The 53,993-nt window shown below is 58.1% G+C and carries 65 protein-coding genes and 1 tRNA gene (1 of these 66 only partly in view); 27 read left to right on the forward strand and 39 right to left on the reverse strand.

Annotated features, from left to right (window positions below; genetic code table 11):
• From ACIPZE_RS14200 to pabB, 3 genes are all read left to right on the forward strand, one after another.
• Positions 1 to 320, forward strand: partial view of an inactive transglutaminase family protein gene (locus ACIPZE_RS14200; RefSeq protein ID WP_129391393.1) — the 3' portion only. The gene continues 1,216 nt to the left of window position 1, outside the view; 320 of the gene's 1,536 nt are visible here — the last part of the coding sequence; its start codon lies off the left edge, out of view; it ends in the stop codon at positions 318 to 320.
• Positions 320 to 1,306, forward strand: a complete 987-nt coding sequence (locus tag ACIPZE_RS14205; RefSeq protein ID WP_129391389.1) for an alpha-L-glutamate ligase-like protein — start codon at positions 320 to 322, stop codon at positions 1,304 to 1,306. Before ACIPZE_RS14200 ends, ACIPZE_RS14205 begins: the two co-directional genes overlap by 1 nt.
• A gap of 213 nt (positions 1,307 to 1,519) precedes the next feature.
• Positions 1,520 to 2,863, forward strand: a complete 1,344-nt coding sequence (gene pabB, locus ACIPZE_RS14210) for an aminodeoxychorismate synthase component I (RefSeq protein WP_400773375.1) — start codon at positions 1,520 to 1,522, stop codon at positions 2,861 to 2,863.
• Positions 2,864 to 2,995: 132 nt separating this feature from the next.
• Here the strand turns inward: pabB and thrH are convergent, their stop codons facing one another.
• On the reverse strand, positions 2,996 to 3,613 hold the full coding sequence (gene thrH, locus ACIPZE_RS14215) for a bifunctional phosphoserine phosphatase/homoserine phosphotransferase ThrH (RefSeq protein ID WP_283437137.1): 618 nt from the start codon (positions 3,611 to 3,613) through the stop codon (positions 2,996 to 2,998).
• A gap of 163 nt (positions 3,614 to 3,776) precedes the next feature.
• On the opposite strand from thrH, the gene ACIPZE_RS14220 reads away from it, so the two are divergent.
• The 3 genes from ACIPZE_RS14220 to ACIPZE_RS14230 all read left to right on the forward strand — a co-directional run bounded on the left by ACIPZE_RS14220 (position 3,777) and on the right by ACIPZE_RS14230 (position 7,367).
• Positions 3,777 to 4,517 (forward strand): phosphoadenylyl-sulfate reductase, encoded by a 741-nt coding sequence (locus tag ACIPZE_RS14220; protein WP_129391383.1) that lies wholly within the window; start codon positions 3,777 to 3,779, stop codon positions 4,515 to 4,517.
• Positions 4,518 to 5,044: 527 nt separating this feature from the next.
• Positions 5,045 to 6,583, forward strand: a complete 1,539-nt coding sequence (locus ACIPZE_RS14225) for an NCS1 family nucleobase:cation symporter-1 (RefSeq protein WP_400773377.1) — start codon at positions 5,045 to 5,047, stop codon at positions 6,581 to 6,583.
• 55 nt (positions 6,584 to 6,638) lie between these two features.
• A complete protein-coding gene (locus ACIPZE_RS14230) occupies positions 6,639 to 7,367 on the forward strand; it encodes an aspartate/glutamate racemase family protein (RefSeq protein ID WP_064116940.1) in 729 nt (242 codons plus the stop codon).
• Positions 7,368 to 7,499: 132 nt separating this feature from the next.
• Here the strand turns inward: ACIPZE_RS14230 and ACIPZE_RS14235 are convergent, their stop codons facing one another.
• Positions 7,500 to 8,426: a LysR family transcriptional regulator gene (locus tag ACIPZE_RS14235; protein ID WP_400773379.1), complete on the reverse strand. Its 927-nt coding sequence runs from the start codon at positions 8,424 to 8,426 to the stop codon at positions 7,500 to 7,502.
• A 125-nt stretch (positions 8,427 to 8,551) separates the two neighbouring features.
• On the opposite strand from ACIPZE_RS14235, the gene ACIPZE_RS14240 reads away from it, so the two are divergent.
• Entirely contained in the window at positions 8,552 to 9,298 is a 747-nt protein-coding gene (locus ACIPZE_RS14240) for a 3-oxoacyl-ACP reductase family protein (protein ID WP_283437140.1), read from the forward strand.
• A gap of 72 nt (positions 9,299 to 9,370) precedes the next feature.
• On the opposite strand, the gene ACIPZE_RS14245 is transcribed toward ACIPZE_RS14240, so the two are convergent.
• Positions 9,371 to 10,066: an HAD-IA family hydrolase gene (locus ACIPZE_RS14245; protein WP_129391371.1), complete on the reverse strand. Its 696-nt coding sequence runs from the start codon at positions 10,064 to 10,066 to the stop codon at positions 9,371 to 9,373.
• Between the two features lie 247 nt (positions 10,067 to 10,313).
• Here ACIPZE_RS14245 and ACIPZE_RS14250 point away from each other — a divergent pair, with 247 nt between their 5' ends.
• From ACIPZE_RS14250 to ACIPZE_RS14260, 3 genes are all read left to right on the forward strand, one after another.
• Positions 10,314 to 15,158, forward strand: coding sequence for an RHS repeat-associated core domain-containing protein (locus tag ACIPZE_RS14250; RefSeq protein ID WP_400773382.1), 4,845 nt, complete (start codon positions 10,314 to 10,316; stop codon positions 15,156 to 15,158).
• 2 nt (positions 15,159 to 15,160) lie between these two features.
• Positions 15,161 to 15,553: a hypothetical protein gene (locus ACIPZE_RS14255; RefSeq protein ID WP_129391365.1), complete on the forward strand. Its 393-nt coding sequence runs from the start codon at positions 15,161 to 15,163 to the stop codon at positions 15,551 to 15,553.
• Positions 15,554 to 15,624: 71 nt separating this feature from the next.
• Entirely contained in the window at positions 15,625 to 16,014 is a 390-nt protein-coding gene (locus ACIPZE_RS14260; RefSeq protein WP_129391362.1) for a hypothetical protein, read from the forward strand.
• A gap of 92 nt (positions 16,015 to 16,106) precedes the next feature.
• On the opposite strand, the gene ACIPZE_RS14265 is transcribed toward ACIPZE_RS14260, so the two are convergent.
• The 4 genes from ACIPZE_RS14265 to ACIPZE_RS14280 all read right to left on the reverse strand — a co-directional run bounded on the left by ACIPZE_RS14265 (position 16,107) and on the right by ACIPZE_RS14280 (position 17,835).
• Positions 16,107 to 16,268, reverse strand: a complete 162-nt coding sequence (locus ACIPZE_RS14265; protein WP_400773383.1) for a hypothetical protein — start codon at positions 16,266 to 16,268, stop codon at positions 16,107 to 16,109.
• Positions 16,269 to 16,390: 122 nt separating this feature from the next.
• Complete coding sequence (locus tag ACIPZE_RS14270) at positions 16,391 to 16,810, reverse strand: YMGG-like glycine zipper-containing protein (RefSeq protein WP_283437143.1); 420 nt, start codon at positions 16,808 to 16,810, stop codon at positions 16,391 to 16,393.
• Between the two features lie 137 nt (positions 16,811 to 16,947).
• Complete coding sequence (locus ACIPZE_RS14275) at positions 16,948 to 17,319, reverse strand: bacteriocin (RefSeq protein WP_129391356.1); 372 nt, start codon at positions 17,317 to 17,319, stop codon at positions 16,948 to 16,950.
• Between the two features lie 327 nt (positions 17,320 to 17,646).
• On the reverse strand, positions 17,647 to 17,835 hold the full coding sequence (locus ACIPZE_RS14280; protein WP_129391353.1) for a hypothetical protein: 189 nt from the start codon (positions 17,833 to 17,835) through the stop codon (positions 17,647 to 17,649).
• A gap of 240 nt (positions 17,836 to 18,075) precedes the next feature.
• On the opposite strand from ACIPZE_RS14280, the gene ACIPZE_RS14285 reads away from it, so the two are divergent.
• Positions 18,076 to 18,360: a hypothetical protein gene (locus ACIPZE_RS14285; protein ID WP_400773385.1), complete on the forward strand. Its 285-nt coding sequence runs from the start codon at positions 18,076 to 18,078 to the stop codon at positions 18,358 to 18,360.
• Between the two features lie 60 nt (positions 18,361 to 18,420).
• Here ACIPZE_RS14285 and ACIPZE_RS14290 read toward each other — a convergent pair whose 3' ends face one another.
• Both ACIPZE_RS14290 and ACIPZE_RS14295 read right to left on the reverse strand, forming a co-directional pair.
• Complete coding sequence (locus tag ACIPZE_RS14290; protein ID WP_129391348.1) at positions 18,421 to 18,741, reverse strand: YbjQ family protein; 321 nt, start codon at positions 18,739 to 18,741, stop codon at positions 18,421 to 18,423.
• Positions 18,742 to 19,266: 525 nt separating this feature from the next.
• A complete protein-coding gene (locus ACIPZE_RS14295; RefSeq protein WP_400773387.1) occupies positions 19,267 to 19,458 on the reverse strand; it encodes a hypothetical protein in 192 nt (63 codons plus the stop codon).
• Positions 19,459 to 20,328: 870 nt separating this feature from the next.
• On the opposite strand from ACIPZE_RS14295, the gene ACIPZE_RS14300 reads away from it, so the two are divergent.
• Together ACIPZE_RS14300 and ACIPZE_RS14305 are read left to right on the forward strand one after the other, a co-directional pair.
• Entirely contained in the window at positions 20,329 to 21,555 is a 1,227-nt protein-coding gene (locus tag ACIPZE_RS14300) for an AAA family ATPase (protein WP_400773388.1), read from the forward strand.
• Entirely contained in the window at positions 21,556 to 22,236 is a 681-nt protein-coding gene (locus tag ACIPZE_RS14305; RefSeq protein WP_400773390.1) for a hypothetical protein, read from the forward strand.
• 27 nt (positions 22,237 to 22,263) lie between these two features.
• On the opposite strand, the gene ACIPZE_RS14310 is transcribed toward ACIPZE_RS14305, so the two are convergent.
• From ACIPZE_RS14310 to ACIPZE_RS14425, 24 genes are all read right to left on the reverse strand, one after another.
• Positions 22,264 to 23,235, reverse strand: a complete 972-nt coding sequence (locus ACIPZE_RS14310; protein ID WP_400773392.1) for a hypothetical protein — start codon at positions 23,233 to 23,235, stop codon at positions 22,264 to 22,266.
• Entirely contained in the window at positions 23,208 to 23,918 is a 711-nt protein-coding gene (locus ACIPZE_RS14315; protein ID WP_400773393.1) for a hypothetical protein, read from the reverse strand. The genes ACIPZE_RS14310 and ACIPZE_RS14315 overlap by 28 nt, the downstream gene beginning before the upstream one ends.
• On the reverse strand, positions 23,915 to 24,466 hold the full coding sequence (locus tag ACIPZE_RS14320) for a DNA-binding protein (protein WP_400773395.1): 552 nt from the start codon (positions 24,464 to 24,466) through the stop codon (positions 23,915 to 23,917). The genes ACIPZE_RS14315 and ACIPZE_RS14320 overlap by 4 nt, the downstream gene beginning before the upstream one ends.
• Complete coding sequence (locus ACIPZE_RS14325) at positions 24,463 to 25,386, reverse strand: hypothetical protein (protein WP_400773397.1); 924 nt, start codon at positions 25,384 to 25,386, stop codon at positions 24,463 to 24,465. Before ACIPZE_RS14325 ends, ACIPZE_RS14320 begins: the two co-directional genes overlap by 4 nt.
• Complete coding sequence (locus tag ACIPZE_RS14330; RefSeq protein ID WP_400773399.1) at positions 25,383 to 26,090, reverse strand: phage tail protein; 708 nt, start codon at positions 26,088 to 26,090, stop codon at positions 25,383 to 25,385. The genes ACIPZE_RS14325 and ACIPZE_RS14330 overlap by 4 nt, the downstream gene beginning before the upstream one ends.
• Positions 26,091 to 26,098: 8 nt before the next feature.
• Entirely contained in the window at positions 26,099 to 27,586 is a 1,488-nt protein-coding gene (locus tag ACIPZE_RS14335) for a phage tail protein (protein ID WP_400773400.1), read from the reverse strand.
• A gap of 10 nt (positions 27,587 to 27,596) precedes the next feature.
• The gene (locus ACIPZE_RS14340) at positions 27,597 to 28,121 is read right to left on the reverse strand and encodes a phage tail protein (protein ID WP_400773402.1); all 525 of its coding nucleotides are present in this window, start codon (positions 28,119 to 28,121) and stop codon (positions 27,597 to 27,599) included.
• A complete protein-coding gene (locus tag ACIPZE_RS14345) occupies positions 28,114 to 29,289 on the reverse strand; it encodes a baseplate J/gp47 family protein (RefSeq protein WP_400773404.1) in 1,176 nt (391 codons plus the stop codon). The genes ACIPZE_RS14340 and ACIPZE_RS14345 overlap by 8 nt, the downstream gene beginning before the upstream one ends.
• Entirely contained in the window at positions 29,286 to 29,603 is a 318-nt protein-coding gene (locus tag ACIPZE_RS14350; RefSeq protein ID WP_400773406.1) for a DUF2590 family protein, read from the reverse strand. The genes ACIPZE_RS14345 and ACIPZE_RS14350 overlap by 4 nt, the downstream gene beginning before the upstream one ends.
• On the reverse strand, positions 29,600 to 31,600 hold the full coding sequence (locus ACIPZE_RS14355) for a phage tail tape measure protein (protein ID WP_400773408.1): 2,001 nt from the start codon (positions 31,598 to 31,600) through the stop codon (positions 29,600 to 29,602). Before ACIPZE_RS14355 ends, ACIPZE_RS14350 begins: the two co-directional genes overlap by 4 nt.
• Before the next feature lie 6 nt (positions 31,601 to 31,606).
• Positions 31,607 to 31,750, reverse strand: a complete 144-nt coding sequence (locus ACIPZE_RS14360) for a DUF6890 family protein (protein WP_400773410.1) — start codon at positions 31,748 to 31,750, stop codon at positions 31,607 to 31,609.
• Positions 31,751 to 31,770: 20 nt separating this feature from the next.
• Positions 31,771 to 32,061, reverse strand: a complete 291-nt coding sequence (locus ACIPZE_RS14365) for a putative phage tail assembly chaperone (RefSeq protein WP_150730508.1) — start codon at positions 32,059 to 32,061, stop codon at positions 31,771 to 31,773.
• A gap of 34 nt (positions 32,062 to 32,095) precedes the next feature.
• Positions 32,096 to 32,602 carry a lysis system i-spanin subunit Rz gene (locus ACIPZE_RS14370; protein WP_400773412.1) on the reverse strand — a complete coding sequence of 169 codons (507 nt, stop codon included), beginning with the start codon at positions 32,600 to 32,602 and terminating at the stop codon, positions 32,096 to 32,098.
• On the reverse strand, positions 32,599 to 33,126 hold the full coding sequence (locus ACIPZE_RS14375) for a lysozyme (RefSeq protein ID WP_400773414.1): 528 nt from the start codon (positions 33,124 to 33,126) through the stop codon (positions 32,599 to 32,601). The genes ACIPZE_RS14370 and ACIPZE_RS14375 overlap by 4 nt, the downstream gene beginning before the upstream one ends.
• On the reverse strand, positions 33,123 to 33,329 hold the full coding sequence (locus ACIPZE_RS14380) for a hypothetical protein (protein ID WP_400773415.1): 207 nt from the start codon (positions 33,327 to 33,329) through the stop codon (positions 33,123 to 33,125). The genes ACIPZE_RS14375 and ACIPZE_RS14380 overlap by 4 nt, the downstream gene beginning before the upstream one ends.
• Entirely contained in the window at positions 33,326 to 33,538 is a 213-nt protein-coding gene (locus ACIPZE_RS14385) for a TraR/DksA family transcriptional regulator (protein ID WP_400773417.1), read from the reverse strand. Before ACIPZE_RS14385 ends, ACIPZE_RS14380 begins: the two co-directional genes overlap by 4 nt.
• Positions 33,538 to 33,990, reverse strand: a complete 453-nt coding sequence (locus ACIPZE_RS14390; RefSeq protein ID WP_280038499.1) for a DUF2597 family protein — start codon at positions 33,988 to 33,990, stop codon at positions 33,538 to 33,540. Before ACIPZE_RS14390 ends, ACIPZE_RS14385 begins: the two co-directional genes overlap by 1 nt.
• A 6-nt stretch (positions 33,991 to 33,996) precedes the next feature.
• Entirely contained in the window at positions 33,997 to 35,106 is a 1,110-nt protein-coding gene (locus tag ACIPZE_RS14395; protein ID WP_400773419.1) for a DUF2586 domain-containing protein, read from the reverse strand.
• A gap of 11 nt (positions 35,107 to 35,117) precedes the next feature.
• Positions 35,118 to 35,798 (reverse strand): phage virion morphogenesis protein, encoded by a 681-nt coding sequence (locus tag ACIPZE_RS14400; RefSeq protein ID WP_400773421.1) that lies wholly within the window; start codon positions 35,796 to 35,798, stop codon positions 35,118 to 35,120.
• A complete protein-coding gene (locus tag ACIPZE_RS14405; RefSeq protein ID WP_400773422.1) occupies positions 35,788 to 36,231 on the reverse strand; it encodes a phage tail protein in 444 nt (147 codons plus the stop codon). The genes ACIPZE_RS14400 and ACIPZE_RS14405 overlap by 11 nt, the downstream gene beginning before the upstream one ends.
• Positions 36,228 to 36,689 (reverse strand): head completion/stabilization protein, encoded by a 462-nt coding sequence (locus tag ACIPZE_RS14410; protein ID WP_400773499.1) that lies wholly within the window; start codon positions 36,687 to 36,689, stop codon positions 36,228 to 36,230. Before ACIPZE_RS14410 ends, ACIPZE_RS14405 begins: the two co-directional genes overlap by 4 nt.
• 97 nt (positions 36,690 to 36,786) lie before the next feature.
• Positions 36,787 to 37,515, reverse strand: a complete 729-nt coding sequence (gene gpM / locus ACIPZE_RS14415; protein WP_400773425.1) for a phage terminase small subunit — start codon at positions 37,513 to 37,515, stop codon at positions 36,787 to 36,789.
• Positions 37,512 to 38,531: a phage major capsid protein, P2 family gene (locus ACIPZE_RS14420; RefSeq protein ID WP_400773427.1), complete on the reverse strand. Its 1,020-nt coding sequence runs from the start codon at positions 38,529 to 38,531 to the stop codon at positions 37,512 to 37,514. The genes gpM and ACIPZE_RS14420 overlap by 4 nt, the downstream gene beginning before the upstream one ends.
• Before the next feature lies 1 nt (position 38,532).
• A complete protein-coding gene (locus tag ACIPZE_RS14425; protein WP_400773428.1) occupies positions 38,533 to 39,450 on the reverse strand; it encodes a GPO family capsid scaffolding protein in 918 nt (305 codons plus the stop codon).
• A gap of 163 nt (positions 39,451 to 39,613) precedes the next feature.
• Here ACIPZE_RS14425 and ACIPZE_RS14430 point away from each other — a divergent pair, with 163 nt between their 5' ends.
• From ACIPZE_RS14430 to ACIPZE_RS14440, 3 genes are all read left to right on the forward strand, one after another.
• Positions 39,614 to 41,671 carry a terminase large subunit domain-containing protein gene (locus tag ACIPZE_RS14430; protein ID WP_400773430.1) on the forward strand — a complete coding sequence of 686 codons (2,058 nt, stop codon included), beginning with the start codon at positions 39,614 to 39,616 and terminating at the stop codon, positions 41,669 to 41,671.
• Positions 41,610 to 42,461 carry a phage portal protein gene (locus tag ACIPZE_RS14435; protein WP_400773502.1) on the forward strand — a complete coding sequence of 284 codons (852 nt, stop codon included), beginning with the start codon at positions 41,610 to 41,612 and terminating at the stop codon, positions 42,459 to 42,461. The genes ACIPZE_RS14430 and ACIPZE_RS14435 overlap by 62 nt, the downstream gene beginning before the upstream one ends.
• Before the next feature lie 65 nt (positions 42,462 to 42,526).
• Positions 42,527 to 42,784, forward strand: a complete 258-nt coding sequence (locus tag ACIPZE_RS14440; RefSeq protein ID WP_008084736.1) for an ogr/Delta-like zinc finger family protein — start codon at positions 42,527 to 42,529, stop codon at positions 42,782 to 42,784.
• 60 nt (positions 42,785 to 42,844) lie between these two features.
• On the opposite strand, the gene ACIPZE_RS14445 is transcribed toward ACIPZE_RS14440, so the two are convergent.
• Positions 42,845 to 43,030 (reverse strand): hypothetical protein, encoded by a 186-nt coding sequence (locus ACIPZE_RS14445; RefSeq protein ID WP_400773432.1) that lies wholly within the window; start codon positions 43,028 to 43,030, stop codon positions 42,845 to 42,847.
• A 103-nt stretch (positions 43,031 to 43,133) separates the two neighbouring features.
• On the reverse strand, positions 43,134 to 43,502 hold the full coding sequence (locus ACIPZE_RS14450; RefSeq protein WP_122594895.1) for a helix-turn-helix domain-containing protein: 369 nt from the start codon (positions 43,500 to 43,502) through the stop codon (positions 43,134 to 43,136).
• Positions 43,503 to 43,589: 87 nt separating this feature from the next.
• Between ACIPZE_RS14450 and ACIPZE_RS14455 the strand changes: the two genes are divergently transcribed.
• The 9 genes from ACIPZE_RS14455 to ACIPZE_RS14495 all read left to right on the forward strand — a co-directional run bounded on the left by ACIPZE_RS14455 (position 43,590) and on the right by ACIPZE_RS14495 (position 49,843).
• On the forward strand, positions 43,590 to 43,790 hold the full coding sequence (locus tag ACIPZE_RS14455; protein ID WP_122594896.1) for a DNA-binding protein: 201 nt from the start codon (positions 43,590 to 43,592) through the stop codon (positions 43,788 to 43,790).
• 29 nt (positions 43,791 to 43,819) lie between these two features.
• Positions 43,820 to 44,299, forward strand: a complete 480-nt coding sequence (locus ACIPZE_RS14460; protein ID WP_400773435.1) for a YmfL family putative regulatory protein — start codon at positions 43,820 to 43,822, stop codon at positions 44,297 to 44,299.
• A complete protein-coding gene (locus ACIPZE_RS14465) occupies positions 44,296 to 44,661 on the forward strand; it encodes a hypothetical protein (RefSeq protein ID WP_400773437.1) in 366 nt (121 codons plus the stop codon). Before ACIPZE_RS14460 ends, ACIPZE_RS14465 begins: the two co-directional genes overlap by 4 nt.
• Before the next feature lie 73 nt (positions 44,662 to 44,734).
• Positions 44,735 to 44,968 carry a hypothetical protein gene (locus ACIPZE_RS14470; protein ID WP_150730524.1) on the forward strand — a complete coding sequence of 78 codons (234 nt, stop codon included), beginning with the start codon at positions 44,735 to 44,737 and terminating at the stop codon, positions 44,966 to 44,968.
• Between the two features lie 2 nt (positions 44,969 to 44,970).
• A complete protein-coding gene (locus ACIPZE_RS14475; protein WP_400773440.1) occupies positions 44,971 to 47,769 on the forward strand; it encodes a toprim domain-containing protein in 2,799 nt (932 codons plus the stop codon).
• Positions 47,770 to 47,784: 15 nt separating this feature from the next.
• Positions 47,785 to 48,078 carry a hypothetical protein gene (locus ACIPZE_RS14480; protein ID WP_400773443.1) on the forward strand — a complete coding sequence of 98 codons (294 nt, stop codon included), beginning with the start codon at positions 47,785 to 47,787 and terminating at the stop codon, positions 48,076 to 48,078.
• Between the two features lie 65 nt (positions 48,079 to 48,143).
• The gene (locus ACIPZE_RS14485) at positions 48,144 to 48,392 is read left to right on the forward strand and encodes a hypothetical protein (protein WP_400773446.1); all 249 of its coding nucleotides are present in this window, start codon (positions 48,144 to 48,146) and stop codon (positions 48,390 to 48,392) included.
• Positions 48,382 to 48,552, forward strand: coding sequence for a hypothetical protein (locus ACIPZE_RS14490; protein ID WP_400773448.1), 171 nt, complete (start codon positions 48,382 to 48,384; stop codon positions 48,550 to 48,552). The genes ACIPZE_RS14485 and ACIPZE_RS14490 overlap by 11 nt, the downstream gene beginning before the upstream one ends.
• A 106-nt stretch (positions 48,553 to 48,658) precedes the next feature.
• Complete coding sequence (locus tag ACIPZE_RS14495; RefSeq protein WP_400773451.1) at positions 48,659 to 49,843, forward strand: Arm DNA-binding domain-containing protein; 1,185 nt, start codon at positions 48,659 to 48,661, stop codon at positions 49,841 to 49,843.
• Positions 49,844 to 50,082: 239 nt separating this feature from the next.
• On the opposite strand, the gene ACIPZE_RS14500 is transcribed toward ACIPZE_RS14495, so the two are convergent.
• The 4 genes from ACIPZE_RS14500 to ACIPZE_RS14515 form a co-directional block, all read right to left on the reverse strand.
• A complete protein-coding gene (locus ACIPZE_RS14500) occupies positions 50,083 to 50,835 on the reverse strand; it encodes a DUF6602 domain-containing protein (RefSeq protein ID WP_400773452.1) in 753 nt (250 codons plus the stop codon).
• 61 nt (positions 50,836 to 50,896) lie between these two features.
• Positions 50,897 to 51,442: a hypothetical protein gene (locus ACIPZE_RS14505; protein ID WP_400773455.1), complete on the reverse strand. Its 546-nt coding sequence runs from the start codon at positions 51,440 to 51,442 to the stop codon at positions 50,897 to 50,899.
• A 39-nt stretch (positions 51,443 to 51,481) separates the two neighbouring features.
• Complete coding sequence (locus tag ACIPZE_RS14510) at positions 51,482 to 51,700, reverse strand: hypothetical protein (protein WP_400773458.1); 219 nt, start codon at positions 51,698 to 51,700, stop codon at positions 51,482 to 51,484.
• A gap of 205 nt (positions 51,701 to 51,905) precedes the next feature.
• Positions 51,906 to 51,995, reverse strand: a tRNA-Ser gene (locus ACIPZE_RS14515).
• Positions 51,996 to 52,290: 295 nt separating this feature from the next.
• On the opposite strand from ACIPZE_RS14515, the gene ACIPZE_RS14520 reads away from it, so the two are divergent.
• Together ACIPZE_RS14520 and ACIPZE_RS14525 are read left to right on the forward strand one after the other, a co-directional pair.
• Positions 52,291 to 52,980 (forward strand): crotonase/enoyl-CoA hydratase family protein, encoded by a 690-nt coding sequence (locus tag ACIPZE_RS14520; RefSeq protein ID WP_400773461.1) that lies wholly within the window; start codon positions 52,291 to 52,293, stop codon positions 52,978 to 52,980.
• 216 nt (positions 52,981 to 53,196) lie between these two features.
• The gene (locus tag ACIPZE_RS14525; protein WP_400773464.1) at positions 53,197 to 53,919 is read left to right on the forward strand and encodes a lysophospholipid acyltransferase family protein; all 723 of its coding nucleotides are present in this window, start codon (positions 53,197 to 53,199) and stop codon (positions 53,917 to 53,919) included.
• Positions 53,920 to 53,993: the final 74 nt, after the last annotated feature.

Genomic DNA, 53,993 nt, shown 5'->3' on the forward strand with positions numbered 1-53,993 from the left:
GCCATAAACTCGGTCTGGAGCGCGGCTTATCCGTGGCGTTGTTCCCGATGGTGATTCTGACCATGACCATCGAGCGCCTGTCGATTACCTGGGAAGAACGCGGCGCCAGCCATGCGATGAAAGTCGCGATCGGCACGCTGTTCGCAGCGTCCCTGGCACACCTGATCATGACCGTGCCGGAGCTGGTGTACTTCGTGTTCACCTTCCCGGCGATCCTGCTGATCCTGGTCGGCTTCATGCTGGCGATGGGTCGTTATCGCGGCTACCGCCTGACCGAACTGGTGCGTTTCAAGGCTTTCCTGAAGAAGGCTGACGCCTGATGTTCGGTTTCTGGAAGACCTGGAAGGCGCTGGAGGCGCGCGGCATCATGGGCATTAATCGGCGTAACGCCGACTACGTGCTCAAGTACAACAAGCGCAGCCTGTACCCGATCGTCGATGACAAGATCATCACCAAGGAGCGCGCGATCGAGGCCGGCATTCACGTGCCGGAGCTGTATGGCGTGATCTCCACCGAGAAGGAAATCGACAAGCTCGGCGAGATCATCGGCGGGCGCAGCGACTTCGTGATCAAACCGGCGCAGGGCGCTGGCGGTGACGGCATCATCGTCGTCGCCGACCGCTTCGAAGGCCGCTATCGCACGGTGTCGGGCAAGATCATTGACCACGAAGAGCTTGAGCATCACATCTCGAGCATCCTCACCGGCTTGTACTCCCTGGGCGGCCACCGTGACCGCGCGCTGATCGAATACCGGGTGACTCCGGATCAGATCTTCAAAAGCATCAGTTATGAAGGCGTGCCGGACATCCGCATCATCGTGTTGATGGGTTATCCGGTAATGGCCATGCTGCGTTTGCCGACCCGGCAATCCGGCGGCAAGGCCAACCTGCACCAGGGCGCCATCGGCGTCGGTGTCGATCTGGCCACGGGTCTGACGTTGCGCGGCACCTGGCTGAACAACATCATCACCAAACACCCCGACACCACCAACGCGGTGGATGGCGTGCAACTGCCCTACTGGGACGGTTTCATGAAACTCGCTGCGGGCTGCTATGAGCTGTGCGGGTTGGGTTATATCGGCGTGGACATGGTGCTCGATCAAGAGAAAGGCCCGCTGATTCTCGAGCTGAATGCTCGGCCGGGGCTGAATATCCAGATCGCCAACGACTGTGGGCTGACGTTGCGTACCCATGCCGTCGAGGCGCGGCTGGAAGAGCTGAAGGCGCGTGGGGTGACGGAGACGGCTGAAGAGCGCGTGGCGTTTACTCAGGAAATGTTTGGGCATATTCCTGCCGTCGAGGGCTGATCCGAAACCGAGTCGCTGCCTTCGCGAGCAGGCTCGCTCCCACAGGAAAATGCATTCCAATGTGGGAGCGAGCCTGCTCGCGAAAGCGCAGTTCCGGTCACCGCTGGATTCAACGCTGCCTCCAATCTGCCAATCCCCGACATCCCCTCTAGGAGCAAATCGCCCGGAGGACTACAATCCCCACCCCGCCTCAACGGCCGATCTGCCCCGCCCATGTTGACCTGTTCCGTACACCCGCTGCTCTACCGCGCCAATCCCGCCGACTACTTCGCGGCCGTCCGCAACGCCCCCGGCGCCGTGCTGCTCGACAGCGGCCGGCCGAGTGCAGACCGTGGCCGTTATGACCTGCTCAGCGCCTGGCCGCTGGAACAACTGGCAGTGTTGCCGGACGAGAGCGGCAGTCATTTCCTGCAACGATTGCGCGACAATCTGAGTCGCCTCGGCGAGGCTGATTTGCCAGCGGGTTTCGAGCTGCCATTCGCTGGCGGCTTGATCGGCTACCTGAGCTACGACTTCGGTCGGCATCTGGAAAACCTGCCCAGCCAGGCCCGCGATGATTTGCAATTGCCGGATGCTCGATTCGGCCTTTACGACTGGGCGCTAATCAGCGATCACCAGACGTCGACCAGCCAACTGGTCTTTCACCCGTCCGTGAACGACAGCGAACAACAACGGCTGATCACATTGTTCGCCCAGCCCGCTGCCGATGCGCTGACACCGTTCAAACTGCACACGCCGATGGCCGCCGATCTTTCGGCCGACGATTACCGTCAGGCATTCGAACGCATTCAGCATTACATTCAGGCCGGCGATTGTTATCAGGTCAACTTTGCCCAGCGCTTTCGCGCGGCGTGCCAGGGCGATCCGTGGCTGGCTTACTGCAAATTGCGCGAAGCCTGCCCGACACCGTTCTCCGGTTTCCAGAGCCTGCCCGATGGCGACGCGGTGTTGAGCCTGTCGCCCGAACGCTTCGTCAAAGTCAGCCAGCGTCAGGTCGAAACCCGGCCGATCAAAGGCACCCGCCCGCGCGGCCTGACCCCGGCCGAAGACGCGGCCAATGCCGCCGAACTGCTGGCCAGTCCTAAGGATCGTGCGGAAAACCTGATGATCGTTGATCTGCTGCGCAACGACCTCGGGCGCACCTGCCGCATCGGTTCAGTGCGGGTGCCGGAGCTGTTCAGCCTGGAAAGTTATCCGAACGTGCATCACCTGGTCAGCAGCGTCACCGGTGAATTGGCAGATGATCGCGACGCGCTGGATTTGATTGCTGGCAGCTTCCCTGGCGGCTCGATCACCGGTGCGCCGAAGATTCGCGCGATGCAGATCATCGATGAGCTGGAGCCGACCCGACGCGCTCTGTATTGCGGCTCGTTGCTGTACCTGGATGTGCGCGGCGAGATGGACAGCTCCATCGCGATTCGCAGTCTGTTGGTCAAGGATGGGCAGGTGTGCTGCTGGGGGGGCGGCGGGATTGTTGCCGATTCGGACTGGCAGGCTGAGTATCAGGAGTCGATCACTAAAGTCAGAATCCTTCTCGAAACCTTGCAGAACCTCTGAGGAATGATCGTTCCCACGCTCCGCGTGGGAATGCAGCCCGGGACGCTCCGCGTCCCATCCAGAGCCGAACGCGGAGCGTCCGTTGAGGCATTCCCACGCAGGGCGTGGGAACGATCATCAGGTAAGCCAGGTTTACAGGCTGAGGTCGCGGCTGGAGGCTTTGAGGAATTCCTGCTTCAAATCGGCAAAGGTGTGCACCGCCGGGAATTGCGGGAATTCGCGAATCACGTTCTCCGGCGCATGAAACAGAATCCCTGCATCCGCTTCACCCAGCATCGTCGTGTCGTTGTAAGAATCCCCTGCCGCAATCACCCGGTAATACAGACTCTTGAACGCCAGCACCGACTGGCGCTTGGGATCTTTCTGGCGCAGCTGATAGCTGGTCACCCGCCCGGTTTCGTCAGTAATCAGCCGATGGCACAGCAAGGTCGGAAAGCCCAACTGACGCATCAACGGCTGCGAGAACTCATAGAACGTATCCGACAGAATCACCACCTGAAAGCGCTCGCGCAGCCAGTTGACGAATTCCACCGCGCCGTCCAGCGGCTTCAGCGTGGCGATCACTTCCTGAATGTCCGAGAGCTTCAAGCCATGCTCATCGAGGATGCGCAGACGCTGCTTCATCAGCACGTCGTAATCGGGAATGTCCCGGGTGGTGGCCTTGAGGGATTCGATTCCGGTTTTTTCGGCGAAAGCGATCCAGATTTCCGGCACCAACACCCCTTCAAGATCCAGGCAAGCAATTTCCACAAGACACTCCCGTTTGTATTGATTATTTGAGTCGAGCGAGGCCGAACTCTAGCGACTCAATCCCGGCGGCGCAACGCACAGGACGCCCCGAGCGTGGCAGCTTTTTGTTACCATCGGCCCATATAGAGCGCCCAGCGCCACCGACCTGTAGGAAGCCGCCCTGATGAGTGCAACGTTCGACGTCGTGGAACTCGCCACGACCTATGCCAACAAATCCGCGCAAGACATTCTCAAACTCGCGTTTGCCGAGTTCGGCGATGACTTGTGGATATCTTTCAGCGGCGCCGAGGATGTGGTGCTGGTGGACATGGCCTGGAAGCTCAACAAGAACGTCAAGGTATTCAGCCTCGACACCGGCCGCCTGCACCCGGAGACCTACCGTTTCATCGATCAGGTGCGCGAGCACTACAAGATCGACATCGAACTGGTATCGCCGGACTACACGAAGCTGGAACCGTTCGTGAAGGAAAAAGGCCTGTTCAGTTTCTACAAGGACGGCCACGGCGAATGCTGCGGCATCCGCAAGATCGAACCACTGCGCCGCAAATTGTCCGGCGTCAAAGCCTGGGCCACCGGCCAGCGCCGTGACCAGAGCCCGGGCACCCGCAGTGCCGTGGCGGCGATGGAAATCGATACCGCGTTCTCCACGCCGGAGCGCACCCTGTACAAGTTCAACCCGTTGGCGCAGATGACCAGCGAAGAGATCTGGGGTTACATCCGCATGCTTGAGCTGCCCTACAACAGCCTGCATGAGCGCGGCTTCATCAGCATCGGTTGCGAACCGTGCACCCGCCCTGTTCTGCCGAACCAGCACGAGCGTGAAGGCCGTTGGTGGTGGGAAGAAGCGACGCAGAAAGAATGCGGGTTGCATGCCGGTAACATCATCAGCAAATCCAACAGCTAAAAGATCGCAGCCTGCGGCAGCTTCTACAGGTGATCGCATTGCCATGTAGGAGCTGCCGCAGGCTGCGATCTTTTGATCTTGAAAAATGTGTACACACGACTGTCACCATCGGTGCCATTTATGTGTGCACTTTTTTGTTTCCGCGCCCTGAAAAGTTACATCCCGCCTGAAAAACCCTCGCTTCCGTCCGCCGTGAAAATCCCCCGCAAAAAATAAATACCTGTTCAATCGGTCAATTTATAACCACTTATTTTCAGATACTTAGCGCGCTTCGATAACTTTTCGAAATGAGCGCGGCTGCGCATAGATCGATAACTGGCACAAATCTGGCTTAAGTGCATACATGTTTTGTATACAAAACTGCAGAACATAGCCACACTTTCGATCCGCAAGCCTGAAGCGCCCTATCCCGTACAGGCTGCAGATGCCCCGTAACCAGTGATGCTTTCACTGCCGCGACGAAGATTTGTCGAGCCTGACGGCTTATGCACAGTCATCGCGGCCCTGAACATCAGGAGCCTGCCGGAATGCGTACAAGTCTCTCGAATAACATCGCGCTGAATCTGCCCGCCTCTGCCCTCGATCAACCGTTACCCCATGACGGTCTGAGCGAGCCGTTACAACTCAGTCCGCGTCTGCACAACAGCGACCTCGCGCCAACCAAGGCCGAAGGTCGGCGCTGGGGCAAATACAGCATCTTTGCCCTGTGGACCAACGACGTGCACAACATCGCCAACTACTCGTTCGCCATCGGCCTGTACGCCTTGGGCCTGGGTGGCTGGCAGATTCTGTTGTCACTGGGGATCGGCGCGGCGCTGGTGTACTTCTTCATGAACCTGTCCGGTTACATGGGGCAGAAAACCGGGGTGCCGTTTCCGGTGATCAGCCGGATCAGTTTCGGTATTCACGGCGCGCAGATTCCTGCGTTGATTCGAGCAGTTATCGCCATCGCCTGGTTCGGCATTCAGACGTACCTGGCATCGGTGGTATTCCGCGTGTTACTCACCGCCGTGCATCCCGGTTTCGCCGAATACGATCACAATTCGATTCTTGGCCTGTCGACGCTGGGCTGGGTATGTTTCGTGGCGATCTGGTTCGTGCAACTGGCGATCCTCGCCTACGGCATGGAAATGGTTCGCCGCTACGAAGCCTTTGCCGGTCCGGTGATTCTGCTGACCGTCGCCGCCCTCGCCGCGTGGATGTACTTCCAGGCCAACGCGACCATCGCCTGGTCGATCCGCGAGCCGCTGAGCGGTGGCGAGATGTGGCGCAACATCTTCGCTGGCGGCGCATTGTGGCTGGCGATCTACGGCACATTGATCCTCAACTTCTGCGACTTCGCCCGCTCTTCGCCGTGCCGCAAGACCATCAAGGTAGGAAACTTCTGGGGTTTGCCGGTGAATATTCTGGTGTTCGCCGCGATTACCGTGCTGCTGTGTGGCGCGCAATTTCAGATCAATGGCCGGATCATCGAAAGCCCGACCGAGATCATTGCGTCGATCCCCAACACGTTCTTCCTGGTCCTTGGTTGCCTGGCGTTCCTGATCGTCACCGTTGCGGTAAACATCATGGCCAACTTCGTCGCTCCGGCCTTCGTCCTCAGCAACCTCGCGCCGAAGTACCTGACCTTCCGCCGCGCCGGGCTGATCAGCGCCACCATCGCCGTGTTGATCCTGCCGTGGAATCTCTACAACAGCCCGCTGGTGATTGTGTACTTCCTGTCCGGCCTCGGCGCCCTGCTCGGCCCGTTGTACGGGGTGATCATGGTCGACTACTGGCTGATCCGTAAAGGTCGGGTCAACGTTCCGCAGCTCTACAGCGAAGATCCCAACGGCGCTTATTACTACAGCCACGGAGTCAATTTCCGCGCGGTGGCGGCGTTTATTCCTGCCGCGTTGATCGCCATTGTCCTGGCCTTGGTTCCCGGTTTCCACAGCGTTTCGCCGTTCTCCTGGCTGATCGGCGCCGGGATTGCCGGAATGCTCTACCTGATCATCGCCAAGCGTCAGCCGCACTACGCCGATGTCAGTGGCGAAACCATCGCGGTCGACAACGTCTGCCACTAACTCCCTCGCGGCCCGGACTTCGGGCCGCAGAACTGCCCGCTATAAGGATTTCCCCATGCGCATTCTCGTGGTCAACGTCAACACCACCGAATCCATCACTGACGCCATCGCCCGCTCGGCGCAGGCGGTTGCCTCGCCCGGAACAGAGATTGTCGGTTTGACGCCGTACTTCGGCGCCGATTCGATTGAAGGCAACTTCGAAAGCTATCTGGCCGCCATCGCCGTGATGGATCGGGTGATGTCCTACGATCAGCCGTTCGATGCGGTAATTCAGGCCGGTTACGGCGAACATGGCCGCGAAGGCTTGCAGGAATTGCTCAACGTACCGGTGGTGGACATCACCGATGCGGCGGCGAGTACGGCGATGTTTCTCGGCCACGCCTATTCGGTGGTGACCACGCTGGATCGCACCGTGCCGCTAATTGAGGATCGGCTGAAACTGTCCGGTCTGTGGGATCGTTGTGCTTCGGTGCGGGCCAGTGGTTTGGCGGTGCTGGAGCTCGAACACGAGCCGCAGCGTGCGCTGGAAGCCATCGTGCAACAGGCGGAACTGGCGGTGACGCAGGATAAAGCCGAAGTGATTTGCCTCGGTTGCGGCGGCATGGCCGGGCTGGATGAACAGATTCGCCGGCGCACCGGGGTGCCGGTGGTGGATGGCGTGACGGCGGCGGTGACGATTGCGGAATCGCTGGTGCGCTTGCGCTTGTCGACGTCCAAGGTGCGGACTTATGCGACGCCGCGACCGAAGAACATCATTGGCTGGCCGGGGCGGTTTGCCCGGTAGACCGCGTTATCGTTCATCGCGGGCAAGCCACGCTCCCACAGGTTCTGGGTTGTTCACATATTCTGAGTACGACACAGAATCTGTGGGAGCGTGGCTTGCCCGCGATGGCCGCGCCGCGGTCCAAAGCCCTACTCAAATCGCACTAAACCGCTGCGCCAGCCCCAGCTCCGCAAACTGCTCAATCACAAAATCGACAAACGCCCGCGTCTTGCCCGGCAACAATTTATGCTCAGCGTAGTAAATCGAAATATTGCCATCATCGACAAACCAGTCCGGCAACACCCGCTGCAACCTCCCCGCCTGCAGATACCCCACTGCAAACGGCATACTCACCAGCGCGATCCCCAAGCCTTGCTCCGCCGTCCTGCAAGCGGCCTCGGAATCACTCATGGTCATCCGCGCCTTGAGCATCAACGGCCGACAATTCTGCGGATTGCGCCCGACCAATTGCCAGGAGCGCACGCGCCCGGTTTGTGGCGAGCGGATCAGAATACCGTCGTGATGGTTAAGGTCATCCGGCTCGATGATCGGCGGATTGGCCTGTAGATAACTGCTGGACGCGACCAATATCCGGTGCGCCGGACTCAACTTGCGCGCGATCACGCCTTGCGGCAGTTCGAAGCCGCCACCAATGGCCGCATCGAAACCCTGCCCGATCAGGTCGACCTGTCGATTATCGAAATGCCAGTCCGGATTGATCGCGGGATAGCGCTGCAGAAACTCACTGAGCATCGGCACGATGTGCAGACAGCCAAACGCTGCGCCCATGCTGACCTTCAGCGTCCCCGCCGGACGCCCTTCGACACTGGACAGATTGGCCACGGCATTTTGAATGGTCGTCAGACTGCCGCTGACCTGACTCAAGAACAGTTGCCCGGCCTCCGTCAGCGTCAGGCTGCGTGTACTACGCTGGAACAGCCGCACGCCGAGCCGCATCTCAAGTTTAGCCACGCTCTTGCCGACTGCCGCCGGGGTCAGACTTAAACGTCGTGCGGCCTCGGCAAAGCTGCCGACTTCGGCACTGCGCACGAAGCATTCGATGCTGCTGAAGGTTTCCATGGTCGCCACTATAAACTTCTGGTTTACACAGACTATAGCAATCATGGTCTACACAGTTGTCGATACCACGCCGATACTCGACACCAATACCAAGGCATTCTGCCTTGAACGTCTGGAGATCGAACATGACCACTCAACACCTCAGCGGCAAAGTCGCTCTGATTCAAGGCGGTTCCCGTGGTATCGGCGCTGCCATCGTAAAACGCCTGGCCGCTGAAGGCGCAGCAGTAGCCTTCACTTACGTCAGCTCCGCCGCCAAGGCCGAAGAGTTGCAGAACAGCATCACCGGCAACGGCGGCAAAGCCCTGGCAATCAAGGCCGACAGCGCCGACGCTGCCGCCATCCGCCACGCCGTCAGCGCCACGGTCGAAGCCTTTGGCCGAGTCGACATTCTGGTCAACAACGCTGGCGTACTGGCCGTCGCACCACTGGAAGACTTCAAACTCGAAGACTTCGACCAGACCGTGGCGATCAACATTCGCAGCGTCTTCATCGCCTCCCAGGAAGCCGCCAAACACATGGGCGAAGGCGCACGCATCATCAACATCGGCAGCACCAACGCCGACCGCATGCCCTTCGCCGGCGGCGGTGTGTATGCGATGAGCAAATCGGCGCTGGTCGGCCTAACCAAAGGCCTGGCCCGCGACCTCGGCCCTCGCGGCATCACCGTCAACAACGTGCAACCCGGCCCAGTCGACACCGACATGAACCCGGCCCACGGTGACTTCGCCGAAAGCCTGATCCCGCTGATGGCCGTCGGTCGTTACGGTAAAGCCGAAGAAATCGCCAGTTTCGTTGCCTATCTGGCAGGCCCGGAAGCCGGCTACATCACCGGTGCCAGCCTGACCATCGACGGTGGTTTCGGCGCCTGATTGACCGAGTCGACCGAACGAAAAACGCCGCCCCTCCTTAACAGAGGGGCGGCGTTTTTTTGTCTCGGTGGTTTAAGCCCATTCCAGCGCCGGCAAACCACAGGCACTCGGGATGAACGCTTTGAGCGTACGAAGGATGCCGTCAGCGTGAGCGTATTTCTCGTCGGCCATGGCTGCGTCGGGAATGGCGATTGCGGTCATGCCGGCGGCTTTCGCCGCAGTCACGCCAAATGGCGAATCCTCGAACACCAGGCAATCTTCAGGCGCGACGCCCAGGCGTCGGGCAGCGGTGAGGAAAATATCCGGCGCCGGTTTCGCCGCGCCGACCTCCGGATCGTCCGCCGTGACGATGAAATCGAACAGCGCAAACCAGTCACGGTGCAGCGTGGTTTTCTGCCCGAACGATTGGCGCGACGAGCTGGTGCCCACGGCGATTGGAATGTTGTGCGCCTTGAGATGGCGGATCAGTTCCTCGGCACCCGGCATCGCCTGAGCCTGGGGAAAGCGCTCGCGCATCAGCGGCTCGCGGATCACCAGAAACTCTTCGGCGGTGATCGGCAGATCCAGCGCCTGCACGACGTAGTTCGCCAGATCGTTGGCCCCACGGCCAATGATGTTCTGCTTGATGCTCCAGTCGAAGGTGCGCCCGTAACGCCCGGCAATCAACGAGGTGACCTCGGTGTAAATGCCTTCGGTGTCCAGCAGCAAACCGTCCATATCGAAAATCACGGCCTTGATCGGGCCGAACGCCTTCAGCGGTGCATTCATCATCGGATCCGTTAACAAAGACATCCCGGCGGCACGGTCGGCGCCACTACGCGGATCTGATTAAAGGGTTCAGCAGCATAACGAGCGCGAAGGACATTGGGCAACGGGCAATCTCCGTTGAGCCGATGAACTACTCGCGAGCATTTAGCGAAACATCCTACAGGCATCACCTACTTACCCGACTTCTTTCCTTTTTGATCCCCCGCAAAGTCCCCGCACCTTTTTTGATGTGCGCGAGAGACTGCGAATGCTTGAAACCGATCGGTTACTGGCCCTGAACAACAGCATCGGCCTGCTGGTAGTTGCAGCGCTCAATCCCGGGCATCCGGATTTTGAAACCCTGATCAAGGAGTTTCGCCTGTGCCTCAACGACTACGAGGCCTGGGCCGAACAGTTCTGGACCGGCACGGCACTCGATGTCGAGCAAGTGTTCAGCGTCGGCAACGACGTACGCCTCATTGCGCCGATCAAGTCCCGGCAACCGATCAGTTCATCGGTGGTGATGTGCCCGGCCAGCGGGCCGTTGACACTGGTGCACATGTTCGAAGCGGCGCAATTCGTGCCGATCGGCGATACCCCGATAACGCTCGAACCGCTGCTCAGTGACGTCAACGGGGTCCAGACCTTTGGCGAGCCGCTGCGCCACACCATCGGCCCGAGCGGCATTCTGCAAGTGGCCGACTGTGATCGGGGCCAGCGTTATCGCATCACCTTCTTTCCCGATGTTTCCGCTGAGCATGTACAGGCGCTGTATGCCTCCTACCAGACAGTTCTCGGCCACCTGGAAGGTTGGCTGCGCGACGAGTGGGCAGGGTTTCAGCCGCAGTGGGCGGAATTTTCCAGCGCCGGGTTTCTTGATCGTTACGGTCAGTTGCAGCAGGCGGACTGGCGCGGTTTCGAGAAAGTCCTGAATGGCGTTTGGGATGACCTCAAGCAGCTGTTCGCCCTCCTCGCCGACTTGCAGGCCAACAGCGAAAAACTCCTCGAATACCTGAGCGCGGCTGAACTGACGGCGCTGCTGCAAGCCTCCAGCGAAGCCATCGCCAACGCGCTGCTGATGCTCAGTGATGAGCCGCTGCTGTTCATTCATCTGGCGGCATTTACCAGTTGGCTGAAGATGCTGCCGCCGCAGTATCTGGCGGAAGTGGTGGCCGAAGTTCGCGTCGAACTGCTGATCAGTTTTCTGTTGATGCGTGTGTGCGGCGGCGTCGGCGTGCAGATGCGCTTGAGCAGCAAGGTATTGGCCAAGATCAAGTCGCCACGAGCGCGGGAATGGCTCGCGGCTTCGGCGTTGCGCTTGGCGGAACTGAACTCGGCGCCCGAGCTGAGCAGACACGCGAGCGTGCTGAAGCCGCTGGTGGTCAATGCGCGTGATGTCGAGTTGAAACCGACGCCATCAATTCCGTTGAACATTCGTCAGGCTGATTCGTTGGTTTTGACGGTGCCGAATCCGGCGCCCGTTGCGCGCGACAAGACTCGCAACATGGCTGCCCTGCAACGCCATGAGCATCACGACGACTCCCCCGATCAAGCAAAAAACCCCAACGGTGACAGCGCCGATTGCGCGCTACTGACCTGCACCAACGGCTGTCCGGTGTCGATGGTCACCGGCGAGGAGTTGCTGACCCTGACCGATGCGGTGCTCGATGGCCGGCTGCCGTTCGAGTTCAGCCGTTTGTATCGCAGCAGCGCGGTGGAAATTGATGTCGGCCTGGGCTTTGGCTGGAGCCATTCGCTGGCGCATCGGTTGGTGTTCGAGGGCGATTTTGTCGTCTGGATCGATCATGAGAACCGCCGGACGCGGTTTCCGTTGCCGAACATCGAGCGTCCGGCGATTCACAACAGTCTGTCGCGGGCAGCGATTTTTCTTGGGGATGAACCGGAGGAACTGATTCTGGCGCTGGCGGGGGATTCGGCGCGGTTTTATCACTTTCGCGCGGGTCGGCTGACGGCGATCAGCGATGTTTATGGCAATCGTCTGCACGTTAGACGGGATCGTCAGGATCGTATCAGTCGCCTGGATAACGGCGCAGGTCGCGCGCTGTTGCTGCGCTATGACCGGGCGCAGTTGATTGCGCTGGATTACCAGAGTTTTCAGGGCGGCGAATGGACGACTGAGCAAAACCTCGTCAGCTATTGCTACGACGCCCGTCAGCGTTTGTTGGCCGCGAGCAATGCGGTCGGCGACAGCGAGCGTTACGACTACGACGACGCCAACGTCATTCTGCAACGGCAACTGGCCGGCGGCGCGAGTTTCTTCTGGGCGTGGGAGCGCGCGGGGACATCGGCGCGTTGCGTGCGGCACTGGGCGTCGTTTTCGCAGATGGACACGCGCTATGTCTGGGACGACAACGGCAGCGTCGCGGTGCATTACGTCGATGGCACCGAAGAGGTTTACGTCCACGACGACCGCGCGCGATTGGTACGCAAGGTTGAAGCCGACGGTGGCGAGCAGCTCAAGGCTTACGACGCGACCGGACGGTTGATCGCCGAGCAGGATGCTTTAGGCGCTGTTACCGAATACCGCTACGACGACGTCGGACGGCTGATTGCGCTGCTTCCGTCGGAAGATGAGCCAACGTCCTACGAGTATCGCAACGGTTTCCTCTACCGGCGTTCACGTGGCGATGCGGTGTGGATTTATCGGCGCAATGCCGAGGGCGATGTCACCGAAGCGGTCGATCCTGACGGCAAGGTCACCCATTACTACTACGACGTTCGCGGGCAATTGCTGTCGATCCGCTATCCGGACAGCAGCCGGCATCGACTGGCGTGGAATGAGCTTGGCCAACTCATTGAAGAAACCCTGCCTGACGGTGGTGTGCGGCGCTTTTCCTACGATGCGTTGGGGCGGCGGACTACCACGGTTGATGAACACGGTGCGCTGACGCGTCAGCAGTGGGACGCGGCGGGTCGCCTGGCTCAGACGACGTTGGCGGGCGGCGCCAACCGCGCTTACAGCTACGGCGCCTACGGTCAGGTCACCGCCGAGCGCGATGAACTCGGACGCATCACCCGATATGAATATGACGACGATTTGCACCTGGTCTCGCGAAAGATCAACCCCGACGGCACGCGGGTGCAGTACCGCTACGACCATGCGCAACTGCTGCTCACCGAGATTGAAAACGAATCCGGCGAGAAGTATCGACTGGACTACACGCCGACGGGACTGATCCGCCAGGAAACTGGCTTCGACGGGCGGCGCACGGCGTATGCCTATGACCTCAATGGGCATCTGCTGGAGAAGATCGAGTTTGGTGATGACGGCTCACAGCTGCTCACTGCTTATGCGCGCGATGTTGCCGGGCGCCTGCTGGTCAAAACCTTGCCCGACGGGGTCAAGGTCTCCTATCAATACGACTGCCTCGGTCGTTTGATCGCTGTCGATGACGGCCAGAAGCATCCGCTGGCTTTCGAATATGACCGTCAGGATCGACTGATCACCGAGCATCAGGGCTGGGGCACGTTGCGCTACAGCTACGATGCCTGCGGTCAGCTCAAACGCCTGCGCCTGCCGGACAACAGCAAACTCGAGTATCACCACGCCAAGGGCGGCGCGCTGACCGGCATCGACCTCAACGGTGCGCAACTGACCACGCACGTCTTTCAGTCCGGCCGTGAACAACAACGCCAGCAAGGCCTGCTGCTCAGCGAATATGCCTACGACGATCAGGGAAGATTATTGGCCCATGCCGTAGGACATTCGCACGATGCGCTGTATCGCCGCGATTATGCCTACAGCGCCAACGGCAATCTGGAACACATCGCCGACACCCGCCACGGCCAACGCACCTACGGCTACGACAACCTCGACCGCTTGATCCGCGTCCGCCACTCGCGCGACGAACTGCCGGAGTCCTTCGCTCACGACCCGGCCGGCAACCTGTTGATGCAGGACCGCCCCGGCCCGAGCCAGATCAAGGGCAACCGCCTGCTGATGCAGGGCGACCGCCATTACGACTACGACGCCTTCGGCAACCTGATCCGCGAACGCCGTGGCACCGCGCAAAAACTCGTCAGCGAATACCGCTACGACAGCCAGCACCGCCTGATCGGCCTGACCCGTCCGGACGGCCAAACCGCCTCGTACAGGTACGACGCCTTCGGCCGACGCATCAGCAAAACCGTCAACGGCGTCACCACGGAATTCTTCTGGCAGGGCGACAACCTCGTCGCCGAAAGCAGCCAAAACGAATATCGCAGCTACGTCTACGAACCCGGAACCTTCCGCCCGCTGGCCCTGCTCGACGGCAAAGGCCCGAAAAAAGCCTGCCCGTTTTATTACCAACTCGATCACCTCGGCACCCCGCTGGAGCTGACCGATTACAGCGGCGAGATTGTCTGGGCCGCGCAGTACGACGCGTACGGCAAGGTGGCTGCGCTGAGCCTGGCGGCGGCGGAATACCTCGATCAGCCGCTGCGGTTTCAGGGGCAGTATTTCGATGCGGAGAGTGGGCTGCACTACAACCGGCACCGGTATTACGACCCGCGGTTGGGACGGTATCTGACGCCGGATCCCATCAAGTTGGCTGGGGGGTTGAATCAGTACCAGTACGTGCCGAATCCGACGGGGTGGGTAGATCCGTTGGGGTTGAATTCCAATTGTCCTCCGCCGAAGAAGCCGGGTTGTGCAGTGCCGGGTGGAAGTGATGAAGTTAAGGTCGATAAGGGAGAGCCTCATCTACCATCTACTCAACCGAAAAAAGAATACCTTTATCGTGGAGATCGCAAGGGCCCCGAGGACATCTTTGCAAACGGATTCAAAAGCAAAGGCGAAAGCATAGATCTTTTACTTCACGCAATGGACAGCGACAACCCACCAAGCTACTTTATAAGTACTTCACCATCAAAAATAACTGCAATTGATTTCGGCACAAAGAATGGAACCAGGAAAGGCTATCTATACACACTTAGAAAATTGCTAGGTATCGACGTAAATAAAAAACTCGGAAAACTAGTACCTTTCGCCGACGAAACAGAAATAGCGATTCCCGGGAGCATTCACACCTCTGACATCCTGGGAGTAACTCCATTAAAAAAAGATGGTAGCTACGTTGGTTATTCAATCCCTAACCCTAATAGAGAATGACAATGGAACACGCCAAAATAACCATCATCAGGAATGGTATTAAAGAACAGGCAAGTCTGAATTATGACGACACAAAAGGATTGATAGTATTTTCCATGCTCAATGGTTTTATTAAGACATACAAAGCGAATGACCTGTATTTATGTCTAGCAAAAATCAGACACGAACATCCAGAAATTCTATTTCTTTGTAAAGGTGCAAAACTAAATGTAACCCCGTCAAGAATGTGCTCACAAATGAGCGGCGGCGCCATTGCGTATGATTTGAAACCAGGAATTCCTGCCACTCGAGACGATATAGTGCAGATATTTGATTACGAGGAAGAAAATTTATCTAAAGATTTAAAAGACCAACAAAATTACTACAATCAATGGATAAAATCATTGCAAAAATAAGATGCCAGCCCCCTAACCGACTACCCGACACCTTCTTCCAAAACACAAATACTAATTAAATAAAGACAAAAATGATCAAATCGATAGAAATAAAATTCCTCACCCCAAACGGTTTAGAAACCGCCATCATCGATATTGATAGTAGAAATACAATTCTCATATTTACTAGAAAAAACGGCCTTACAAAAAGCTATACCTCTTACAATCTTTACGGTTGTTTAGGTGAGTTGAGATTGGACTTCCCAGAGTTTACATTCCTGTGCAAAGGCGCAAAAATCAACGTGCATCCATCCAGCATGAGTTCCCAGATGTCAAACGGGCTCGTCGCCTACGAGCTTCAAATGGGAAAAAATGGAGAGGACATTGTCCGTATTTTCGACTATGACGACTGCAACTTAACAAATGATATTAAAATTCAAAAAGCATTCTACCTCGCTTGGGCAAATTCTCTAGCCAACTAATGAAACCTGATAAAAATGGAAATCCATATTCTTTCGCACAACCATGATATCCGATCCTGAAGGATCGGATCGCGACCAGCCAAGCAAATTGGTCACTGCTCATCCTCTTCATACTCAATATCCGCCTCATCCGAATCATTCAACGGCACCGTCGCATCATCCATCAACGACCCCGGATCCTCATTCCCCGGATCATTGATAAACGGCAGCCCACTCGGGCCTTTTTCTTCATTGCCTTCGGTTTCGGGAGTCATGGCAAACCTCATCATTCAGGGACGTGTATGACGTTCGAAAAGCCCTACAGCCAATCGTTCCAGCGTCTGACCCGCAAATACAAAAAACCCGGCAAAAAGCCGGGTTTCTGTTCAAACCTCCATCAATGATGGCGGTTTTTATGTTTGTTCTTGTGCTTGTGGCCACCGCCCGAGTGCGACCCACCATCGCCACCCAGGTTATTACCGACCGCACCACCCGCCGCGCCGCCCAACCCTGCACCGACTGCCGAACCGGTTGACCCGCCGAGGCTATTGCCGACCACTGAGCCACCTGCGGCGCCGAGTCCACCGCCAATGGCGGCTTCGGTGCGATTGTTCTTATTCGCCCCGACTGCACCGCCGGCCGCGCCACCCACACCGGCACCGACCGCCGCGCCAGTGCTACCGCCGAGCTGGCCGCCGACCACGTTGCCCAGTACGCCACCCAGTCCGCCGCCCACGGCTGCCGAACCATCCCCGGCCGCCATCGCGCCCTGCGCCACCAGCAATCCGAAAAACAGTGCAGATAATGACAATCGCATATGAACCTCACAGTTCCCGAATCGGGACAGTCCGCCCAAACAAGGGCCTATGTGAGATTGGAGACGCCTGCGGGAAAAACGTTCAGCAACGAAAAAGCCCGGCATCGAGCCGGGCTTATTCTGCAAGACGATCAGTCTCAGTGACGCTTGTGACCTTTGGCCAAGTTGCTGCCCACTGCGCCGCCGGCGGCACCGCCGAGGCCTGCACCAATGGTGGCGCCGGTCTTGCCGCCAAGGCTGTTGCCGATCACCGAACCACCGGCTGCACCGACACCGCCGCCGATGGCCGCTTTAGTACGGCTGCCCTTGCGTGCCGTCAGTGCGCTGCCCGCCGCGCCCGCAACGCCGGCACCCACTGCCGCACCGGTGCTGCCGCCCATTTTCTGACCGAGCACGTTACCCAGCGCGCCACCCAGGCCACCGCCCAGCGCGGCGGTGCCATCACCGGCAGCCATTGCACCTTGAGTCACCAGAAGCCCCAGAACCAGAGCAGGCAGAGTTAAACGCATGAAGAAAACCTCAAAAATTGGGATGACAAAAAGGGCCGGGATTTAATGCCGTCGTGGCGCAAAAGTCCAGACGAAAACAATGAGTTCCGCGCACTTGGCGCCGATTGGACAGCGATTCTGCAAAAGGTTTTATCGCAGGCAAAAAAAAGCCCGCTGGGGAGACGGGCTGGAGACTTGCTTTCTAACGGATGGCTTCACCCTACTGCGCTGGACGTGAAAAGTTTGTGAAAACCCTTCGCACCCTTGCCTACCACTTGTAGGACATTTCCGTGCTGAGCGTACGGACGTAAAAAACCTCGTTCATTGACGGGGTTGTTCATTGAAAAATTACTTTCTGGCCCGCGTGGTGACCTTGGGTAAAAATTTCGCCTTCGGCCCTTTCGGTGCCGTCGACTTGATCTTGCCGGTCTGCACCGGATCCTCGCCAAAACCTGCCTGATATTCGGTCTGGCCGCAGCGCACGCAATTGTTGAAGGAAAATTCAGCGCCATCGTCTTCGATATACGGATCAGTCATACCTTCGCCCCTTCGCCATCGGTCGACACCGGCAAAAACCCTTTTGCCTGAAAAAATATCGACCTCCAAGGCTTTTGAGACTAGCCGGTCATTCCTGGACTTGTGGTTCAGATCGTCTGACGCCCGACGAATGGCCTACAAAAATTCAACGCGGTGAAGCGCCATTGGTCCTACACCGCTAAAGAACTCCGGAGACAGGCCGTTGCCCTTTTTCATACAAATGAATCTCAAGGAGAGAACATGCAAATCAACGGATTCCCCAATATGCCTATCGTAAAACTCACGGACGAACAGATCGCAGCCGGCAAAGCCGGGGCGGAAAAACTCAAGGAAAAGATCGCTTCCGGTGAAATCACCATCAAATTACCGGGTCCGGATACGCCGGTTCTGCAACCTGGGGTCATTTACCATCCCAGCAAGCCAGTCGAACCCAACCCACCTTCTGACACACCGCCTCTCGTCGCCATCGATACACCACTGACCTATGACGGCAAAGGCAACGTGATACTCAAGCCGCAGGGCTGATCCACAACAAAAAGAGCCCATTCAATTGCTGAATGGGCTCACCCGCATGGAGTCCGAAATTCAGCGCAACTTCACCGCAGTGCCGGTCGCAAACACCACAACCATGCCGCCCTTGCCTGCGGGCATGCTGATCTCGAAATCCACCCCAACCACCGCATCCGCCTGCAGCGCACGCGCCCGTTCCTTGATTTCATCCGTCGCCTGAATCCGCGCCTCCTTCAACGCCCGCTCCAGCGTCTGCGAACGCCCACCAAAAAAGTCGCGCATGCCGGCGAACATATCGCGGATCACGTTAACCCCTTGCACCGACTCGGCACTGACAATGTCCAGGTAAGCGGTGATCTGGCGCCCCTCAATGGATTGAGTCGTTGAGATGATCATGGCGGTCGTCCTTTTACTGATGAATAAAAGCGCTGATTGTAATGCTCAACGCAACTCCGATCCGCCGCCTGATAAATTCCAGACGCCAGAAACCACAAAACCCCTGACTTCTTTCGAAATCAGGGGTTTTGTGTACTGAATGTGGCGGTGAAGGAGAGATTCGAAACTACCCGTTTGCGCTTTTCTGAGCACACCCCCCCGGTTTATAAGGGCTGCAGAGGAGCGAGATTTTTAATCTCAGTCCCATGTCAGTCCCATGGGTTTTGCGCACCAGGTTGCAGAACAGGGTCGCGAAAGCATTTCGACGTTTCATGTTGACCCATGGGAAAAAGGTAATTTTGGTAATGCAGCGTGAGCCGACCTCTAGAAGCCTTGAAACACGGGGCGTAGAGAGAATTCCTCAAAGGTAATAATTTGGTAAGTATGAGGTTAGAAAATTACCTTTCCTATTAGTAATCCCTGATAGCCCTCAAACCCAGTAAAATGGGGCACTTCAGAAATTATTACCCTAACTCTTACCTAAAATTACCTCTTGAGGTAATGACTGAACGCCACGCACCACAAGGTGCTGTAGCCCATTTCAATGCCTCGCTTACCAAAATTACCTTTTTCCCAGCCCACGTTTGAAAAACGGCCAAGGCGACGTCCCTTTTCGACGTTTTTCACACCATGCAAATTGGCGCTGATAACAAGGAAGTTCTTGGTGACGCTGTGCAATTCCGGAAAACACCGGAAAGCAAAGCAGGCTGGGCCTTCCAGCCGTTTTACAAGCGGTCAGCGCAGTGCCGAATTCGCAGCTAAGGCGAACAGTGCCGAAAACGAAAACACCTTATGCAGGAGGTTTTCCAGGCCGCAGCCCCTGCTCCCTGGGCGTCTCACTCCCCCGGCCAATTCGTCGACGCTACGTAACGCTGTGCAACGCCTCTGCACTTTTTTGCAAAACCTTGCACCGCGTGCAATCGCTACAACACCCACGGCCCCCGCAGCAGGCCTGGGCAGAGCCGGTGGTTGCACTGCTCTGGTCTTTGCACAAAAAAGGGAGGCAAAGCCCGTCGGCGGGAGGGGGATAAGTGGTTTTTCGTCATTTTTTTCCTAACGCTGCAGCATTTGGGTTTGGCAGCCTAGGTGAGATACGTCCTGACTGATTCAATGGACCCTATGCCACCTAGTCGGACTGAGTATTCCTACAGAGTCTCTCAGCAACCGTGAACAACTCGGTCATCTAGGTAGCTTTAGGAAGGACATATCATCGGGTGATGTACTTTTGAAGACTGTGATTGCGAGAGATTACCAGCGCCAGTATAGGAGATCAGGCATAGACTCCAATGATCGAAAAACCTGATTGTGCAGGGTTGCGCCTCGTACGAGATCGAGATGAGGGCGAACTGTTTCTATCCGGCTGCCAAATCGACCCTCGTTACAAGATCATGGCACTGCTAAGGAAGATAGCTTTCGCGATGACCAGGCGATTCTGCTCTGAGCCCCATTTTTCTGATGCCGACCATGGGCATTTAGGGGGCCATGGCCTTGCTACCGTAAGCATAGCTATCTAAGCTACAGCTTTTGCGACGCATCGGAAATTACGCAGTGATCAGAACGATTGAGATCGAAAACTATAAGTCGATAGAGAGTGCTTCTTTCGAATTAGGCAGGATCAATGTCTTCATTGGAGAAAACGGCGCAGGCAAAAGTAATTTGCTAGAGGCCTTATCCCTACTTAGCGCTGCAGCGGCAGACAAGCTGGATAACGAATATCTTTACTCCCGCGGTGTACGCGTCACGGCCCCCCAACTCATGAGCTGCCAGCTTCAAGACGGTTCTGATTCTAATCCTATTATTATATCTGCCACCCCGATAGATAGTGAAAAACTCTCATATGAGTTCACGCACGATAATAAGGCTTACGCCAACTGGAGCTTCACATTTAAAAAAGACGGACTGGGAGCAGATGAATTTCAGATTAAAAGATTCGACAAATACGTAAAATCAGAAATCCCAGATGAAGAACAGTTAAATAAGCAGATCTTCGAATTTATCACGGCAGCTCAACTTGTAGCTGAAAGCCTTCAAAAACAGAAACCGATCGATAAATCCACATACGAAAAAAACCATATAACTAGTATATTCAGATCAATATCGAAGGAATTCGAAGTAATTCCAAACGAATTAAAAGAGTTTCTCATATATTCACCCGAACAGTCTTCTCTTAGAGCATTCGATCCTGAAGGCCAAATTCAACCTCTCGGAGTTCAAGGTGAAGGACTACTAAAACTTGTAACTGTTTTATATAACGAAGACAAAGCTGCAATTACTACAATCAAGGAAAGCTTACAGGTACTAGGTTGGTTTAGCGACTTCACTGTCCATGACGGAACTAGCTCGGCCCCACCGAAACTTGAGATATTTGACAAGTTTATTGAAGGAAGCATCAAAAGCTTTGATCAAAAAAGCGCGAACGAGGGCTTTCTTTTCCTTCTATTTTACTATGCGTTATTTTCGTCCGCGCTTACGCCTAAATTTTTCGCCGTAGACAATATCGATGCATCTTTAAACCCTAAACTTTGCATGATGCTTATCAAACAGCTCGTAAAAATATCGGAAAAATCAGGCAAACAAGCAATTCTCACCACCCACAACCCTGCAATCTTAGATGGATTAAACTTAGAAGACGACGAACAGCGTCTGTTTGTGATCAGCCGAAGCCTGAAAGGACAGACTAGAATTAAACGCATAGAGAAACCTAAGGATAGCAATCTAAAACTGTCCGAAATGTTCATGCGCGGCGTGCTTGGTGGATTACCTAAGGATTTTTAAATGCCAGCCTTTGCACTTGTTACCGAAGGGATTACTGATCAAGTTTTAGTTGAGAGTTTGGTCACGACCATTCTAGAAGACGAATACGGCATAGAGGTTGACATCAACGTCCTGCAACCTCTTCTAGATGAAACCGATAATGCACGCCAAAAAAAGGAAAGTTTTGGTGGCTTTGAGAAAGTCTTGGATTACTGTTCAGATCAAGAAAAAATCCAAGACGCTCTGGCGTTCAATAACTATCTAATAATTCAGATTGACACTGACTCTTGCGAGCATCCTGCTTTTGGCCTTAATCTCTACCGAGATGGCAGCGAGTTGTCCCCACGAGAACTGGTCACAGACGTGACAAACCTGCTTATTAGTAGGATATCCACTCAATTTTATAGCCAATACAACAATCGTATAATTTTTGCAATAACCGTCCACTCAACAGAGTGTTGGCTACTCCCGTTCTACAACACCAAAGGGACCTGCAAAACTAAAAACTGCCAACAGCATCTAAATAACGAATTAAACAAACAAAATATCTCTTACAACAAAGACGGGCCGATTTACCGCAAACTGTGTAAACCGGCTCTCAAGTTGAAAAACATTGATGCTGCTGCCCGATACAACTCCAATCTAGGAGATTTTATTGGACATCTCAAAAGCTTCGCTCCTTTTCAGGTCACGATAACTTAGTAGCAATAGCAGCCGGGCGTCGGTTTGTCACATCGTGACTGAGGCTAACTCTGCCGACAGCAATCCAGCGCTCGCAGCTTGCTTGGCAAAAAAAAGGGCATTCGTAGGTGGCGGGCTGGAAGCGTGCACATGCTCGCCAACTTGAATATTCATATCTGCTACCAGGTCAATTAAGTCACCGAGTATTCGCAGGACATTCACACCGTTTGAGCCCAACCAAGTTTTTGGTGCCATTAAACACTGGCTCACGCCTGCAAAGCTTTCACGCAGTCTCTCAATCCGCTCTTGCATATCTCCGCCTACTGTAGCGTTGTGCTTTTGACCCACGACTATGTTCAGATCCCGGCCAGTAGCCTGGTGCAGATCATCCACCGCCGCCAAGCTCGCAGATCCGCCCGACATCAGCTTGAGCGCACCCAACGCTTCGATCTTCTTGATGCCACCCACCGTCTCGGTCGAATGGTCGTCCACTGTCCTGGTGTGATTCTGAAAGGCCTCGGTGTTGTCTAGGGCTTCGACCTCGCGCTCGATCGCCTTGTCCTGAATCTTCCCATCCGTCTGGCGCAGCCAGTTGCCGGCAGAGTCGACGCGCTGCTGGCAGGCTTCGCTGTGCTGCCACACCTGGTCGCCCTTCGGCACCCGGGGCAGGCTCAGGCCGTGCGGCAGGATCTGCGTGATAAAGGGCTTGGTCGGCATGCCGTAGGCGAAGCTGACCACGACAGTGGTCCCCTCCTCCGGAAAGCCGAACATACCCGCCTCTTGCCCGCCCATCGGCGCCGGCAGCGGCAAGCTGGTCAGAATCGGCAGTGCCGGATCTGGCTCGCCGTCTGGCCGCAGCACCTCGACGTCGACGCCAAAGCGCGGCCGGAATTCATCGCACAGCCCAGGCGCTGCCGGCGCGTCCGGAACAGCCACAACACGGCCAAAACGTGGCAGATGGTAGCCGCCGGTCAACTCTGGGAATTGGCGCGCTACTGCGCGTTGGATTGCGTCTTCCATCGGATAGCCATCTGATTGCCGGTGAGGGTCACACTGGTGATCCGCTCGCCTTGGTTGATTGATGCGCCTGGCCGCAGACCTGGTAGGGCCGCGATCATCGCGCTTTGATTGCCCTGGTAGCCGTCGAACAGTTCAGCCGGCAGCTGCAGCGGCGATCGAGCGCCGAAGAAGCTATCAGCCCAACTGCCGACAAACACCTCTCCGTCACCCTGCTGCTGCCAAACGAAGTCAGCGATGCCGAACACGCTGGCCATGCTCTGCATCGCCTGGTAACCGGTGGCCAAGCTGTAGAAGTACGGGACCTTCACCTGGGCATAAGGCCGATCGGGCACACGAAAGCGCAGCCCGGTCTTGTTGCTGATCTCCTCGAGCACGGCCTGCAGGTGAACATGACGCAGGTTCATCGGCAGTGACTGGGCGAGGATTGCGGCGACTTCCCGGCAGAACAACACTTGCTCGGTACTGTTCACGGCGGTCGAAGTTTCCACATAGCCGATGAAGTGCCGCTGCAGCACGCTTTCGTTGTAGCCGACATCCAGTGTCACCAGCCCCTTCAACGTGGCAGCGGCTTGAATGGTGAACGTGGCGCGGCCGGGGCCGGCCAGCTCCAGGCGGATGTCGTCTTTAACGACCGGATAAACCACGCCGCCGATCGTCAGCACCTTGTGCAGTTTCATGCTCATGGGACACCGCCCAGGTAGTTATCCAGCTTCTTCAACGTGGCCTCGAAACCTGTAAGAGCAGCGCCGGTACCGGAACCATCACCGCCCGCCCCGGCATCGGCGCCGGCCACGCCGCTACCCGGTGCAGATTGTTTAGTGACGCCATTGGCCGCTCGGCGTTGTTCGACCTTCTCCGGGTTCGATTGCTTCTCGGTCAGAGTGAACTGGACGGACCAGGCCGCGAGCGTGTCATCCTCACGGGCGCTCACGCCTTCGGTGAACTGCACCTGGCGAATACCAAACGCAGCAGCCGTGTCGTTGACGATTCGATAGGTCTTGAGTTGCCCGCCGCCGGCGGTGCCTTCGGCCAGGCGCATCAGCGTTTTGAGCTGTGCCTGGTCGACAAAGGCAATCTGCATGGCCACGGTCAGCGTCTTGGGTTTGAAGCCGCTGTGCGCCTTTTCGCTGCTGCTGGTCTGGCCCGACAGATCGTCGCTCTCGATCCGCAGGTTGGCGGTGACCTTCATTCTTTTGCCCAGCACTTGCTGGCCATCGAGCAGCAGCGTCATAGGCCCACCAGTTCGCGAACAAAGCTCAGTCCGGACAGCGATCCGACCAGCATCACACCGGACGACAGCACCCACTCATGCCCAGGCGCGTCATCGCGCAGCAGTTGCTTGCGCAGCTCGTCCGGCGTACCAGGACCGAGCAGACGTGCCCGCATGGTGACGTCCGCATCACCGCCGGCGAGCAGTGCCTTAAGGTCGTTCAGTTGCTGATCACGGCCCTGTTGCTGCGCCGCCTTGCGAGTGGCCAGCGCCGCCAGATCGGCCAGCGGCGAACTGTCCGCCGCGTAGCTTTCGAGTGCGGCCAACTGACCGGACATGGCTTGCTTGGTTGCCTTCAGCACGGTGCAACGCTCCAGCGGCAGGCTTTGCCAGCGCGGCAACGGGCCGGCGCTCGGCATCACCCACTTCTCCGCCTCGAGCGTGGACAAATGCTGTGCCCGTCTCTCAGCGCGCACCAGGTCCGGAACAGGCAGCAAGGCATTGAACCGTTTCAAGGTGCTGGCCAACTGGCCGAAGTTGGTCGACAGGAACAGGATCGACAACGCGTATTGCGCTGTCGTCGGCCGTGCCTGGTCGGCGTTGTCCGTGAGCTTGTCAGCCATCACCTGCAGCAGGTTCGGCGCCGAAAGGAAACGCTGGTTGCCGGTGCCCTGCCCTATGCCGGATTGAAACGGTGTCACGGTGATGCAGGCCGGCACTTCGCCCAGTTGATCGGCCAAAGCCGATCGCCCGGCCGCAATCACGCTTTCGGCTGCGGCCCCAACCGGTCCCGGATTGGTGGTGGCGAGTCCCGTCAGTCCGGCCAAGCGTTGCGCGGTGCTGGCCAGCTCGCCGCCGGCCAGATCCTTGGCAGCCGTCAGTTCGTCCATCCATTGAGTGGACTGCGCCGGCCAGCGCATCGTCACCGGTGCCCAAGTCACGGCTGCAGCTCCGACCAGGTAACCGCCTCGATCGCATCGATATCATCGTCAGACAGGGCCTGATCCAATCGTTGCTTGAGTGCGTGTGCTTTCTGCAGCTGCTGCAGCTTGAGCGTCGTGAAATCATTCAGCACCTGACGCAGTTGTTTCGGGGTGTGCGTCCGATAGGCCTTGAGCCCTTCGCCGTCGCGGCAGGGATAGACCACGTCAGCAGGCCCGATCGCGCTGACCAGGTTGATCTGATCGTAGAGAGCGGACTGATAGGCATGCGGTGCCCCCAGCGCCTTGGACGTGAAACCGCTCAGGATCTGCGTTTCGCAAGCCTGATTCACTTCCAGGGTTTTGGCTGCGTGACGCGTAACCAGAACGGTCGGGATGTCATCAACCCAGTGCCCGTCGCGCCAGACCTGGTGCGCACCTGGCACCAACAGCGTGTAGCCGGCCGGCAGGGCGTCAAACCGGCTGAGAACCCGAGGTTCGCGGGTTTTCGTGTTGTACGCAGTCATGTTTTCGAGGTTGTCGGTCAGGGTCCACTGCGCACCGGTCCAGAAGGCCGCTTTGCCTGCAGGGATCGCCGGCGGCGCCTTGGCCACGCAGCCAGCGGGAATCAGCCACACATCTTTTTCCAGAGGGCTGGGGTCGACTTCGACCGGCCCAACGTAGAAGCCGAGGCGATCGGTTTGGTAGTAAGTTTTCGTGGTCATGGCCGGTCTCAATAACGGATGCAGAAAAGCAAGGCGATGTTGCGGGGACGGGTTTCATTGCCGCCATTGGCCTGAGTAATCGTGTGCAAGTTCACCCCCTCGCCCACCGAGCTGCTCACGGCCAGGTTCTGCCCGATCACGTTGCCGCCCGGGGACGAAGCGTTCGCGGGAATTCCGTTCGCCTTTGCCAGCGTGGTGTGGGAGTGCTTGGCAAACATCGAGTCCTGGAACGAAGCAAAACCCCGATTGGGGTCAATGCCCCGCGTATCGTCCCAGCCACGCAGGAACTCGCCGCGCAGATCCGGCAGGTTGAATGTCGCGACACCGTCACCGGCGCCGAAGGTGGTGCCGATCCGCGCAAACAACGCGCTGTAGGCTGTGCGGGAAACGGCAGCGCCGTTGCACTTAAGCCAGCCGGTGGGCGGCGTGATCATCGCGAAGGTCGCCACTTGCCCGGTTTCGGCACTGACCATCTCAGCCTTCAGACTTTGCAACGCCTTAGTGGTCGCAAGGATCTCGCTGCTGTTGCTCGCCGGATCGTCGCTTTTGGCGTTTGGCAGGTTGCCCAGGTCGACGTCGTCTTTGGTCGTTGCTCGAGCGCGCAGATTTTCGTAGTCGCCAGTGCGAGCAGCGAAGTGCGCGACCAGGGCGCCGTCGATCGCCTCGACGTTTCGGCGATCGGTGAATGCGTTGGCCGACGCCAGATCAGCGATCGCCACGCAGTAATGCTGCACGCCCGCGCTGTCGCGGTAGTCCGGTCGATTGGCGCCGAACACCACGTTCCAGCTGGCGACCACGTCGCTCAGCTCGCGCTGCAGCGCAACGTCGAGCCAGGCCGTGGTGGGAAACGCCACCGGCGCAACGGCCAGCGCGGTGCCGCGCACGACGCGGATGCCCTCGATGTAGGCCATCCCGGGTTTGAGCTGATACGCGCTGCCGACCTTCTCCAGCTGCAGCGAATTGCCAAAGAAACAAGCGCGGCCGTAGATGTCGCGATTGCTCAGGCGTTCGCGCTCATCGATGCCTGCCAGGCGCACGGTGAAGTCATGCTGCCAAGTGCTGGCATCGATGGTGATGCCGGTCAGTTCCTGGGCGCCGTCGAATGCCACCAGAAAGTTGCGCGTGAGGTTGTTGCCGACTTGCAGCGGCGGAATATTGCGCCGCTTGATCTGCAGCGGCACGTAGGCGACGGCAAACAACACGCCCTCGGCCGTTTCGAGACCGATCCAGTTGAAATCCCAGTCGCCGATATCAGAGCCGATCTGCGAGCTGTAAACGACCTGGTTAGGATTCACGAACCCGGCGTTTTCTGCCGGGATGTTGTAGACGTGCATGATCTGCGCGGCGGCAGGCTTCGCTGCCGCGCGATCGACCGGACCGTTGGCATCGAGCCCAGGAACGTTGGCAAAGATGAAACGCACCACGTCCAGACCCTGTTTGGCGACGTGTTTCTGTGCGATCAGGCTTTCGCCGGCGAGGGTAATGCTGGCTCCCATTCGTGGGCTCCTAAAGAGTGGCGACCAGCGTTTGCTGATCGTCGTTGAAGTCGACCAGCGCAACCCCAAGGGTCACCGGCGTCAGGGTTACAAAGTCGTAGCGGCGGCACGTGCGGCCGTACTGTTGAATCAGCACACGCAGCAGCTCGGGATTCTTCGCCAGTTGGGAGTCGGTGAAGCGCAACAAAACCACGTCCCAGTCCCGATCGGGCATGCGCTCCTCGATCTCGACGTAACCCACGCCGAGGCGCTGCAGGATGCGTTTCATCCCGGCGGTGCTGCCGGCGTCTACCGCGTTGATAAAGGCGAACTTCACGCGCAGCCGGTACAAGCTTTCCGGCTCGTCCTTGAAGCGGGTGATATCGCGCTGCCAGGCCAGCAGATCGAGCATGACCGGGTGACAGGTTTCGGCGTCCATCTGCAGCAGCGGCCAGCGCAACCAGTCCTCGACCTTTTCCCACCACGATTGCGAGGCCTGCTTGAGCTTGGTCAGCTCGGTTCCGGCGAGCCAAAATTTCAGTTCGAGCTTAATCACCGAACACCGCCTGCAGACTCCGAATCCGGGGAATGTTCAGCTCGGACAGAATGTCGACGTTGTCGAAGTCCAGCGACTCGATATCGGGAAACTGCAGGTGCAGTTCTTCGCCCAGGCGGCTGAAGGAAAACCGCGACTGCGGAAACGTCAGCGTCGGCTGATAGTCGGTGGTGGTGCTCTCGCGAAAAGCGGCGCGAATAAACAGTTCGATTGCTTCGAGCAGCGCCTGGCGTTTGTCGGTGGCCACCGTTGCGCGGGGCCAGATCGTCACGCTCAGGTCGTGCAGAGTTTCAGGCATGGCCATGACCAGCATGTCGTCGCCATGGCCGTGATTGCCCTGGTCTCGGATATGCGAGTTGATCAGCTCCAGGTAAGCCGCTGCCGGCACGTCGGCATCGAACAGCACGAACGCGTTGGCGCTGCCGGGGCCACGCGGGGCGCCATGTTCGAAGTAAACACCGTCAGGGCGCACACCGGGAAAGGCCGAAATCATCGCCCGGTAAACCGCATCGGTGTGCCACTGGTTAACCGCCGAGAACTGGTTACGCACGCGCAGGCGCAGCTCGTCGTAGGGTTCCGGGTCTGCCCCGGGCACGGTCAACCAACCGTCCTTGTTGATCACCTGGGCAATGCCCGGCACCGGAACCGGCAAGATCGCGTAGTAACCCGGCGCCAGGTTAAATCCGGATCCGCTCTCGATGGCTTCAACCGGGATCTCCAGCTGCATCAACCCGTCGTTAAAAGCGCCGGCGGCGGTGGTGATCAACTGATACACATGGCCATTGATGGCGGCCGACTGGACGATGGTCCCGGCCGGCACGACCAGCGCGCCGCCGGCGGCCGTGCGAGTGAACAGCAGAAAACCCGAAGCCTTGCTGGCTCCTTTGCGTTCAACGTTCACTGCCCACGCGAGCATTTCAAGCCAAGCGCCGGTCGCTGTCTTGACGAAAAAGTTCGGCAGCACCGACTCGACCAGAAAGGTCAGGATCCACATGACCGGCTTTGTCACCAGGGCAGTGATCACCCGCCAGAACGGTGAGTAGGCGCTGGTGTTACTCAGCTTGCTGCCTTGGGCCAACACCTCTTTTTCCCACGCCTGGCGCAGTGCCGCCTCGGTGGTCGGAATGCCGGCGTCGGAGAGTGCCTGCTTGAAGTCCACGTCGCTCAAAGGTTCACCTCGATGCTTCCGAATTTCAGGGTGGTGGCCGTGACCAGGAACTGACCTGGCTGCAGCTGGGAGATCTGCGCAGTGCCTGGCACCAGTCGCTCGTCGTTCTCCACCAACAGTTCCAGCTGCTGAATGCAGTCGCGCTGACGCAGCCGATCGCGCTCGGCCACCAGGGTGACCAGCAGCCCGCTGTCGCGGATCATGTGGGCGATGTCTTGAGCGATGCAGGCACGGTCGTCGACCAGGTTGGGCTGCTGCGACAGATCCAGTGCCAGGTCGTTGTCGATGATCAGCAGGTCGATGTATTCGCTCATCCCCCCACCGCCATCGAGACCATGTTCTCGAGCTCCAGCGGCGTCATCGGCTTGCTGGTGTGAATGTTCACGTTTTCCACGGTGTTGCCCTTGTTCTGGCTGTTGCTGTTGTTCTGAATGCTGGTCAGTAGCCCGCCAGGCGGCACGGCGTTCGGACGCATAGGCGACAGTCCAACGGCGCCGCCGGCGTTCATGCGCTGGCGTGCTTGTTCGGCCTGTTCGGCCAGTGAAGGTGTGGTGACCAGGGGCGGTGCCATGCCGGGCAGATCTGGCGCCTTGGGCAGATCGCCAAAGCTGGCATCGATCTCAACGCCGGGGATCTTGTTGATCATCTCGATCAGTCCGTTGATAGCACTGCGGAAAATCGACACGATGCCGTCCCAGGCAGCGGACGCCATGCCGGACCATCCGCCGATCGAGCCGAACCAGTCAGACAGCGCCTGCAATTGGGCGGAGATCCACTGAAACGCGGCGGTGTTCATCAGCGCGGCGGTCCATTCATCCCAGTAGACGATCGCAGCGATGATCACCGCGCCCAGGGCCATGATGCCCAGGACAATTAGCATCACCGGGTTGGCCGACATGGCGACGTTGACCAGCCAGATCGCGCCCTGCCAAAGCAGCATTCCAACCCTGACGATGCCCATCCAGGTGTACATGGCGACCAGACCAACCACGAAGGCGGCGACCATGACGGTGTGGAACAGGAACATGGCGATCGACTTGTAACCCTGCCAGTTCAGCAGCTTCCAGACCGTGAGCGCGCCCAGCCAGGCCATCTTGCTGATGCCGACCACCAGCGTGACCGCCGACATCGCAGCGACCAGTCCGAGGATCACCAATACGGTGATACCGATCACCCGCGTGATGTTGGGGAAGATCTGCGTCCAGCGCGTCAGCGTGCCGGCGATGCCCACCAGTTTGTCCATCAGCGGCGTCAGCATCGGAATCAGCGCCTGTCCGAAAGACGTGCGCAGCGCCTCCACGGCGGCGCCGAACTGCTGCCACGGATCGACCATGGCCTTGGCCATCTTCTCGGCGTTCTCCAGCCCTCGGACCTTGCCCAACTGATCCAGCCCGTTTTTGAACCGATCCGTGTCCTTGGCCAAAGCGTTGATCACGCGGGCACCTTCGCCGCCGAACGCTTCCGTCAGTTTGGTGCCGGCAGCCGCGCTGGTCAGATCGCCGAACTTGCCCTCGAGCTTGGCCAAGATGTCCGCCATGGGCATCAGCTGATCGTTCTGATCCGTGAACTTCATCTTGAGCTTTTCAGATGCGGCGCCAATGTTCTCGAAGAACGACTTGTACAAGCCGCCGGCATCGCCGCCTTCCATGGTGCTGCTCAGCGTGCCGATCACCGCGAACTGCTCGGCGATGTCGACGCCGGCGGTGTTGGCGATCTGCCCGACTTCCTTGAACGCATCCTTGAGCTGTGCGCCGTCCGTGCGGAACAGCTGCGCGGCCAATGCCGTCTGGCCGCCCAGCTTTTCGACCCACTGGCTTTTGCCCATGGTGTCGGCTGATGTCTTGAACAGGTTGTACATGGTGCCGACGTAGGCGCCCATGGTCTCGGCGTCGGACTTGGTGGCTTTGGCCAGCAGGTTGCTGGTGTTGGTGAACGTGGCCAGTTGGTCGCCGGCCAAGCCCTTGATCGCACCTGAAATACTGTAGGCCGAAGCCGCAAAGTCGCGGGCATTGGCCCCGTAGTTCACTGAGAACTCCAGGGCTTTCTGATTCAGCGACGTCAGCGCGTCCTCGGCGACACCGAGCGAGCGAACTTCACCCAGGGCGCGATTCATTTCCAGCGCTGGCTGCAGCGACTCGCTGATGCCCTTGGCGGCGCCGACCATCCCGCCCAAACCGAGCGCCATTTGCTTGATGTTGGCTTCGCCCTTCTCGGCCAGGTCGGAAAAGCTGGTTTTGACCTTGCCCAGGGGCGCGCTGACCTTGTCGGTCAGGCTCAGGATGAAGGCCAAGCGGGCACTGCGGTCAGCCATGGGGTTTTATCCGTTCAGCGCGAAGGCGATGCCGTTTGCCACGGCAATCTCCATCCGTCTCCAGTGTTCGTCCTCCAGCCACTTGGCCACCCCCATGCTCTCGATGGTCGGTTCGGTACCAGGCAGCCAGCGATTGGTCAGGGCCAGCAACTGGCCCAGCCCGTCCTCTTTTAAGCCGTCAGCGTGCTCGAGGACTTTTTTACGACGATGCCCAGATCCGGCGAGTACTCCTCAAGCAGCGCGCCTGCCAGTTCCATCACCGTCACCGGGTTGGCCAGGAACGGTTTCAGATCGGCTTTCTGATCGGGTTTGATGGTGCCCATCAGCAGGTTGGTTGCCGGGGAAACCTTGTTCGCTTGAGTGGTGGCGTTGAAGTACTTGGTCACGTCCTGAGGGGTCAGGGTGAACACGAAGTCGGTGCCGCTGATTTCGAGGGTGATGTCGCGATTTACGTTGGTCATGGGTCTATCCGTTGAGGTTGGTTGAATAAAAAGGTCAAGGTTTCACCGGCGTTCGTTGCACCACCGTGCCGATGTAGTCCTGCAGGCCAAGCACCATTCGCCGAGTTAGGGCGAGTTGGTCTCGGAGGGTGAAATAATCCGATCGAGCGTCTGCTGCGAGTTCGGAGGATCCAGCATCAGCCACGCCGCCGGCGCCGGAATGGGCGGCAACTGGGGCGACTGGACAGGTGGCTTTGACGAGCAGCCGGCGAGTGCCAAGAGCAACATCCCGCTGCAAAGCCTTGTTGAGGTCGAGCGCATTTTTCAGCTCCTGGGTGTGTTTCAAATCGTTGGCATCGCGGGCAGCGAGCATTTCACCGCTGACGCGCGCCGCTTCGAGCAGGCCGTCGCGTTCGGTGCTGACCGTGCCCAGCCCCCGCACGGCGTCATCGCGTTCGATACGGGCGTCGTCACGCTGATCGGCCACGTAATCGAACAGAACGTAGGTCAGCAGGCTGGCGAGCAGCAGCGCGCCGGCCAGACGCATCGGTGCGGTGGTCATTTGATGCAAATCCTCGCTTCGTCAATGCGGCGAGCGTGCAACCCGGGGACGAATCGCTTTTTGCCCTGGGCGTCGGTGACGTACGACCAGACCGGCGTTCGGCCATCCGGCGCCCAGGCCAACGCCTTGCAGCCGGCAGCGATATCGCCCGCATTGATCAGCGCGACAGCGCGGCTCGCGCAAGTCGCCGGCACGCCGACGTTGTGGCTGTGGCTGCTCAGAGCGTCAAACGTGTTCTGCCCGATCGCCTGATTGGTCAGGCAATCCGCCAACGCCAGCTGGCCCTTCTTGATCACCAGTTGTTCCACCTCGGCGCAACGCGCCGGCGACCAGTAGTCGCCCACGATCACCGGATAGGGGCTGGTGTATTTGGTGATGCCCAGGCAGACCGTGGGTAAACCACGGGCGAGTGCGTCGGCGTAAACGGTGTTCTGGCCCGTGCCCTCCCACTTGCCGAGCAATGCAACCAGCGGCGCGCTGACCAGCACCAGGACGCCGGCAGCGATCTTGTTGCGCAGGCTCACGACTTGCCCTTCCAGTCGAGCAGCATCTGGCGGTACTTGGGAACCAGCAGAAAGATCTGCAGCACCATGTAGAGCGCGGTCAGCATGTAGGCGACCGCCGACCAATCGACGGTGCCCGTTGCACCTGTAGCGGCTACGCCGATCGCGGGCGATGCCTTCGCCAAGGCAATGGCAGTGTCTTGGGCGACCTGATTCGCGCTCATCGCTGAACCTCTTTTTCAACAGTTGTTTGGCAAGGCACGCAGCGAGTGATGCCGCCTAGCGCCTGGCGCTTTTCTGGGATTGGGTTATCACAGTCCACGCAGTGAGTCCGGCTCGGTCCGGACGGACGCTTGCAGGCGAGCTGGGCCGCAATGGCCTTGTCCCGCTGCAGCTGCTCAAGCGCCTGAGCGCGATCGAACCAGTCCACCATCAGCTAAGCCCTTCGATTTCAGTGGAATCGAGGTACGGCACGCCGTTGATCTTCACGAAGTCCGGACTGGTGACGTCATACGGGATCTTGTGAGTGTTCTTAGCAGCGCCCTTTGGATCGATGCTGAGCAGGCTGGAGATGCGCAACTTGCAGCCAAAGGCTTCGATGCGCAGCTCCTCCTCGCCGGCCTTGGCGAAGAACACGGAGTCGAACAGGGGCAGCTTGCGGAAACTCCCGGCAGTCTTCGCCGCCTCGATCAGCAAATTGAAGTTGGTGGTATCCAGCTCCATTTCGCCGGCGGCCGCTACGTCGCCGTCGACGTGCCCATTGGGCACGCCACGCGTCTGCGCTACGGCGGTGTTGTCGGTGATGTCCAGGGTGCAGGCTTCGACGTGAATGGTCAGATCGCCCACGGTGATGTCGAAGTTCTTGCCGCCAATTTTTGCAGTCATGCAGGGTTACTCCGCGATGGAAAGATCGAGCGCGATGTTCGCGGTCAGGTCTTTCGGGCAGTTGAGGGGGCGAACGCTGATGTACACCTCGATCGCGGTTTTGCTCGTCCAATTAAGGACAATGGCGTCGTCTGCGGGCGTTTCGATTTCACCAGGGAACACCTGGCCAGCGAAGGTCGTTGACTTGGCCATCGCACGCAGCGGAGTCATCAGAAAGGTTTTGTTGCTGGCCATGCTGTTGGCGCTGCTGTTCAGGCGCCGATCACCCACACGACGGATCAACAGCGGACGAACGCGGCGTGCGGCCTTGTCGACAATGCGCAGGTACTCGATCACCCGAAAATCGCTACCAGGGGTGTCGAGCATGTTGCCGTCCCCCCAGTACACGCCTTCGTAGTCCGCGTAGGTCTGAGTGACCGAGAAGCGCGACTTGTCCAGTTCGGCCCGCACGGCCGAGGTCAGCGGCACACCCTCGGCGTCCACCGGCACAGGGCCGAGACCCAGCACGGCACCGGTGGCCACGCGCATCGGACTGTCGGCAATGCTGACTTCGGCAGTGGCCAAGCGGCCGGACAACACGCCCAGGTCATTGCCGTGCAACTGTGGAACGCAGAGCACGCGCGGCGCGGCCAGGCCTTCGGTGATCGCCTTCTGGGCAGCGAGATATTGCGACCAGCTCATGCCTGCTTGAATGCCGGCAGACGACGCCATTACGAAAGCGCGGCGACCGTAGGTGTTGCTCAGTCCGATCGCGGCTTCATGCATGTCGCCCAGCTCATCGCCGCTCGAAACCGTCGCGCAGATCACGATCGCTTCGAAGGAGTAGTTTTGCTCCAGCGCGGTGGTCAGCGCGTCCTGCCAGGTCTTTTCCGCGACCAGAGGAATTGCCAGGCACGCCCAGCGATCGCCGCCGTTCAAACGTGCAGCGGTCACCTGCGTTTTCAGGTCGCTGGCTGGAATGCCCAGCATCACGTCCAGATCGCTGTCGGTGTTGAGTGCGATCACCTGACCCTGACTTTTGGGGCCGGCGCCGATGAAAAGGAAATAGCGCTCCACCTCAGTGACAGCGCCCTGACTGAGATTGAGATTGTTGACGCTGACTTTACCGAGTGCCATGCAGTGCCTCGTTAGCGGGGTGAATTTAGGATTTGTTGCAGCACCAGGTTCACCAGCTCGCTGGTTTCTGATTCCGTGCCGGGGCCGAGGAACTGACGTTTTGGCAGGGTGATCTCCCAGCTTTGCGCACCAGATGACTCGGATTTCTCATCGTCCAAGAGGCGGATCAGCAGACCCGCCTTGGCGTAATTCAAATGCTCCTGAATCCACGCCACAGACGGGCGTGTCAGGGTTTTCTTTCCGGCCTGCCGGGTTTTGAACCCCAGCCGGCGCAAGCGCTTTGCCTGCTTTTTCGTCGCGGCCAGACCTTCGGGAACCTTGTTCCATTGGCGCATCTGCGCGGCGGTACGGCGCTCGGACACGCCGTTATGTTGCTGGGAGGCAACCCACCTGGTCAGCGCGTTGCGCCAGCCCAGCTCGGCCTCGTCCGCGTCCAACCGGGTGACCTCGAGCAGCTTGCCCAGGCCGGATTCCATCTTCTTTTTGCCCTTCGACGAGCCTTTGCGGGCCTCGAATGGGGAACCGTCCAGGTTCTGCTGGTCACGGATCCGCTGCCGGCTTTTGCTGCGCACGCGCTTGCTGACGTTATTGAGCAAACGCCGGCGCAACTGCGGTGGAAGCTCCATCAGCGCAAGCTGTTTCTCCACGTCCAACATCCCGCGGATATCGCGCTCAAACGTGCTACGCGCCACGGCTGGCCACCTCGCCTTTTTCCGCAACCCACAGCTCAAACGGCTTGAACGCGTAGAACTTGCCGAAGGCTTCAATCTCGCCGTCGTCGGCCTCGGAGAGGTATTGCGGTTCGCTGAACTGCAGCTTGATGTCGACGTCGGCCAGATCGTTGTCGAGCATTGTCACGTCGAACACCGGCGCCGGCAGACCATCACGGTCATCGTCGTTCGTCTCCAGCCAGCTACCGACCAGCGCCATCAGGCGAGCCGGGTTGTCGGCAAAGCGCTCAAGCACGATCGTCGCGCCGTAGTTCATATCGCCCATGCGCATGCCGTCGACGTCGGGCTTCCAGATCAGCTCGAGGCTGACCTGGTCTGTCCAGCTGTCGAGCTGTTCAGGCGCCACCAGACGGCGCTCGATAAGGTAGGCGGTCAAGGCGCGAAGCTTGATCACAGGAGTACCGCCGTGATGCGGCCACGGCCCTGCAGCGATCGCACAGCCTGCTGACTGAACTCGAGGAAGGTTTCCTTGCGCTCGGGGGCTTCCTTGCCCAGGTTCTCCGCACTTTCGCGGCGGATGATCGAGGCGAATTCCGGCAGCAAGCTGGCCTTCGCACGGCAATACACGGCGCGCTTGTACGTCTCAGCTTGAAAGGTGCGCTCCGGCAGGACGGTGGTGTCTGCAGATTCAACGCGTGACACTCCAGCGCCCTGCCAGCGCGCTTTTAAACTGGCCAGATCACTGTTGACCTGGGCCATGGCCGTAGCCAGGTTGATGACCAGCATCTCTACCAGGTGCTCCGCCGGCAGGCGGTAGCCCTTCTGAAACTCGATCACGGAGAGATCCGGCCAAAAGCCGTCGTTCTCGATCGCGTGTTCCACAAAGGTGGTGGGCTTCCCGGAAAAGCTCATTGCTGGCCGCTCGAATAGGGCGGGGAGCCTGTTTTCAGTGGGACGGTCCATAAATGGGCGGCTCACTTCCACAGGTCCCCGCTGGGGGGGTAGTCGGTTATTCGGAAGCCGGGTTAGCGGCCGCTTGTTTTTCCAAGGCCTTGCGGACTTTTTTGATTCGCGTGTCGTTGCCGGCTTTCGGGTACAACTCGGTGGAGCGCTCCAAATGCTCGAGCGCGGTTTCCCATTGCTCAGCCTCCATAGCGCGCATACCGATCAACTTGTGGTATTTGCTAGGGATCTGCTCAGGCAGGTCCCATTCACCATCAACGCGGGGCAACAGGTCGGATAGGTAGGGCTCAGGGCTGCGGCCGGCGTTGTATTCGTCGTACGCCCAATCGGCGATGGCATCCGCAACAAAGGTCTGAATGTCGCGGCGATTGAATCGCTCCGGCATCTTCTGGCCCTGCTCCATCAGAAAGTCGGCAAGCTCCAGCGCGTCTTCGAACTGGGCGGTATCGAACAGCCACACCATCACCTGCACCGCAACGCGATTGGTGAAGTTCAGCCCCGACTCGCAGTAGCGCTGCACGTATTCCTGGTACTTGGGCAGCAGCTCGTCGCGCTTGAGCAATTGGCGACCTGCCAAAGCTCCCTTCATCGCGCTCAGGCGCGCCAGATCCTGATCCAACGACGCTTCCTGCAGCATCAGGTTCTTGCGAGCATTAGCCGGACTGCTCAGCGCGTCGGCCGGGGTGTACGGCATGGCTGCGCTCGACTGCGCAGCGGCAGCAGCGGTCACGCCCATCGCCAGCGTGCGGCGCTTGTGCGCCAGGGCCAGGCTCACGCCACGAGCTCCACGTTCTCGGTCAGCGCGATCTTTTCCAACTGCTCGATCACGTAACCTTCGTTGCGGCTGTTGTAGTCCTCGACGCGGGAGCGTTTCGGGTTGTCGACGGCCTGCTTGCGCCAGCTGGAGTCCTGGAAGTAGATCGACAGGTTGTCCCAGCTGGTGACCAACACCGCATTGACCGGGAAGTTCGGCACGCTGAACGAAGGCAGACCGCCGTAGGTCGCGATGACCTGCAGGTTTTCGATGCGCTCTTTTTCGGTCGGGGTGTCGCCCTGCTTGGTGTACAGCTTGGCCTTGTCAGCCGCCAACAGGTCGGAACCGATGATCGCGACTAGGTCGCCGTCTTCGCGCAGGATCTCGTCGACCATTTGCTTGGTGTCATGCACCAAAGCATCGAGGTTGACGTAGTCGCCGCCGGCGCCGAGTGTCACCTTGCCTGCAGCAGCGCCTTCCTTGAGCACCTGCTGCGGGGCCTGCTCACGCAGTTGTTGCAGCCAGCCCTTGTTCACGTCCTGCAGCTTTGGATTCGCAGCCAGATCGGTTTGAGTTGCCGCGTGGGTGCCGTGGAAACCGATCACGATACGGTCCTGGGCGATACGCTTCTGCACCGCGCCAGAGTAGCGATCCTGAAAGTCCGGAAACTTCGCCCAAGCGTCGATCTTCGCGTATGGCAAACCCACGTCGGACTGCGTGTCGCTCAGTTCGTAGGTGGTGTTTTCCAGCGCGGAAGCATCCTTGGCTTCGCGGTCGGTGGTTTTGGTGTTGGTGCGGCCTGTCACCGGGCCGTTGACACCAATGAACACTTTTTCGCCCTTGATCTCGCTGACCGGAACGACGTTGATACGCTCAAGGAAGTCTGCCTTGGCGGTGATCGAGTCGTTCAGCTCTTGAGCGATCGATGGTTCAACGCTGAAAGACCTGCTGGCGCGCTCAACACCGTAGGTTTCGGCGATCGCTTCCTGCAGCGCGGCGTACTGCTTTGCGCCCTTGGCGCTCAATGGCTGGCCCATGTCAGAGCACCCGCTTTTTAGCAGTGGTCACAGGACCGGGGTTGCGTGGAAGCTGGCGCCCGGTTGGGGTGTTCTGCAGCGCAGAGAATTGCTTCTGCAGTGCGGCCATGCTGGCGAGCAGGGCTTTGTTCGTGGCGCCGCCCTTGCGGCCGAACTCGCGCTCCTCCTCGGCAGTGGTCACGATGCCGTCGACCGCCGCTTGCACGTCGTCGATCGGTGCGGCTTCAGGCTCAGGAGCCTCTTCCGCGACGGGCTCAATCACAGCCTGAATGCCAGCAGCGACAATCAGCAATTGAGCCAGCAGGGCTTTAAGGGCCGTTGCTGTAGCTTCATCCATTGGGGGTTTGCTCTCGGTTGGGGTGGTGGGTTCGGCGGGCGGTGCGTCCACTGCAAAGCGCTTGAACAGGCCGGTGAGCAAGCCAATCAGCTTGCCCACTTCGCCTTGGGGTTCCTCTTCAAAGGAGCCCAATTCCACGGACGCGGCGTAGAAAGCGTCCCTGTGGGTTTTCTTCGAAAAATAGAGTTCCTGCGTGCCCAGGCTGGCCGGTTCATCAGTCACGCCCAGGCCGGTCAGGTACGCTTTGCCACTGCCGGCGAAGTTCGGAGTGATCTCGATGCTGGTGAACAGCTTCTGGCCTTGGTCATTCAGGTACAGCAGTCGATCGTTGGGCTTGAGCTGGGCTTCCAGAGCAATTTGCCCCTCTTCCAGGTCATCGCCCTCTTCCACCAAGCGCACCGCATAAACGGTGCCGTGGGAACCACTCCAGCGTTCGTGGTCGCACCAGATCACAGCCGTGTATTTGGACGGCTTGTAGGTCTCGGCGATATCGCGCAGTTCCTGGGGAAGGATCTCGCGACCATCGGCGGTGGTGCCGCTGGTGGCGACACGTTTCCAGAACGAAACAAGGGAACGGGGCATGGGCGATAACTGCGCTCAATCGGTGATTTGAGCCGCCAAGATATGGAGCAAAACGCCCCCTAACAAACGGTTCAATTGCGCGTTCCTCCTAGATTCAGGATCTAGGTAAATCGCAGAATTTAACCCCGCGTTTTCACTGTTTTCGCCGCATAGACTGCGGCCCATGTACTACTCGACCGAAGTTAAAGAAGCCGCCAAACGCCTGTTTCTGCGCCGCTGTAAGGCCAAGGAAATTCAGGCGCAACTCAACCTGCCCAACATCCGGATCGTCTACTACTGGATCCGCCAGGGTGGATGGGAGGACATGCTGTCGGACGAGGAACCGCTGACCGCTGTTGGCCGGCGTATCACCTTGCTGCTAGACAAGGTCGGCAGCCTTTCCAAGGACGATCTGAACGAACTCGACCGACTGACCGCCGTGCGCGAACGGCTGCTAAAGCAAGCCGCCAAACCGGCGCCGGCGGCGGCATCGATCGGAGACGATCCGGGCGATTCCTCGGAACCTCGCCAGCGCCCACGTAGTGATCGCTCCGGTCGTGGCGAAGGCGGCGGCAAGAAGAAAGAGAAGAAGGCCAAGAACGACATCAGCGGGCTCACTGAAGTCGACTTCCTGGACAAGTTCATCAGCAAAATGTACCGCTACCAGCAGGAGCTGTTCGCGGCCAAGCAAAACCCGCTGACGTGTCGCATCCGCAACATCCTCAAAAGTCGGCAGGTGGGCCTGACCTACTACTTCGCCGGCGAAGCGTTCATGGACGCGGTATTGAGTGGCGACAACCAAGTCTTTCTGTCGGCCAGCCGATCGCAGTCCGAGATCTTCCGCAGCTACATCATCCAGTTCGCCAAGCAGTGGTTTGACATTGAGCTGACCGGTAACCCGATCGTGCTGAGCAACGGCGCCGAACTGCGCTTTCTCAGCACCAACAGCAGCACCGCCCAGGGCTATCACGGTCACGTCTACGTCGACGAATATTTCTGGATCCGCGACTTCGAAAAACTCAGCACCGTGGCCAGCGCCATGGGCACCCACAAAAAATGGCGCAAGACCTATTTCTCGACGCCCAGCGCGGTGTCGCACCAGGCTTACCCGTTCTGGACCGGTGAAGAATTCCGCAACAGCAAGCGCGGGAAAAAGGCCGGCGGCACCTGGCCGATCGAGGCGGCGTATACCCAAGGTGCGCTGTGTCCGGACGGGCAATGGCGCAAGACCATCACTATTCAGGATGCTATCGACGGCGGCTGCGATCTGTTCGACCTCGAGCAGCTGCAGCTGGAGTACGACGAGGACAAGTTTCAGCAGCTCTTCTACTGCAAGTTCATCGACAGCACCCAAAGCGCATTCGGCCTCAAGGATCTGGAGCGGTGCTATTCCGACCTGTCGTTGTGGGAGGACTACAAGCCCGACGAGGAACGACCGTTCGGCAACAGCCCAGTCTGGCTGGGCTACGACCCGAGCCGGACTCGCGACGACGCGACATGCGTTGTCATCGCCCCGCCGCTGGAGCCTGGCGCGAAGTTCCGGATCTTGGAGAAGCACAGTTGGCGTGGCCACTCGTTCACCTACCAGGCCGCCCAGGTCAAGAAGCTGACCGAGCGCTTCAACGTCCAGCACATCGGTATCGATGTCACCGGCGTGGGTTACGGCGTGTTCGACCTGGTGCGCGACTTCTACGCCAAAGCGACGCCGATTCATTACAGCCTCGAGGCGAAGAACGCCCTGGTGCTCAAAGCCCAGGACACGATCCAAGGCAGCCGCATCGAGTGGGATGCCGGATGGACCGACATCGCCCAGGCGTTCCTGACCATCAAACGCGGCACAACCAACAGCGGCCAAGTCACCTACAGCGCTTCGCGCACCGACGCGACCGGCCACGCCGACATCGCGTGGGCGGTCATGCACGCCCTGGCCAACGAACCTTTGAACACCAACAAGCGGCGTCGTAGCCGCTACGTCACGAGTGGAAACAATGCCCAATCCTCGACACAAAAAGCGCCAGGTCAAACAACAGGCACGACAGCAGCAACCGATGCGGGCGTTTACGTTCGGCGAACCAGAACAGGTACTGTCGGGCAACATCGGCGAGTACTTGGGCGTGTTCCTCAGCGACGACGGCGAGATCTACAAGCCGCCGGTGTCGCGTCCCGGCTTGGCCAAACTGTTGCGCGCCAACGCGCACCACGGCGCAATCCCGAAGTTCAAACGCAACTTGCTGCTGCGTGAGCTGGTTCCCTCGGCCGGCTGTAGCGCTCGCACAATGGGCTGCGCGGGGCTGGACTACATGGTGTTCGGCGAAGCCTTCTTCTATCGCGACACCAACGCCTTCGGCCAAGTCCTGGAGCTGCAGCATCTGGCGTCGATCAACATGCGGGTGAAGGTCGACGGCGGTTTCCGGATGCTGCTGCCGGACGACAAATTCATGGACTTCGACCAGGACGAGATCGAGCACGTCCTCGACTATGACGTGGAACAGAACATTTACGGAGTGCCAGACTACCTAGGCGGCATGCAGGCGCTGCTGCTGAACGAAGCTGCGACCTTGTTCCGCCGGCGCTACTACAGCAACGGCGCCCACGCCGGTTACATCTTCTACACCAATGACCCGGATCTGACCGAGGAGGACGAAGACAACCTGCGCGCGCAGATCAGCTCCAGCAAGGGCGTGGGCAACTTCCGCTCGATGTTCGTCAACATCCCCAACGGCAAGGAGAACGCGATTCAGATCATCCCTGTGGGGGACTTCCAGGCCAAAGACGAGCTGGAGAAGGTGAAGAACATCACCCGCAACGACGTGATCGCCGCCTGGCGGATGAACCCCGCGCTCGCCGGCATCATTCCAGAAAACAGCGGTGGCTTTGGCGACATCGAAAAAATTGACCGGGTCTACACCAGCAACGAGATCCGGCCGATCTGCCAGCTGTTCAACCAGATCAACGACACCTTACGACCAGACAGGCGAATCAACTGGATAGAAGCCAATATTCCAGTTGATCCCACTGCATCCGGTGCTTAGCTAAGAGATTGCCACTATATATTGTGGCAATATGGTGGCGATTGGCTGCCCTGGGGAGGGACACAATGCGAGTTGAATGCAAATGCGGACACAGAGGACGGATCGCTTCGAGGGAGAAGCTATCGACGGAGTTTGCGAAGCTGTACTGCCAGTGCCTGGACGCAAAATGCGGGCACACCTGGGTCGCGAATCTGACGTTTTCGCATACGTTGAGCCCATCGGCTCAGTCTTTCGAAAGGATGTTGTTCGACCACTTGCGGGATATGCCCAGAGCGAAACAGCGAGAGCTGTTCGAGCAGCTGGGATCACAAGCGGTAGCGTGATTTGCAAACCGCCGACTCAACGGTGTCGGCGATCGTATCTATCGATTGAGCTAACGGCGATCAGCTTGCTTCCAGTTCCTCTGGAATTGTCGCCAGTGCCTCGGTGAGACGCCGTAGTTGCTTTCGATCTTCTTCGGTCAACTGGCGATATAGCCCAACCAAACGACGTTCAATTTTCGAGAGGTCCCGCCATTCAAACTCAACAGTTTGTACATGACCGTTATCGATCGTTACGCGATCCAACATGCTCACTACTCCATATAAGTGCATTGCTGAATCGACGTTATCGGGGACTGGAAACGGCTTTAAAACCGAGGGGCGACGAATGTATTACATACTTTGTTACAAGCTAATTCGAGTTTTTGGCAACGTCATCTGCAATGGCCTGCAGAAAGCGACGCACAGATTTTTGGTCTTCTGGAGGCATGCTGCGATACCGCTTCACCATCACTTCTTCATCCTCGCTCAACCCTCCAACTGGAGCGGGGGTTCGGACGCCCGTGACGATATAAAGGATGTCGAGCCCCACGGCGCTCAGGGCCTTCAAATAGCCAGTATCCGGGCGGCGCTCATCTCGTTCGTAGCTCCCCTGAGTGTTCCGGGTTACGCCGCCAATTTGAGCCATTTCCTCTTGTTTAAGCCCCAATCGAACCCTTTCTTCGCGCAAACATTCGCCCGCACTCAACTCCGAGATCTCACTCGATGACAACTTTTTCAAACTTTAGCCCCTTTACAGGACAAATAAACTGGTCATAATCAGCGCCGTACGAACACGAATCCACACAAACGCACACGAGCGAACACTATGCCCGCCACCCTTACAACCGAGCAAGCCCGCGAGGCCTTGGATCACAAAGGAATGAGCATTGCGGAGTTTTGCCGGATCCACACGCTGAATAAGAATTTGGTCAGCGACCTTTTAAACGGTCGTAAAAAAGGTCGCCGCGGGGAGGCACATCGCGCCGCGGTGTTGCTGGGTATCAAGGACGGCGTGATCGAACAGTAATGGCACTGGGCCACAGGAAAAAGCAGAACATGAAAAGCACAGTTCTAAAAACTCGGCGCCAGGTAGTCAGCGCAATCATCTGCGCCTATCCCGGCGGACGCGAATGCGCCGCCGCTCGCATCGGCCTATCGCTCAAGAAGTTCGACAACCACGCCTATGAAAATAACAACTGCCGCCCGCTGACCGATGCACAGATCCACCAGCTCGAGCTTGATACCGGGACAACCTTTCTTTCCGAGTACATCGCAGCAATGTACGGCGGAATGTTCGTTCCAGTGATCGAGCCTGAAGCATTGGACAATGTGGAAATGTACGCCCGATGCGTCCAGGCCTCAGCCAAGAAAGGCACCGTCGACCACCTCATTGAGGAGGCACTGAGGGACGGGATCATCAGCGAGGCCGAGGCCGAAGCGATCCTTCATGCGGACTCACTGCACCTCGCTGCCAGACACGCCGAAGTTCTAGCGGTCATCCAACTGCACGCGTCGAAGTCGGGGAAAGCCAAATGACTGCCATGCCCGAAGTGAACGAATACCAGGACACGCTGCAGCGCTTCGCACTGTTGTTTCTTGAGCGTCACCAAGCCGAACATCTGAGCAACGATCAGCGGCTGTTCAGCCGAGCCGTCCAACATCTGGTTGCGGACTACGACGTGCAGACACAGATCGCGGAAAGGATCGTCCACCTAGCCAACAGCACCATGGTTGCCGTGCGCGATCGGCAGCGCCTGAACATCCAGAGCAGCACGTCGACCCACACCGTAATCGTCGACCCAGTCACCGGCAGCCAATGGGCCGTGCCAGTCAGCCTGATCTACGAGCGAATCATCAACGCGCCAGACATTGGCCGTTTCCGCTTAGCCAACTCGTAACACCAACTCCAAACGAACGCCTGCCCCACCCCCGTGGGTTTGGGTGAGCTGCGCCTGAAATCGAGGTTTCAAGATGGGAAACGCTGTGATTCTGACCACCCAATTGCCAGCTGCAGAAGCCGAAGCGCTTCTGGCTGTGATGCGTGAGCAGTACCGCTTGAGCCTCAACGACTACTGGTACGCGGATGAATACCGCTATGTCCCACAAGAAAAACGGCACAGCTCGATTCTGGAAAGAACCCCGGTGATGGCTGCGCAAAAACGCCTGATGGCAGCCCTCTCCCTCAGCCTCAAAGCAGTGAAGTAATCATGAAAGAAGATCTTCGCCACGACGTGTTGCAACGCCTCCAATTCGACTTCGGATTGAAGCACCGCACGGGCACCGACTACATGCGCGGCGGCACCTGCCCCAAGTGCAAGAAAAAGGAGCTGTATTCCCGTTTCGATACGCCCTGGATGGTGATCTGTGGTCGCCCGGAAAAGTGCGGCCACACGCTGCACGTGAAAGAGCTGTACGACGATCTGTTTGAGGATTGGAGCAAGCGCGCGCCGGCGACCGACCAGCACCCCAACGCCACCGCGCGCGCCTATTTGGAATACGCCCGAGGCTTTCGGTTTGAGTTGATTCAGGGCTGGTTCACGCAGGAAAGTTTCTATTCCCCTGAACACAACGCCGGCAGCGCCACGGTGCGTTTCGCTCTGGAGAAAGGCGGCTGGTGGGAACGTCTGATCGATCAGCCACACCGCTTTGGCAAGATGAAGGCGCGCTTTAAATCCAAGGACAGCTATCGCGGCGTCTGGTGGTGCCCGCCCTGCGTCGACCTGCTCGAGGTCAAGGAAATCTGGATCGTCGAAGGCATCTTTGATGCCATCGCCCTGGTGCACAACGACATCGCGGCGGTGTCTGCAATGTCGTCCAACGCGTTCCCGGGGGACTCACTCAAGGCGCTGATCAAAACCCGTGAAGGCGGCAAGCTGCCCAAGCTGGTGTGGGCGCTGGATAACGAACCGAGTGCCAACGCCTACACCCGGCGCTGGGTCCGTGAAGCCCGCGCCCTGGGCTTCGTCTGCGAATCCGCGCAGATCTCCCAGCGCGACGGACGCAAGGCTGATTGGAACGATCTGCATCAGCGCTGGAGCTTCATCCAGGACGATGCCAAGCGTGCCGAACAGATCGCCACCGATCTCAAGCAGGCGCGGCATTTGGGCGCCCTGCTGCTGGCAGACAGTGCCGCTGAAAAAGCCTTGCTCATGTACGACTGGAACAAGCGCGGTGAATTTCACCTGGGCTTCGGCAGCCGCCTGTATTGGTTCAAGCTGGACATGGAGAAATTCAACCGAGCCATGTCCGACATCGAGGACAGCGACAACCACGACGACCAGTTGCTCAACCAGGCGCAGCAGCGCGAAAAGGCGCTGCAGCAATCCGGCAGTGTGGTCGAGATTGCCAACTGCTACCCGCAAGCCCTGTACTTCCAGCGTAACGAGGTGACCGACGAGTCCTGGTATTACCTGCGCGTGGACTTCCCACACGACTCGGAAAGTGTGAAAAACACCTTCACCAGCGGCCAGTTGTCAGCGGCCAGCGAATTCAAAAAGCGCCTGCTAGGCATGGCCGCCGGCGCCATGTTCACCGGCAGCGGCCAGCAGCTCGACAAGCTGATGAAGGATCAGCTGTTCGGTATCAAAACCGTTTCAACGATCGACTACGTCGGCTACAGCAAGGAGTACGCCTGCTACGTCTACGGCGATATCGCAATCAAGGACGGCAGCACCTACAAGGTCAACAGCGAAGACTATTTCGAGTTCGGCAAGCTGCGCCTGAAAACCCTGCAGAAAGGTGTGCCGATCAAGCTGCAACGTGACGGCAAGGACTTCAACGAGCAGTGGGTAAAGCTGCTATGGACCTGCTTCGGCGCCCAGGGATTCGTCGCCCTGGTGTTCTTTTTCGGCTCGCTGTTCTGCGAACAGATCCGCGCGCGTTACCAGTCCTTTCCGTTTCTGGAAGCCACCGGTGAGGCCGGCGCCGGCAAGACCACTCTGCTCAACCTGCTGTGGAAGCTGCTGGGCCGCGAAGGTTATGAAGGTTTCGATCCGATGAAGTCGACCAAGGCGGGTCGCTCGCGCCTGATGGGTCAGGTCTCCGGCATGCCGGTGGTGTTCCTTGAGGCCGATCGCCACAGCGACGATCGAGCACACGCAAAAACCTTCGAATGGGACGAGCTCAAAGACTTCTACGGCGGCGGCACGCTGGCCACCAAAGGCGTGAAAACTGCCGGCAACGAGACCTATGAACCACCCTTTCGCGGGACGATCGCCATCAGCCAGAACGCTGCCGTGGTGGCTCACGAAGCGATCATGACGCGCATCGTCAAACTGCATTTTGTGCGCCCGACCGTTACCCCGGAAAGCCGTGCGGCGGCTGATCAGTTGAACGCGCTGGACGGCGGCACCCTCAGTCATTTTTTGCTGAAAGCGGTGGGCAAAGAATTTGCCGTGCTCGATCTGTTCGCCCAGCGCATGCCGGAACACGAAGCCAAGCTGCGCCGCCTGCACACCCATTGCTTTGCCTGCAGCACGGCTTATATCAGCGACCAAGGTAACTGCAGCAGCTGCGGCTATGACCTGCGCGGCTACATCCGTGTCGAGCGCATCAGCAAGAACCACGCACAACTGCTCTCGCTGCTGGACGGCCTGCGCCTGGTCCTGAAACTGAGTGATCCGCAAGTCGCTGCCACGCAGCGGCAGATCGTGCGCATGGCCATCGAACGCCAGGCGTCGATCAGCTCCGACCACCCGGCCGTGGCCGAGTTTTGGGAGGTTTACGACTACCTCGAATCGCTCAGTGAAGATCCGGTGGTCAACCACAGCAGTGACCCGGCCGTGATCGCCATCAACCTCAACGAATTCTGTGAACGCGCCGCCGAACACAAACAGAAGCTGGCCGACGTGGCCACGTTGCGCGACCTGCTCAAGGAGTCGCGCTCGCGCAAATTCCTCGACAGCAACAAGGCTGTGCACAGCGCCGTGCGCGCCGCATTCAACCACCGTAACCCTGTTTCACAACCCCGACCGACCACGGTCAAGTGCTGGACATTCAAGGCGTAAAGGAGAGCAAGACCGATGCAGATCCAAGTGTTGATGGGCAATGCCGGCGACGGCAAAACCAGCAAGCTCCAATGGGTGCAAAGCCGTATGGAATTTACTGGGCAAAGCGCGCCGATCATTCAGGCCGGTGCTTACGGGGAGGAAGGCTTGCTGCAGATTCTGGAAGTGCGGGTAGCTGCTGGCCAGCGCGAGATCCTCGTGGATGACTGCAGCCGGCAACAGATCCTGCGTGTACTGGAATGGCAATCATGTGTGGAACATAAGCCGGATTTTGACGGCCTGGTGATTCACCTTGCACGCAAGGACTGAGCGTAAAAAAACAGTGCCGAGGAGTTGCAGCTCCTCGACACCGAACCACTACCGAGGGCTATACCATGCAAGCACAGAACCAAAGCAGCAGCGGCGCGAAGGCTATCACACCGGCGCGGCACCTGGTCGCCACCGCGATCATCGGCGCCGCCGTCATCGGCTACCTGGTGCACAAGACCCCCGAGTCCCGCACCCGCCTGGAAAGCCTCAGCCAGATGGCCAGCACCCTGGGCGACCTGAGCGACACGGATGCCGCCGTGATCAGCCAGGTGCTCGCCCGCCCTGCCGCACGGGGCCCCCGCCATGATCAATAACCCGACCGTGACACCGACTCGGCGCTTTCCCTGGAACATGGATCACACCAGCGTGTGCGACCAGTGCGGCAAGTGGCGCGCCCAAGGCAATCACCAGGCCTGCAGTCGCCGGCGTCAGCTGCTGAACGCCCATCTGCGCCAGAACAGGCCCAAACCGTAAGCCGCGTCCACCAGAAGACACGCTTGCAGATACTTGGCCCGGAAACGGGCCTTTTTGTTTCCGATCGTCAGACTGTCGATATACGAGTACAGCGTTAGGGGTTTACATGAGTGGGGTCGAAGCTCGCGGCAAGTCCGTGAGAATCTATTTTCAATACAAAGGGGAGAAATGCCGGGAAACGGTCCCAGGCAGCAATACACCGGCTACCGTGGCCCAGGCCAAGCGCCTGGCCGACATCATTGAATACGAGATCCAGACCGGCACCTTTGATTACGCCCGGCACTTTCCAAACTCGCCGCGCCTGGTGGAAAACACCTTTGGCCATTACCTGGACCTGTGGTTGAAGATAAAGGCCAACAGTGTCGCGGCCTCAAGCTACCGAGGGTACGCCAACAAGGCCGAAGTGCATGTGCGACCACGCTGGGGCAAGATCCAGATCAACCAGATCGATCACCTCGACCTGCAGGTGTGGATTCAGGACACGCTGTCGAAGACCCTGAAGAACAAGACCATCCGCGACATCATCAGCAACGTGCGCCAGGTGTTTCGCTTGTACCGCACGCGGATGAAGGTCGCGCACGACCCGACCGAAGGGTTGATGGTGCGCCTGCCCGATCCGGAAGCCCCGGACCCGTTCACCCGGGCGGAAATCAAACAGATCCTCGACACGCCCACCCACCGCACCCACGAACTGCTGATGGTCCAGTTCATGTTATGGGCCGGCCCGCGTGTGTCCGAGACAATCGCCCTAGCCTGGGAAGATGTCGACCTGGCGCAAGGCACGGTGACCTTTCGCCGCTCCAAGGTGCGCGGCGCCTACCGGGTGACGAAAACCCGCCGATCGATGCGACGGGTGCGCCTGCTGGCACCGGCGTGGGACGCCCTGCGCAAGATCGATGCGCTGACACGCAAACGCAGGGCGGAAACCGTGGAGATCGTCGAGCGGGACAACAAGACGGTGCGACAACACAAGCTGCACTTTGTGTTCCTCAACAGCCACAGCGGCCTGCCGCACGCCAACGACTTCGTCGTGCGCGATCGTTTTTTCAAGGCGCACTTGCTGGCTGCCGGCGTTCGTTATCGCGGACCCGGGCAATGCCGGCACACCTACGCCAGCCAGTTGCTGACCACCGGCGTGGCGTCGATCGACTGGATCGCTGAGCAAATGGGTCACACCAACGGCAACATGATCCGTCAGCACTACGGGACGTGGATCAATGAAGACGGCCCAGACGTGGTAGGGATGCTGCAAATGGCCTTGAACCTGTCACCGGTCACCGCTCTACACTGAATTCACTGTGGCCTCCGCTTTCGGCGAAGCCAGGAGGTTATGCAATGGTGGTCCAGTCCTGGGCGTAATGGTTCTCAAGGCCGTAAAAAAAGGCCCCCACGCCTGGGCCAGGTGTGGGGGCCGATTGAACATAGGCTGGAATTCAATGTAACGGTCAAAAATCGGGAACGCCTATCGGAATACGCTAAGTCTGAATGACCGATTTTGGCCGATAGCGGCCTTCGCTCCGACCGCTATCATTATGGTTCTTTTAATGCCGTTAAGACTATGTCGTCCACGTTTATATAAGCGCCGGGATTGAACGGCCTAATGGACGTCTCCTCACCTGATAGAGTATTCATCAGCCCCGTAATGAACATGCTAAATTCAAAAAAAGGAGGATAGTCATTATTTGATTCGAGGCCATACCAACTTTTCGTTGCTGCGTCATAAAACCAGTAACCCTTACCTAAAACGCAAAGAACTGTACAGGGTGGATGTTCATCGTCGGTATGTTTTTTATAGCGTTCTATTTCTGAGCTGGTGATGTCAGTGCTGAACGCCAGAAGAACTGTTGTCGGGAGGGGGCCACCCTCGACCGAGCCATCCTGCCCCATTTTAGGGAATGAACGAAGTTTACTTACAGACCTGAATTTTTTATTTGCATCTTTTACCTCGCGCGCATTAAGTGTCGACTTTACCTCGAAGACATAACGAACACATTCCACTGGATACAGTCCAAGATCTCTACCCACCAAAATGGGTGGAGCAACTTTTCTATGGTAGACAATTAAGTCAAGCTGATCGCTTAAGCTTTGAAGTGAATCAATAACTTTCCCCGTCCCGCATTGATAGCTTTGCGTGAGAAATGGCTCTATACACTCCTTCGCTGCAATCTCGCGTATTTCTCCTGCTATTCCATGATGCCCGATTCCAGAAGCTAAACTGTCTGCATTCTTTTTGGCTGACGCGATCCGATTGACAATATAGTCAAAATGCTTAGTCGTTCTCATTATTATTTATCCCCCCCCCAAAAACATGCCAGTGTATATCGCGAAATACTGAAACCTATTGTTAAGCATTCGCTAACATCTTAAGCCTGGCGCGTATGCTCTGGCAGAGCGCGTCAAACCGTTCGCTTTGCCGCTCTTCATAGAAAAACACCCCATTGCTGTGTGCCGGTGCCGCAATTATCGCGGATACTGACTCATCAATTGCATCAACAATAGATTTGCGGTTTATGGAGAATTGGTCTGAGTTGAAGTGAATAAAATCGTTTCTAGACTTATTTAGCCAGGTTATCAGGTCCCTATCTATTCCGGATTCTTTGCCAAATAGTCTGTCGTACAGCTCCATAAAGTAGTCGAGCTGAGGATCAGGTAAATCCTCGTTGTTTTCATACGCCTCTAACCACTTTTTGAGGTGCTTCGGCTTCCACGTATCAAAACCTGCGCTTCCTCTAAGCGCAATGCATACAGCACCCTGTAGCGCAGAATGAGCAGCGATGAGCGCCCACTTCCAAGAGGTTGCCGTCATCGGCGCCCCTTGAGTCTGAGCAAGCAGTTGCTCGAGAGATGTTTCCAAATCGATAAAACGGTCGAACTGAATATAGCCTTCCATGTTGTGCCAACCCTTCATGGTGCCTAATGGAGCGACTCCCTAAGACTGCCGTATTCGCAGGATCGCATCTGTTAATGCTCGTGCATTTGTGTCCAGGGTTTCCAGAGCCACGACGGCGTTGTCGGCAACATCGTCTGCGCCAGTCCCTGAGATCCAATGGGTGATCTCTTCGATCGCTGCACCGAGGGCATGCTGGTTGTGCAGAAGCAGTGTCAGCGCATCAGCAGTGGCGATGTTGGAGGCTGAGTTGTCAGGCATGCGATCCATCCTGGAAATGAGGGGTTTGCACAGCCTAGCTCATGCGGCCACAGTGAGGGGCCGAGATACGCACTCATAGCCCCATCTTCCGCACCAAAATAGCGCCCCAGTCCCATCTCAGTCCCATATGGCCTTTTTTCAGACGCCAAAAACCACAAACCCCCGACTTTCTCTAGGAAAATCAGGGGTTTGCGTTTACTGAATGTGGCGGTGAAGGAGAGATTCGAACTCTCGATACAGTTTCCTGTATACACACTTTCCAGGCGTGCTCCTTAAGCCACTCGGACACTTCACCGTATCTCTTCAAACATGTTCTGTCTGTCGAGGCGCGCTAATGTAGTCGAAAGCTTTTCCGATGGCAAACTTTTTTTTAAGATTTTCATGCGGTTAAGAGAAAAAGTCGTTTGGCCCGCCGACGGGCCATGGCAAACCGGCCAATCTCTGGTGACGGCGCCCCTTCTATATAGAAGCAGAATGGCGTGCTGCGCCGGGCGAGGCGGGAAACGGTGACTGGCGGGTCAGTCACGGCGCTTTACCTGGCTGGCGTCGGTGGGTAACGTCTGCCCATCTTTCTAATAAGGAATAGCGTCATGAGTGAGTTGATTTCCTACCACCTCGAAGACGGTATCGCGACCCTGACCTTGAGCAACGGCAAGGTCAATGCCATTTCCCCGGACGTGATTGCGGCTTTCAATGCGGCGCTGGATCAGGCGGTGACTGATCGTGCCATCGTGATCATTACCGGTCAGCCGGGGATTCTGTCTGGCGGCTATGACCTGAAAGTGATGACCGCCGGCCCTAAAGAAGCCGTGGCACTGGTGACTGCGGGGTCGACCCTGGCGCGTCGCCTGCTCTCTCACCCGTTCCCGGTGATTGTTGCTTGCCCGGGTCATGCTGTGGCCAAAGGCGCTTTCATCCTGCTGTCCGCCGATTACCGCATCGGCGTCGACGGTCCGTTCAGCATTGGACTGAACGAAGTGCAGATCGGCATGACCATGCACCACGCCGGTATCGAGTTGGCGCGCGATCGTCTGCGCCGTTCGGCGTTCCACCGTTCGGTGATCAACGGCGAGATGTTTGATCCGCAGAGCGCTGTCGATGCCGGTTTCCTCGACAAGGTCGTGGCTGCCGAAGAGCTGCAAGGTGCCGCCCTCGCCGCTGCGCGTCAGTTGAAGAAGATCAACATGCTCGCGCACAAGAACACCAAGCTGAAGGTGCGTAAAGCGCTGCTGGAAACCCTGGATAACGCGATCATCCAGGATCAGGAGCACTTGGGCTGATCGCTCGATCCTGGCAATAAAAAAAGCCCGACCGTCGTGTCGGGCTTTTTCTTGCGCGCTCGATTTAAAAGGCTGCGACGGCTCTAGGACAGGTCTGAGCATGATTTCGGAAACATGCGCTTAAACATCGCCTATCTCCGCACTCTATAGCGGCAATTGCCGAAAACAGTGCACATCCGTACACTGCGCCACCTTTTGTCCCGGTGGGGCCTGAAAATGCTGTTCGTGTTTCGTATGTTATTGATGGGCCTGCACTTTATTCTGGCAGGTGCGCTCGGGGTAATCCTCGGGATATGCCGCCCGTTCAATCCGGACAATAGCCGTCTGTGCGCTCGCCTCTACGCCTTGCCGGCCATGTGCATTCTGCGTCTGCGGGTCAAGTCCGACGTCAGTGGTTTGATCAACAAGCCAGACAGCTGCGTGATCATCGCTAACCATCAGTCCAACTACGATCTGTTTGTGTTCGGGAATGTGGTGCCGCGTCGCACCGTGTGTATCGGCAAGAAGAGCCTGAAATGGGTGCCGCTGTTCGGGCAGTTGTTCTGGCTCGCCGGCAATGTATTGATCGACCGTGGCAACGCGCACAAGGCGCGCCAGTCGATGCTCACCACCACCAACACCTTGCAGAACGAAGACACCTCGATCTGGGTGTTCCCGGAAGGCACGCGCAACCTCGGCGAAGATTTGCTGCCGTTCAAGAAAGGCGCGTTCCAGATGGCGATTGCCGCCGGAGTGCCGATCGTTCCGGTGTGTGTCAGCAGTTACATCAAACACATGCGCCTGAATCGCTGGCGCAGCGGGAAAATCCTCATACGCTCGCTGCCGGCGATTCCTACAGCCGGACTGACCATGGATGACATGCCCATGCTGATCAATCAGTGCCGCGAGCAGATGCGCGAGTGCATCGAATCGATGGATCGGCAGCTCCAAGCTGCATGAAAAACAAACCCGCCTTGTGCGGGTTTTCTTTTGCCCGCTGAACTGTAGAGATTTCACTGACTCTCAAGCAGCGA

It is taken from the genome of Pseudomonas sp. NPDC089741 (genome assembly GCF_044748825.1).
GTDB lineage: Bacteria > Pseudomonadota > Gammaproteobacteria > Pseudomonadales > Pseudomonadaceae > Aquipseudomonas > Aquipseudomonas helmanticensis.

What these genes read in the sequence shown, in the direction of transcription:
- ACIPZE_RS14205 (WP_129391389.1), top strand. Translation starts at nt 320, where the DNA reads ATGTTCGGTTTCTGGAAGACCTGGAAGGCGCTGGAGGCGCGCGGCATC.
- pabB (WP_400773375.1), top strand. Translation starts at nt 1,520, where the DNA reads ATGTTGACCTGTTCCGTACACCCGCTGCTCTACCGCGCCAATCCCGCC.
- ACIPZE_RS14220 (WP_129391383.1), top strand. Translation starts at nt 3,777, where the DNA reads ATGAGTGCAACGTTCGACGTCGTGGAACTCGCCACGACCTATGCCAAC.
- ACIPZE_RS14225 (WP_400773377.1), top strand. Translation starts at nt 5,045, where the DNA reads ATGCGTACAAGTCTCTCGAATAACATCGCGCTGAATCTGCCCGCCTCT.
- ACIPZE_RS14230 (WP_064116940.1), top strand. Translation starts at nt 6,639, where the DNA reads ATGCGCATTCTCGTGGTCAACGTCAACACCACCGAATCCATCACTGAC.
- ACIPZE_RS14235 (WP_400773379.1), bottom strand. Translation starts at nt 8,426, where the DNA reads ATGGAAACCTTCAGCAGCATCGAATGCTTCGTGCGCAGTGCCGAAGTC.
- ACIPZE_RS14240 (WP_283437140.1), top strand. Translation starts at nt 8,552, where the DNA reads ATGACCACTCAACACCTCAGCGGCAAAGTCGCTCTGATTCAAGGCGGT.
- ACIPZE_RS14245 (WP_129391371.1), bottom strand. Translation starts at nt 10,066, where the DNA reads ATGAATGCACCGCTGAAGGCGTTCGGCCCGATCAAGGCCGTGATTTTC.
- ACIPZE_RS14250 (WP_400773382.1), top strand. Translation starts at nt 10,314, where the DNA reads ATGCTTGAAACCGATCGGTTACTGGCCCTGAACAACAGCATCGGCCTG.
- ACIPZE_RS14255 (WP_129391365.1), top strand. Translation starts at nt 15,161, where the DNA reads ATGGAACACGCCAAAATAACCATCATCAGGAATGGTATTAAAGAACAG.
- ACIPZE_RS14260 (WP_129391362.1), top strand. Translation starts at nt 15,625, where the DNA reads ATGATCAAATCGATAGAAATAAAATTCCTCACCCCAAACGGTTTAGAA.
- ACIPZE_RS14265 (WP_400773383.1), bottom strand. Translation starts at nt 16,268, where the DNA reads ATGACTCCCGAAACCGAAGGCAATGAAGAAAAAGGCCCGAGTGGGCTG.
- ACIPZE_RS14270 (WP_283437143.1), bottom strand. Translation starts at nt 16,810, where the DNA reads ATGCGATTGTCATTATCTGCACTGTTTTTCGGATTGCTGGTGGCGCAG.
- ACIPZE_RS14275 (WP_129391356.1), bottom strand. Translation starts at nt 17,319, where the DNA reads ATGCGTTTAACTCTGCCTGCTCTGGTTCTGGGGCTTCTGGTGACTCAA.
- ACIPZE_RS14280 (WP_129391353.1), bottom strand. Translation starts at nt 17,835, where the DNA reads ATGACTGATCCGTATATCGAAGACGATGGCGCTGAATTTTCCTTCAAC.
- ACIPZE_RS14285 (WP_400773385.1), top strand. Translation starts at nt 18,076, where the DNA reads ATGCAAATCAACGGATTCCCCAATATGCCTATCGTAAAACTCACGGAC.
- ACIPZE_RS14290 (WP_129391348.1), bottom strand. Translation starts at nt 18,741, where the DNA reads ATGATCATCTCAACGACTCAATCCATTGAGGGGCGCCAGATCACCGCT.
- ACIPZE_RS14305 (WP_400773390.1), top strand. Translation starts at nt 21,556, where the DNA reads ATGCCAGCCTTTGCACTTGTTACCGAAGGGATTACTGATCAAGTTTTA.
- ACIPZE_RS14310 (WP_400773392.1), bottom strand. Translation starts at nt 23,235, where the DNA reads ATGGAAGACGCAATCCAACGCGCAGTAGCGCGCCAATTCCCAGAGTTG.
- ACIPZE_RS14315 (WP_400773393.1), bottom strand. Translation starts at nt 23,918, where the DNA reads ATGAGCATGAAACTGCACAAGGTGCTGACGATCGGCGGCGTGGTTTAT.
- ACIPZE_RS14320 (WP_400773395.1), bottom strand. Translation starts at nt 24,466, where the DNA reads ATGACGCTGCTGCTCGATGGCCAGCAAGTGCTGGGCAAAAGAATGAAG.
- ACIPZE_RS14330 (WP_400773399.1), bottom strand. Translation starts at nt 26,090, where the DNA reads ATGACCACGAAAACTTACTACCAAACCGATCGCCTCGGCTTCTACGTT.
- ACIPZE_RS14335 (WP_400773400.1), bottom strand. Translation starts at nt 27,586, where the DNA reads ATGGGAGCCAGCATTACCCTCGCCGGCGAAAGCCTGATCGCACAGAAA.
- ACIPZE_RS14350 (WP_400773406.1), bottom strand. Translation starts at nt 29,603, where the DNA reads ATGAGCGAATACATCGACCTGCTGATCATCGACAACGACCTGGCACTG.
- ACIPZE_RS14355 (WP_400773408.1), bottom strand. Translation starts at nt 31,600, where the DNA reads ATGGCTGACCGCAGTGCCCGCTTGGCCTTCATCCTGAGCCTGACCGAC.
- ACIPZE_RS14365 (WP_150730508.1), bottom strand. Translation starts at nt 32,061, where the DNA reads ATGACCAACGTAAATCGCGACATCACCCTCGAAATCAGCGGCACCGAC.
- ACIPZE_RS14370 (WP_400773412.1), bottom strand. Translation starts at nt 32,602, where the DNA reads ATGACCACCGCACCGATGCGTCTGGCCGGCGCGCTGCTGCTCGCCAGC.
- ACIPZE_RS14380 (WP_400773415.1), bottom strand. Translation starts at nt 33,329, where the DNA reads ATGAGCGCGAATCAGGTCGCCCAAGACACTGCCATTGCCTTGGCGAAG.
- ACIPZE_RS14385 (WP_400773417.1), bottom strand. Translation starts at nt 33,538, where the DNA reads ATGGTGGACTGGTTCGATCGCGCTCAGGCGCTTGAGCAGCTGCAGCGG.
- ACIPZE_RS14390 (WP_280038499.1), bottom strand. Translation starts at nt 33,990, where the DNA reads ATGACTGCAAAAATTGGCGGCAAGAACTTCGACATCACCGTGGGCGAT.
- ACIPZE_RS14395 (WP_400773419.1), bottom strand. Translation starts at nt 35,106, where the DNA reads ATGGCACTCGGTAAAGTCAGCGTCAACAATCTCAATCTCAGTCAGGGC.
- ACIPZE_RS14410 (WP_400773499.1), bottom strand. Translation starts at nt 36,689, where the DNA reads ATGAGCTTTTCCGGGAAGCCCACCACCTTTGTGGAACACGCGATCGAG.
- ACIPZE_RS14420 (WP_400773427.1), bottom strand. Translation starts at nt 38,531, where the DNA reads ATGGGCCAGCCATTGAGCGCCAAGGGCGCAAAGCAGTACGCCGCGCTG.
- ACIPZE_RS14425 (WP_400773428.1), bottom strand. Translation starts at nt 39,450, where the DNA reads ATGCCCCGTTCCCTTGTTTCGTTCTGGAAACGTGTCGCCACCAGCGGC.
- ACIPZE_RS14430 (WP_400773430.1), top strand. Translation starts at nt 39,614, where the DNA reads ATGTACTACTCGACCGAAGTTAAAGAAGCCGCCAAACGCCTGTTTCTG.
- ACIPZE_RS14440 (WP_008084736.1), top strand. Translation starts at nt 42,527, where the DNA reads ATGCGAGTTGAATGCAAATGCGGACACAGAGGACGGATCGCTTCGAGG.
- ACIPZE_RS14445 (WP_400773432.1), bottom strand. Translation starts at nt 43,030, where the DNA reads ATGTTGGATCGCGTAACGATCGATAACGGTCATGTACAAACTGTTGAG.
- ACIPZE_RS14455 (WP_122594896.1), top strand. Translation starts at nt 43,590, where the DNA reads ATGCCCGCCACCCTTACAACCGAGCAAGCCCGCGAGGCCTTGGATCAC.
- ACIPZE_RS14460 (WP_400773435.1), top strand. Translation starts at nt 43,820, where the DNA reads ATGAAAAGCACAGTTCTAAAAACTCGGCGCCAGGTAGTCAGCGCAATC.
- ACIPZE_RS14465 (WP_400773437.1), top strand. Translation starts at nt 44,296, where the DNA reads ATGACTGCCATGCCCGAAGTGAACGAATACCAGGACACGCTGCAGCGC.
- ACIPZE_RS14470 (WP_150730524.1), top strand. Translation starts at nt 44,735, where the DNA reads ATGGGAAACGCTGTGATTCTGACCACCCAATTGCCAGCTGCAGAAGCC.
- ACIPZE_RS14475 (WP_400773440.1), top strand. Translation starts at nt 44,971, where the DNA reads ATGAAAGAAGATCTTCGCCACGACGTGTTGCAACGCCTCCAATTCGAC.
- ACIPZE_RS14480 (WP_400773443.1), top strand. Translation starts at nt 47,785, where the DNA reads ATGCAGATCCAAGTGTTGATGGGCAATGCCGGCGACGGCAAAACCAGC.
- ACIPZE_RS14485 (WP_400773446.1), top strand. Translation starts at nt 48,144, where the DNA reads ATGCAAGCACAGAACCAAAGCAGCAGCGGCGCGAAGGCTATCACACCG.
- ACIPZE_RS14490 (WP_400773448.1), top strand. Translation starts at nt 48,382, where the DNA reads ATGATCAATAACCCGACCGTGACACCGACTCGGCGCTTTCCCTGGAAC.
- ACIPZE_RS14495 (WP_400773451.1), top strand. Translation starts at nt 48,659, where the DNA reads ATGAGTGGGGTCGAAGCTCGCGGCAAGTCCGTGAGAATCTATTTTCAA.
- ACIPZE_RS14500 (WP_400773452.1), bottom strand. Translation starts at nt 50,835, where the DNA reads ATGAGAACGACTAAGCATTTTGACTATATTGTCAATCGGATCGCGTCA.
- ACIPZE_RS14505 (WP_400773455.1), bottom strand. Translation starts at nt 51,442, where the DNA reads ATGGAAGGCTATATTCAGTTCGACCGTTTTATCGATTTGGAAACATCT.
- ACIPZE_RS14510 (WP_400773458.1), bottom strand. Translation starts at nt 51,700, where the DNA reads ATGCCTGACAACTCAGCCTCCAACATCGCCACTGCTGATGCGCTGACA.
- ACIPZE_RS14520 (WP_400773461.1), top strand. Translation starts at nt 52,291, where the DNA reads ATGAGTGAGTTGATTTCCTACCACCTCGAAGACGGTATCGCGACCCTG.
- ACIPZE_RS14525 (WP_400773464.1), top strand. Translation starts at nt 53,197, where the DNA reads ATGCTGTTCGTGTTTCGTATGTTATTGATGGGCCTGCACTTTATTCTG.